Raw genomic sequence first — 57,143 nt, 5'->3', positions numbered from 1 at the left:
ACATCCTGCGCGTGCGCACGCTGTCGCGAAACATCGCCCAGAGCTACCTGCTGGCCCGCGCCAAGCTCGGCTTCCCGATGGCCACCCCGGAACTGCGTGATGAAGTACTGGCTCAGCTGAAGGAGGCCGAATGATGAGTGCTCAGGATTTTCTGGTTGAGCTGGGCACCGAAGAGCTGCCACCGAAAGCGCTGAAGAATCTTGGCGACGCCTTCCTCGCCGGTGTCGAGAAAGGCCTCAAGGCCGCCGGGCTGGGTTACGCCAGCGCCCGCATGTACGCCGCACCACGGCGCCTGGCCGTGCTGGTCGAGCAGCTCGCCGCGCAGCAGCCAGATCGCACCGTCAATCTCGATGGCCCCCCCGTGCAGGCCGCCTTCGACAAGGACGGCAACCCGACCCAGGCCGCCCTGGGCTTCGCCAAGAAGTGTGGCGTCGAGCTGAGCCAGATCGACACCAGCGGCCCGAAGCTGAAATTCAGCCAGTCGATTGCCGGCCAACCCGCCGTCAGCCTGCTGGCCGGCATCGTCGAAGCCTCGCTGAACGAGCTGCCGATTTCCAAGCGCATGCGCTGGGGCGCGCGCAAGACCGAGTTCGTCCGTCCAACCCAGTGGCTGGTGATGCTGTTCGGCGACCAGATCGTCGACTGCGAGATCCTCGCCCAGAAGGCCGGCCGCACCTCGCGTGGTCATCGCTTCCATGCCAACCGTGACGTGACCATCGCCAGCCCGGCCAGCTATGCCGCGGACCTGCGCGCCGCCCAGGTGATCGCCGATTTCGCCGAGCGCCGCAGCCTGATCGCCACCCGCGTGGCCGAGCTGGCCAAGGCCGAGAACGGCAGCGCCATCGTGCCGCCGGCCCTGCTCGATGAAGTCAGCGCCCTGGTCGAATGGCCGGTGCCGCTGGTCTGCTCGTTCGAGGAGCGTTTCCTCGAGGTGCCGCAGGAAGCCCTGATCACCACCATGCAGGACAACCAGAAGTACTTCTGCCTGCTGGACAGTAACGGCAAGCTACTGCCGCGCTTCATCACCGTGGCCAACATCGAGAGCAAAGACCCGGCGCAGATCGTCGCCGGCAACGAGAAGGTGGTGCGTCCTCGCCTGACCGACGCCGAGTTCTTCTTCAAGCAGGACAAGCGCCAGCCGCTGGAGAAGCGCAACGAGCGCCTGGCCAACGTGGTGTTCCAGGCCCAGCTCGGCAGCGTGTTCGACAAGGCCGAGCGCGTGTCGAAGCTGGCCGGTTTCATCGCCGGCAAGATCGGCGGTGACGCCAGCCGCGCCACCCGCGCCGGCATCCTGTCCAAGTGCGACCTGGCCACCGAGATGGTCGGCGAGTTCCCGGAGATGCAGGGCATCGCCGGCTACTACTATGCCAACCACGACGGCGAGGCCGACGACGTGGCCCAGGCGCTGAACGAGCAATATATGCCGCGCGGCGCCGGCGCCGAGCTGCCGCAGACCCTGACCGGTGCGGCCGTGGCCGTGGCCGACAAGCTCGACACCCTGGTCGGCATCTTCGGCATCGGCATGCTGCCGACCGGCTCCAAGGACCCCTACGCCCTGCGCCGTGCGGCCCTCGGCGTGCTGCGCATCCTGATCGAGAAGCAGCTGGACCTGAATCTGGTCGAGGCCGTGGCCTTCGCCATCGACCTGTACGGCGACAAGGTCAAGGCCGCAGGCCTGGCCCAGCAGGTGCTGGACTTCATCTTCGACCGCCTGCGTGCGCGCTACGAGGACGAAGGCGTAGAAGTGGCCGTGTACCAGGCCGTGCGCGCACTCAGCCCGGCCGCGCCGCTGGACTTCGACCAGCGCGTGCAGGCGGTGCAGGCCTTCCGTCAGCTGCCGCAAGCCGCTGCCCTGGCTGCCGCCAACAAGCGCGTATCGAACATCCTGGCCAAGGCCGAAGGCGAGCTGCCCGCTGGCATCAACTCCGCGCTGCTCGAAGCGGGAGCCGAACAGGCCCTGGCCCACGCCGTGGCCGCCGCCGAGCAGGCCGTGGCACCGCTGGCCGCCGCGCGCAGCTATCGCGAGGCCCTGGCCCAGCTGGCCAGCCTGCGCGAGCCGGTGGATGCGTACTTCGACGCGGTGATGGTCAATGCCGAGGATGCCGCCGTGCGCGCCAACCGCTACGCGCTGCTCAACCAACTGCGCGGCCTGTTCCTCGGCGTCGCCGATATCTCCCTGCTGGGCTGACGAGCGCACCGGGCGGCCCGCGCCGCCCGGTCGCTCGGGTAACTGCATGAAACTGCTGATTCTCGACCGCGACGGCGTCATCAACGAAGACTCCGACGCCTACATCAAATCCCTCGACGAATGGATCCCGATCCCGGGAGCCATCGCCGCCATCGCGCGCCTGAGCCGCGCCGGCTGGACCGTGGCCGTGGCCACCAACCAATCGGGCCTGGCGCGCGGCTACTACGACGCCGCCACCCTCGAATCCATGCACACGCGCCTGCGCCAGCTGGTGGCCGAGCAGGGCGGCGAAGTCGGCCTGATCCTGCACTGCCCACATGGCCCGGATGACGGCTGCGACTGCCGCAAGCCCAAGCCGGGGATGCTCGAGCAGATCGCGACGTACTACGGCACAGAACTGGCAGGCGTGTGGTTCGTCGGCGACAGCGCTGGTGACCTCGACGCCGCCCTGGCCGTCCATTGCCAGCCCGTACTGGTAAAAACCGGCAAGGGCGAACGGACCCTGGCCAAGCCATTGCCAGCGGGAACCCTGATATTCGATGATCTGGCGGCGGTTGCCGATCAGCTTCTTCTCTAGAGAACGCGAGCCCCATGACGACAGTGCAGGCCATCAGAACCTTCTTCTTCTACCTGCTGCTGTCGTCCAGCTCCTTCTTCTGGTGCATCCTATGCGTGTTCGTCGCGCCTTTCCTGCCGTTCCGCGCTCGTTACCGCTTCGTCATCCAGACCTGGTGCCGCTGCGCCACCTGGCTGGCCAAGGTGGTGGTCGGCATCCGCTATGAAGTGCGCGGCCTGGAAAACATCCCGCAGCAGCCCTGCGTGATCCTGGCCAAGCACCAGAGCACCTGGGAGACCTTCTTCCTCTCCGCCTTCTTCGAGCCGCTGTCGCAGGTGGTCAAGCGCGAGCTGCTGTACGTGCCGTTCTTCGGCTGGGCCATGGCCATGCTCAAACCCATCGCCATCGACCGCAGCAACCCCAAGGCCGCCCTCAAGCAACTGGCCAAGCAGGGCGCCGAGCGCATCCAGCAGGGCGCCTGGGTGCTGATCTTCCCCGAAGGCACGCGCATCCCGCCGGGCCAGATCGGCAAATTCTCCCGCGGAGGTGCCGCTCTGGCGGTGAATGCCGGCCTGCCGGTGCTGCCCATCGCCCACAACGCCGGCGAGTTCTGGCCCAAGCAGGGCTGGGCCAAATTCCCCGGCACCATCCAGGTGGTGATCGGCCCGCTGATGCACGCCGAAGGCGAAGGCCCGCGCGCCATTGCCGAGATCAACGAGCGCGCCTTCGCCTGGGTGGCCCAGACCCAGCAGGAGATCAGCGGCGTGGCACCGCAGGTGAGCCCGGAACAGGCCTCCAGCGCGGCCTGAGGCCGCCTGTGGATAAGCTGTGCAAGAAATACCGGCGCAGTGCCATTATAGACCCTAACCAGCTGATCTATATGGATATTCTGCCAGCTGTCGGAATTTCTCGGCGGGGCATAAGTTTTTCCAGCCCACCTGCCTTGGGGAATTCGGCAGTGCCGCACAGTCTTGCCGGAACGGGCCTTGGCCAAAGCGGTTAAGCTAGGTCACCTGTAGTCGTGAAAGGGAATTTCGCTTCATGCCATCCATCTACCAGCTCAAGCCACGTTTTCAGAATCTGCTGCGCCCTGGCGTCACCCGCCTGCATGCCCGTGGTGTCACCGCCAACCAGGTGACCCTGGCCGCGGCACTGGTCTCGCTGCTACTCGGCGCGCTGCTGGCCTGGCTGCCGCACTACACCTGGCTGTTCGCCCTGATTCCGCTATGGATGCTGCTGCGCATGGCGCTGAACGCCGTGGACGGCATGTTGGCCCGCGAATTCGGCCAGCAGTCCAAGCTCGGCGCCTACCTCAATGAATTGAGCGACGTGGTCGCCGACAGCGCCCTGTACCTGCCCTTCGCCTTGCTGGTCGGGGTCTGGCCGACCCTGGTGGTGCTGGTGGTGGTGCTGGCGGTGATCAGCGAGTACGCCGGCGTGCTCGGCCCGATGGTCGGCGCCTCGCGCCGCTACGACGGCCCCATGGGCAAGAGCGACCGCGCGTTCTGCTTTGGCGTGCTCGGCGCCGGTGTGGCGTCCGGCCTGTTGCCGTCTTCTTGGATAAACGGGCTGCTGGCGGTGATTTTCCTGCTGCTGCTGGCGACTCTGGTCAATCGCGTGCGCCAAGGCCTGGCCGAGGTAGCGCAAACCTCCCAATCGGAATAAGGAAATTTCGATGCGTGAAGCCCAGAACCACATCTTCACCACCCATGACGGCGTAGAGCTGCTCTATCGCCACTGGCCGGCAACCACGCCTGCGGCCGGCCCGCGTAAAGCGGTGGTGATGTTCCACCGCGGCCACGAGCATGGCGGGCGCCTGGCCCACCTGCCGGGCGAGCTGGATCTGCCCGACTACGACTTCTTCGCCTGGGATGCCCGCGGCCATGGCCTGTCGCCCGGCGCCCGCGGCGATAGCCCGAGCTTCGCCACCAGCGTGCGCGACGTGCAGACCTTTATCGAGCATATCGCGGCCACCCATGCAGTAGCCGTCGCCGATATGGCCGTGCTGGCCCAGAGTGTCGGCGCCGTGGTGGTGTCGACCTGGGCCCACGACTACGCGCCGCAGATCCGCTGCCTGGTGCTCGCCTCGCCGGCATTCAAGGTCAAGCTCTACGTGCCCTTCGCCCGCCCCGGCCTCAAGCTGCTGCGCGCATGGCGCGGCAACTTCTTCGTCAACAGCTACGTCAAGGCGCGCTTCCTCAGCCACGATCCCGAGCGCATCCGCTCCTTCGAGAACGATCCACTGATCACCCGGCCTATCTCGGTGAACATGCTGCTCGGCCTGTATGAAGCCGCCGATCGCGTGGTGGCCGATGCCCAGGCGATCCAGATCCCGACCCAGCTGCTGATCTCTGGCGCCGACTTCGTGGTGCACCGCCAGCCTCAGGAGCAGTTCTTCGAGCGCCTGGGCAGCCTGCGCAAGGAGAAGCACATCCTGCCCGGCTTCTTCCACGACACCCTCGGCGAGCGCGACCGCGCCCATGCCCTGAGCCGCGCGCGGCGCTTTATCCTGCGCAGCTTCGAGGAGCCCTTGAATCGTCCCTCGCTGCTGGATGCCGATCGCCTCGGCGCTACCTGCGCCGAAGCCGAGGAACTGGCGGCGCCGCTGCCACAGAATTCCCTCGGCGATCTTTACTGGCGCGCCACCCGCGCCGGACTGAAGCTCGGCAGCGGGCTGTCCGACGGGGTCAAGCTGGGCTTCGAGACCGGCTTCGATTCCGGCAGCACCCTGGACTACGTCTACCGCAACACGCCGAGCGGCAAGGGCGCGCTGGGCCGTCTGATCGACCAGAACTACCTGAACTCCATCGGTTGGCGCGGCATCCGCCAGCGCAAGGTACACGCCGAGGAACTGCTGCGCCTGGCCATGGGCAAGCTGCGCGAGGCGGGCAACGGCGTGCGTATCGTCGATATCGCCGCTGGCCACGGTCGCTACATTCTCGAGTCGCTGGAGGGTATGCAGCACAAACCGGATGCGATCCTGCTGCGCGACTACAGCGATATCAACGTGCGCGACGGCAGCGCGCTAATCGAGCAGAAGGGCCTGGGTGACATCGCCCGCTTCGTCAAAGGCGACGCCTTCGACAAGGCCGACCTGGCCGCACTCGATCCCAAGCCGACGCTGGCGGTGGTCTCCGGTCTCTATGAACTGTTCGGCAGCAACCAGATGGTCGGCGACTCGCTGGCCGGGCTGGCAGCGGCGGTCGAGGAGGGCGGCTACCTGGTCTACACCGGCCAACCCTGGCACCCACAGCTGGAGCTGATCGCCCGTGCGCTGACCAGCCACCGCGAAGGCCAGCCCTGGGTCATGCGCCGTCGCAGCCAGGCGGAGATGGATCAGCTGGTCGCCGCCGCGGGCTTCCGCAAGCTGGAGCAGCGCATCGACGAGTGGGGCATCTTCAGCGTATCCCTGGCGCAGCGGGTGTCCTGATGGACTCCCCCGCCGCCCGCGAAAGCGGGCTATGGAAACGCGGGGTGCTCTGGCTGTTGCTGCTGGCCCCGCTGTTCTTTGCCAGCTACGGCTTCGCCAACTGGTTCACCGCACAGCGCGACGATGTCGGCAGCCTGGTGTTCGCCTGGGAAAGCGCGACCCCGCTGTGGGCCTGGACCATCGTGCCCTACTGGTCGATCGACCTGCTCTACGGCCTATCCTTCCTGCTTCCGGCCACACGCCGGGAGATGGATAGGCATGCCCTGCGCCTGCTCAGCACGCAGATCCTCTGCGTCGTCTGCTTCCTGCTCTGGCCACTGCGCTTCACCTTCGAACGCCCAGAGCTGAGCGGCTTCTTCGGCTGGATGTTCGATGTGCTGATGGGCTTCGACAAACCGTTCAACCAGGCGCCTTCGCTCCACATCGCGCTGCTGGTGGTGATCTGGGTGATGTTCGCCCGGCATACCCATGGCCCGCTGCTGCGCGGCCTGCTGCATGGCTGGATGGCGCTGATCGGCCTGTCGGTGCTGACCACCTGGCAGCACCACTTCATCGACGTGCCCACCGGCGCCCTGGCCGGCTGGTTGTGCGTATGGCTCTGGCCGGTCGAGGGCCGCAGCCCGTCGCAGCAGCTGCGCATGACACGCGAGCCGCAGCGCTGGCGTCTGGCCCTGCGCTATGGGCTGGGCAGCGCCGTCTGCGCGGCCCTGGCGGTCAATCTCGGCGGCACCTGGCTGTGGCTGTTGTGGCCCTGTGCATCGTTGTTGCTGGTCGCCCTGAACTACGCGTTGTTCGGCGCGGCCGGCTTTCAGAAGCGCGCTGACGGCGCGCTCGGCTCCGCCAGCACCTGGTTGCTCGCGCCCTACTTGCTGGGTGCCTGGATCAACTCGCGGCTGTGGACGCGCAAGCATCCACAGCCGGATCAGGTAGTGGAGGGCGTGTGGCTCGGACGGGTACCGACCGACCAGGAAGCCGCGGCCTTCACCGCCGTGCTGGACCTCAGTGCCGAGCTGCCGGTTCGCCTGCCCGGCAAGATCTACCGCAGCCTCCCGCTGCTGGACCTGGTCGCCCCCGATACCGAAGCCTGCCGCCAGGGCGCCCAGCTGATCGAGCAGTTGCATCGACAGGGTCCGCTACTGGTCTGCTGCGCCCTCGGCTATTCGCGTAGCGCCACGCTGGTCGCCGCCTGGCTGCTGCACAGTGGCCGCGCCAGTAGCGTGGAGCAGGCCATCGAGCTTATCCGCGCGGCGCGCCCGCAGATCGTGCTCGGTGAGCCCCAGCGCCTGGCGCTACAGGGCCTGCTGCAACCCAGCGCCACTCTGGAGGTTGCCCATGGCCTCTGAGATGCAACTCGCCCTGATAGCGAGTCTGCTGCGCCGGGGTCGCGGGCTGGATCTGCTGTCCGGCGTCGTCACCCTGCTGGCGCTGGCCTATGGCCTGGCGCCGCTGTTGGGTGCCGCACACAGCCCTGCCGCCAGCATCCTCTGCAGCCTGCTGGTGATGTTCGGTCTGGCCCAGAAGTACTGGGCGCTGCGCGTTGCGCTGGACGCCGATCTGTTCGCCCATCTGGCCGGCGACGCCCCACGTCTGCAGGAGCGCACCGGCGAACTGGACCAGGCGCTGCTGCGGCTCGGCCTGCAGAAGACCACCGCTGTTTCACGTGACTGGGACGATCGCTGCCGCGGCGCTCTGCGTCTGCTGCGCCTGCAGGCTGCCTGGCTAGTAGCACAGCTGCTGCTCGCCCTGGCCACCATTTTCGCCACACCCTGGCTTTCCCTGGCTGGATAAAGGAGTCATATCCATGCTCGCTTCGATCACCGCCTTCGCCATCACCTCGGCAGCCCGTCTGCTGACCGGTGCGCGCGCCCTCTGGCTGGGCTGCACCGCCCAACCGGTGCAACGGCTGTACTACGCCAACCACAGCAGCCACGGCGACTTCGTGCTGCTGTGGGCCTCGCTGCCACCGGAGCTGCGCCGACGCACCCGGCCGGTGGCCGGCTCCGACTACTGGATGAACGGCGACCTACGCCGCTTCCTGATCCGCGACGTCTTCAACGGCGTGCTGGTCGACCGCGACCGCAGCGATCCGAATGCCAATCCGCTGCAGCCGATGCTCGACGCCCTGGAGCAGGGCGACTCGCTGATCATCTTCCCGGAGGGCACGCGCAACCTTACCGATGAGCAGCTACTGCCGTTCAAGAGCGGCCTGTTCCACCTGGCCCAGGCGCGCCCCGAAGTGGAACTGGTGCCGGTGTGGATCGCCAACCTCAACCGGGTGATGCCCAAGGGCAGGGCGCTGCCATTGCCGTTGCTGTGCACCCTGAGCTTCGGCGCGCCGCTGGAGCGCCTCGACGGCGAGGACAAGACCGCCTTCCTCGAACGCGCACGCAACGCCCTGCTGGCCCTGTCCCCGGAGATCGTCTGACATGGATCGCAATACCATCCTGCTGTTCGCCGGCATAGGCGTCGTCCTGCTGCTGGCTACCCTGATCGCCCGCTACCTGCGCCGTCGCGCCGGCGATGGGCAGAATGCGGTGATCGACAACCTCAATGCGCGTATCGATGCCTGGTGGGCCATGGTGCTGGTGATCGGCATCGCCTTCCTGTTTGGCAACAACGGCGTGATCCTGCTGTTCTACTTCGTATCCTTCTACGCCCTGCGCGAATTCCTCACTCTGACGCCGACGCGGCGCAGCGACTACCCGGCGCTGGTGGCAGCCTTCTACTTCGCACTGCCGATGCAGTACCTGCTGATCGCCCTGGATTGGTACGGCCTGTTCGCCATCTTCATCCCGGTCTACCTGTTCCTTCTGCTGCCGATCCTCGCCTCACTGGGTGGCGATACCACGCGCTTCCTCGAGCGCGCCTCGGAAGTGCAGTGGGGGATGATGATCGCGGTGTACTGCGTGTCCGCCGTGCCGGCGCTGCTGACCCTGGACATTCCCGGCTACGAGGGGCGCAACCTGCTGCTGATCGCCTGGCTTATCATCGTCGTACAGCTGTCGGACGTGCTGCAGTACGTCTGCGGCAAGCTGGCCGGCAAACGCAAGATCGCGCCCAAGCTGTCGCCATCCAAGACCGTCGAGGGCTTTGTCGGTGGTGTTGCCCTGGCCAGCCTGGTTGGCGCCTCGCTGTTCTGGATCACCCCGTTCAGCTTCTGGCAGGCGGCGCTGATGGCCCTGACCGTGAACCTGCTGGGCTTTGCCGGTGGCCTGGTGATGTCGGCGATCAAGCGCGACCGTGGCGTGAAGGACTGGGGCCACATGATCGAAGGCCATGGAGGCATGCTCGACCGCATGGACTCGGTGTGCTTCGCCGCGCCGATCTTCTTCCACTTCGTGCGCTACTGGTGGGCCTGAGGCCCACCTTTGCGCAGGCAACAAAAAATGGCCGGGATCCATTTTTGACGTCGCCTCCGGCGACGGCCCGCAGGGTTGTCGCCATGGATGGCAGACAACAAAAAACCCGCCGAGGCGGGTTCTTTATGACCTTCCGACATCCTGTCGTTTGCCATCCTGGCGCGGTCTGTCTTCCTTGACCCGGGACATCCAATTCCCGGCAGGTGTGTGTAGATTAGCCAGGCAGGCCGGATGGCAACAGAGCAGCATTCCGCCTCGGCGTGTAAGCCATTGGCTATTCGACTCACAGCAGGAATCTACCGCTAAACAAAAACCCCGGCGCTGAGGCCGGGGTTTTCATTTACAGCGACTACCGTGTAATCAGAAGTCCAGGTTCGACACCGCCAGAGCGTTGCTCTCGATGAAGTCGCGGCGCGGCTCCACGGCATCGCCCATCAGCGTGTTGAAGATCTGGTCGGCAGCGATGGCGTCCTCGATGGTCACCTTGAGCATGCGGCGCACGGTCGGATCCATGGTGGTTTCCCACAGTTGCTCCGGGTTCATCTCGCCGAGTCCCTTATAGCGTTGGATGCTATGGCGCTTGGTGCTCTCGACCTTCAGCCACTCGAACGCGTCCTTGAAGGTGGTGACCGCCTTCTTGCGCTCGCCGCGCTGCACGTAGGCTCCTTCTTCCAGCAGGCTATTAAGCTGGTCGCCCAGAGCGGTGACCGACTTGTAGTCGTTGCTGGCGAAGAAATCGCGGTTGAAGGTGATGTAGCTGGACAGACCGTGGGCCAGTACTTCCACCTCGGGCAGCCACAGGTGCCGCTCGCGATCCTCGCGCAGGCTGGCGGTGTAGGTCTGGCCGGATTTCTCGGCCGCTTTCAGACGTGCCTGGAAGGCCTCCAGCCAGCCCTGCATGGCAGCCTGGTCGGCCAACTGCTCAACCGATACGCGTGGCAGGTAGACCATATGCTCGGTGATGTCCTGCGGGTAGACGCGGGACAGGCGGCAGAGGGTCTTGATCACCGCACGATAGTCGTTGACCAGTTGCTCCAGTGCAGCACCGGAAATCCCAGGAGCATTCTCGTTGACGTGCAGGCTGGCATCCTCGAGAGCCGACTGGGTCATGTACTCGTCCATGGCCTCGTCGTCCTTGATGTACTGCTCCTGCTTGCCCTTCTTCACCTTGTACAGTGGCGGCTGGGCGATATAGATGTAGCCACGCTCGACCAGCTCCGGCAGCTGACGGAAGAAGAAGGTCAGCAGCAGGGTGCGGATGTGCGAGCCGTCGACGTCGGCGTCGGTCATGATGATGATGTTGTGGTAGCGCAGCTTGTCGATGTTGTACTCGTCGCGACCGATACCGCAGCCGAGGGCAGTAATCAGCGTGCCGACTTCCTGGGAGGAAATCATGCGGTCGAAACGGGCGCGTTCGACGTTGAGGATCTTGCCCTTGAGCGGCAAGATCGCCTGGGTCTTGCGGTTACGGCCCTGCTTGGCAGAACCGCCCGCGGAGTCACCCTCCACGATGTAGAGCTCGGACAGCGCCGGGTCTTTTTCCTGGCAGTCGGCCAGCTTACCGGGCAGACCGGCGATATCCAGCGCGCCCTTGCGACGGGTCATCTCACGCGCCTTGCGCGCCGCTTCACGAGCACGGGCGGCGTCGATCATCTTGCCGACCACGGCCTTGGCTTCGTTGGGGTTCTCCAGCAGGAAGTCGGAGAAGTACTTGCCCATCTCCTGTTCCACCGCGGTTTTCACTTCGGAGGAGACCAACTTGTCCTTGGTCTGCGAGCTGAACTTCGGATCCGGCACCTTGACCGAGATGATCGCAGTCAGGCCTTCACGGGCGTCGTCACCAGTGGTGGCAACCTTGAACTTCTTCGCCAGACCTTCGCTTTCGATGTAGTTGTTCAGGTGGCGGGTGAGGGCAGAGCGGAAGCCCGCCAGGTGGGTGCCACCGTCACGCTGCGGAATGTTGTTGGTGAAGCACAGCAGGTTCTCGTTGAAGCTGTCATTCCACTGCAGGGCGACTTCCACACCGACGCCGTCTTCCTCGCGCTGGATGTTGAAGTGGAACACCTGGTTGACGATGGTCTTATTGGTGTTCAGGTATTCGACGAATGCCTTCAGACCTCCCTCGTACTTGAACAGCTCTTCCTTGCCGCTGCGTTCATCCTTGAGCAGGATGCCGACACCGGAGTTGAGGAAAGATAGTTCGCGCAGGCGCTTGGCCAGGATGTCCCAGCTGAAATGGATGTTGTGGAAGGTTTCTTCCGACGGCTTGAAATGGATCTGCGTACCCGTGCCATCGCTGTCGCCAACCGGAGCCAGAGGAGCCTGCGGTACACCGTGGACGTAGGTCTGCTCCCAGATCTTGCCACTGCGGCGAATGGTCAGGACCAACTCTTTCGACAGGGCGTTGACCACGGAAACACCCACGCCGTGCAGGCCGCCGGATACCTTGTAGCTGTTGTCGTCGAACTTACCGCCGGCGTGCAGCACGGTCATGATGACCTCAGCTGCAGAGACGCCTTCTTCTTTGTGCATGTCCACCGGGATGCCACGACCGTTGTCGCGCACGGTGATGGACTCATCGGGATGGATGGTGATGCTGATGTCGCTGCAATAGCCGGCCAGCGCTTCGTCGATCGAGTTGTCGACCACTTCGAAGACCATGTGGTGCAGACCACTGCCGTCATCGGTGTCGCCGATGTACATGCCTGGCCGCTTGCGTACGGCATCCAGGCCCTTGAGGACCTTGATACTGTTGGAGTCGTACGTTTGGTTTTCGCTCATGCCTTCACTCCCGATGGTCGTGTCTGGGTGATACAGCCATGTTCCACGTGGAACATGGCGACCGGCGTGTCCGTGCGCCAGCCATCATTCAGTAATTCGTGATCGACACAGGTGATGAACACCTGACACTGCAAATCGTCCAGCAGTCGGCACAAGGCCTGTCGATGTTGCTCATCCAGCTCCGACGGCAGGTCGTCCACCAGATAGATGCATTGGCCCTGTTTGGCCTGGTTCAGCAGATGCCCTTGGGCGATGCGCAAGGCACAGACCACCAGCTTCTGCTGACCGCGGGACAGAATCTCCGCGGCATTGTGAGCCCCCAAACGCAGGCGCAGATCGGCGCGTTGCGGACCGGCCTGGGTGTGACCGAGCTGCTGATCGCGGGGCAGGGTAGAAGCCAGGACATCGGTCAGAGGCTTATCCTTGTCCCATCCCCGGTAATAGCTGAGGGACAACCCTTCCAGTTCCACCAGCTCGCTCAGCACCTGCTCGAACACCGGCTTCAGGGCCTGAATATAGGCCCGGCGATAGCCGTCCAACTCATCGCTGGCCAGGCACAATTCACGGTCCCAGGCCGCTTGCGACGCGGCGTCCAGTGTACCATGCCGCAGCCATGAGTTCCGCTGCCGCAGGGCCTTCTGCAGGCGCTGCCAGGCTGGCAGAAAGCGTTGTTCCACGTGGAACACTCCCCAATCGAGGAACTGTCGGCGCACCTTGGGCGCACCTTCCAGCAAGCGGAAGCTGTCCGGGTTGATCACTTGCAGCGGCAAAAGCTCAGCCAGTTGCGCCGTGCTGCGAGCGTTCTGCCCATCGATACGAATCTGCAGCTCGCCCTGACGGTCGCGGGAAATGCCGAGGTTGCTCTGCATGCCCTCCGGCCGCTGCACCTGGCCGAATACGGTACAGGTGGGTTGCTCGTACTGAATCATCGGCAGCAGCTTGTTGCTGCGGAAGGAACGGGCGAGGCCGAGTAGGTGAATGGCTTCGAGCAGGCTGGTCTTGCCGCTGCCGTTGGCGCCATGAAGGATGTTGATGCGGGGGGAGGGGGAGAGCGTCACCGGGTGCAGGTTTCGCACCGCGGTGACGGTGACGCGGGAGAGGGACATTCAGTGGCGATTACAGACGCATCGGCATGACGACGTAAGACGAATCGTCGTTACCGGCTTCCTGCACCAGGGCGCTGCTGTTGGCATCGGAGAGAATCAGACGCACCTGCTCGGTGGTCATCACGCCCAGCACGTCGAGCAGGTAGCTGACGTTGAAACCGATCTCCAGGGAGCCGCCGTTGTAGTCGACTACCACTTCCTCTTCGGCCTCTTCCTGCTCCGGGTTGTTGGCCTGGATCTTCAGCAGGCCACTGGCAAGCTGCAGGCGAATGCCACGGTACTTCTCGTTGGACAGGATCGCGGTACGGCTGAAGGCTTCGCGCAGGGCCTGCCGATCACCCACTACCAGCTTGTCACCACCGCGCGGCAGTACACGTTCATAGTCCGGGAACTTGCCGTCCACCAACTTGGAGGTGAAGGTGAACTCGCCGGTGGTGGCACGAATGTGGTTCGCACCGAGGACAATGGAAACTTCGCCGTCCTGCTCGGTGAGCAGGCGAGCCAGCTCGAGGATGCCTTTGCGCGGCACGATGACCTGGTGCTTCTCGGTATGCTCGATGGCCGCTTCCATGGCGCACATAGCCAGGCGGTGGCCGTCGGTGGCGACGGCGCGCAGCACGCCAGTCTGCACTTCGATCAGCATACCGTTGAGGTAGTAGCGTACGTCCTGCTGGGCCATGGCGAAGCTGGTACGTTCGATCAGGCGACGCAGCTTGCTCTGCACCAGGCTGAAGGTCAGCGAACCCGGGCCTTCCTCGACGGTGGGGAAATCATTGGCCGGCAGGGTCGACAGGGTGAAACGGCTACGCCCGGCCTTGACCACCAGCTTCTGCTCGTCGACGCGGATATCGATCAACGCATCGCTCGGCAGGCTCTTGCAGATATCCATCAGCTTGCGCGCGGGGACGGTGATCTCGCCCGGCTCGGCGCTGTGTTCGAGAGTGACGCGACCAACCAGCTCGACTTCCAGGTCGGTGCCGGTCAGCGACAGCTGCTGGCCTTCCACTACCAGCAACACGTTCGACAGAACCGGCAGGGTCTGGCGGCGTTCGACGACGCCGGCGACCAGTTGCAGGGGTTTCAACAGGGCTTCGCGTTGAATGGTGAAATGCATGGTCTCGTCCCTTGCCTTGTGGGCTGCGTATCAGGTGGTCAGGGTGCGCAGCAGGTTCTTGTAGTCCTCGCGGATATCCGCGTCGGCTTCGCGCAATTCTGCAATCTTACGACAGGCGTGCAGCACTGTGGTGTGGTCTCTTCCGCCAAAAGCATCACCGATTTCCGGCAGGCTGTGGTTGGTCAGTTCCTTGGACAGCGCCATGGCCACCTGACGTGGCCGTGCCACAGAACGGGAGCGCCGCTTGGAGAGCAGATCGGCGATCTTGATCTTGTAATACTCGGCCACGGTGCGCTGGATATTGTCCACGCTCACCAGCTTGTCCTGCAGGGCCAGCAGATCCTTCAGCGACTCGCGGATCAGCTCGATGCTGATCGGCTGGTTGGTGAAGTGCGAGTGAGCGATCACCCGTTTCAGCGCGCCTTCCAACTCACGCACGTTGGAGCGGATACGCTGGGCAATGAAGAAGGCGGCGTCATGCGGCAGATCGACCTTGGTCTGCTCGGCCTTCTTCATCAGGATAGCGACGCGGGTCTCCAGTTCCGGCGGCTCGACCGCCACCGTCAGGCCCCAGCCGAAGCGCGACTTCAGGCGCTCTTCCAGGCCTTCGATTTCCTTCGGATAGCGGTCACTGGTGAGAATCACCTGTTGGCCGCCTTCGAGCAGGGCATTGAAGGTGTGGAAGAACTCCTCCTGGGAGCGCTCCTTCTTGGCGAAGAACTGGATATCGTCGATCAGCAGCGCGTCCACCGAACGGTAGAAACGCTTGAACTCGTTGATTGCGTTTAGCTGCAGTGCCTTGACCATGTCGGCGACGAAGCGCTCGGAGTGCAGGTACACGACCTTGGCGTTGGGGTTCTTCTTCAGCAGGTGGTTGCCCACCGCGTGCATCAGGTGGGTCTTGCCCAGGCCGACGCCGCCGTAGAGGAAAAGCGGGTTGTAGCCGTGCTTGAGGTTGTCCGCCACCTGCCAGGCCGCGGCGCGGGCCATCTGGTTGGACTTGCCCTCGACGAAGTTCTCGAAGGTGAAGGTGCGGTTCAGGTAGCTGGTGTGCTTGAGCGCACCTTCCACCTGCACGGTGCGCTCCGTCGGGCGACTGGGGGCAGGTGTCGGCGCGACAACGGCCAGCGGGTCGCTGCTCGGCGGCTCGTCAATCACCGTCACGGGAGTCGCAGCCACTGGCGCACTATTAATAGAAGGAGAGGGCGCCGGCGCCGCCATGCGCGGAGCGGCACTGCGCTTGCTGCCAATCAGCAGCGAGAGCGCCGGGGCCAGGCCATTGGCACGCTCGGCCAGTAGCTCAAGCAGGCGCACCATGTACTTCTCGTTGACCCAGTCGAGCACGAAGCGGTTGGGCGCATAGACGCGCAACTCGTCGCCAGCGGACTCCACCTGCAAGGGGCGAATCCAGGTATTGAATTGTTGGGCAGGCAACTCGTCGCGAAGCAGCTCCACACACTGCTGCCAAAGTTCTACGGACACTGATATCCCCTGGGATCGCTACGGTCGGCGAAGCTAAAAATCAGCCAGCATTGTAGCCCCGTAGCCCCCGAGTTATCCACACGAATCCGCGATTTCAACCGAGTAAAATCAAGGATTTATTTATGTTTCCAGTCTTCCCAGATGAATCCCTGAAAAGCTGTGGATAAAGGTAACTGGAGGCTGGGTAAAAGCCTGGGCGTAACACCGTGGAAAAGCCATCTGTGGGTAAAACAGCATTTCCTGCACAGGCCGTGCACCTGCTGCGAACATCCAGCGCACCGCTTGCCGACAGCCTTATCCTTCCCTGAAGGTCTTGCCGGACGTGCCCTGCAACGACTTCTCCACAGCCTGGAGGGCCTCTATTAAGTTCTATCAGTACAAGCTCTTTAAAGAATTTCTTTCCTTTTATCTTCTTTATACATTCCAGGCTGGTTGGAAATTGACCTGAGGCCTCGGTTTCACTAGAATCGCCGGTCTCTTTAAACGGGGGCCATTTCCGGCCCCTTCGAACCATCCAGGTAGATCACCATGAAACGCACTTTCCAACCCAGCACCCTCAAGCGCGCTCGCACCCATGGTTTCCGCGCTCGCATGGCCACCAAGAACGGCCGTGCCGTCCTGTCGCGTCGTCGCGCCAAGGGCCGCAAGCGTCTGACCGTCTGATAAACCGGAACGGATGGTGAGTCGAGACTTCAGTCGGGAAAAGCGCCTGCTAACCCCCCGGCACTTCAAGGCAGTTTTCGACTCACCGAGCGGCAAGGCACCTGGCAAGAACGTCCTGCTCCTCGCGCGTGCCAACGATCTCGACCATCCCCGCCTGGGGCTGGTGATCGGCAAGAAAAGCGTCAAGCTCTCCGTCGAGCGCAACCGTCTGAAACGCCTGATCCGGGACTCCTTCCGGCTCAACCAGGAGTTGCTGGCTGGTATGGACATTGTCGTGGTGGCACGCAAAGGCCTTGGCGATCTGGACAACCCGGAACTGCATCAGCAGTTCGGCAAACTCTGGAAACGCCTTGCCAAACAGCGTCCCGACGCCGCACCTCCCGGGGTAAGCGACAGCCCCCATGCGTAAACTGGCGATCCTTCCGATCCAGTTCTACCGCTACGCCATCAGCCCCTTGATGGCCAGTCACTGTCGCTTCTACCCCAGCTGCTCCTGCTACATGCAACAGGCCATCGAGACCCATGGCGTGTTGCATGGCGGTTGGCTCGGCCTGCGTCGCCTGGGCCGCTGCCACCCCTGGAATCCCGGTGGTTATGACCCGGTTCCGCCCCCTTCCTCCCCTTCGATGACCGAGTAATCCATGGATATCCAACGCTCGATCCTGCTCGTCGCCCTGGCCATCGTGTCCTACCTGATGGTTCTGCAGTGGAACGAGGACTACGGCCAGGCCGCCATTCCGGCCAGTGCCAGCGCTACCGTCAGCGGCAAACCCGCCACGGACCTGCCGGACGTTCCGACCAGCAATGCCGCGGACGACGTGCCGACCGCCAATGGCGAGGCCAACCCGCAGCTCGCCGCGCCGGCCGCAGTCAGTGACGAACTGATCCGCGTGAAGACCGATGTCCTGGAACTGGCCATCGATCCGAAGGGTGGCGATATCGTCCAGCTGACCCTGCCGAAGTACCCGCGTCGTCAGGATCATCCGGAAGTACCGTTCCAGCTGTTCGACAACGGCGGCGAGCGTACCTATCTGGCACAGAGCGGTCTGATCGGCAGCAACGCCCCGGACAAATCCAGCGGCCGTGCCCTGTGGAGCAGCGACAAGCGCAGCTATGAACTGGCCGAAGGTCAGGACCATCTGATGGTCGAGCTGAAGTACAGCGAAGCCGGCGTCAACTACGTCAAACGCTTCAGCTTCGAGCGCGGCCAATACGACCTGGGCGTCACCTACAAGGTCGACAACCAGAGTGGCCAGGCCTGGAGCGGCAACTTCTACGCCCAGCTGAAGCGCGACAACAGCGCCGACCCTTCGTCCACCACCGCCACCGGCACCGCCACCTATCTGGGCGCCGCCCTGTGGACCGCCGAAGAGCCTTACAAAAAGGTCAAGATGGGCGACATGGACGACAAGAACCTGCGCGAAACCGTGCAGGGTGGCTGGGTCGCCTGGCTGCAGCACTACTTTGTCACCGCCTGGGTCGCCGACAAAGACGACAGCAACAGCGTCCAGACCCGCAAGGACAGCCAGGGCAATTACATCATTGGCTTCACCGGCCCGCAGCTGAGTGTCGCCGCCGGTGCCAGCGCCGAAACCGGTGCCGTCCTGTATGCCGGTCCGAAGATCCAGGAACACCTGAAGCAGCTGTCCCCAGGCCTGGAACTGACCGTCGACTACGGCATCCTGTGGTTCATCGCCCAACCGATCTTCTGGCTGCTGGAACATATCCACAACCTGCTCGGTAACTGGGGGTGGTCGATCATCGTCCTGACCATCATCATCAAACTGGCGTTCTTCCCGCTATCCGCCGCCAGCTACCGCTCCATGGCCCGCATGCGCGCCGTGTCGCCGAAGCTGGCCGCGCTGAAGGAACAGCACGGCGACGATCGCCAGAAGATGTCCCAGGCGATGATGGAGCTGTACAAGAAGGAGAAGATCAACCCGCTCGGTGGCTGCCTGCCGATCCTGGTGCAGATGCCAGTGTTCCTGGCCCTCTATTGGGTACTGCTGGAAAGCGTCGAGATGCGTCAGGCCCCGTGGCTGGGCTGGATCACCGACCTGTCGATCAAGGATCCGTTCTTCCTGCTGCCGATCATCATGGGCGCCACCATGTTCATCCAGCAGCGTCTGAACCCGACGCCGCCGGACCCCATGCAGGCCAAGGTGATGAAGCTGATGCCGATCATCTTCACCTTCTTCTTCCTCTGGTTCCCTGCCGGTCTGGTGCTGTACTGGGTAGTCAACAACGTCCTGTCCATTGCCCAGCAGTGGTACATTACCCGCCAGATCGAGGCCGCGACGGCGAAAGCCTGAGTCCGCTGAAGCTGCACAAGACGCCCCCTCGTGGGGCGTTTTGCTATCCGCAAGATATCCACAGTCGAGAAACTGCAATGACCAGCGCTCGTGAAACCATCGCCGCCGTCGCCACCGCCCAGGGTCGCGGAGGAGTCGGCATAGTGCGGGTCTCCGGGCCGCAGGCGCGGGCCATAGGCATCAGCCTCGGCGATCTGCAGCCCAAGCCGCGCCACGCGCACTACGGTGCCTGGCACGACGGCGATGGCCAGGTGATCGACCAGGGCCTGCTGCTGTTCTTTCCCGGCCCACATTCCTTCACTGGTGAAGACGTGCTGGAACTACAGGGCCATGGCGGCCCGGTGGTGCTGGACATGCTGCTGCAGCGTTGCCTACAACTCGGCGCACGCCAAGCACGGCCCGGTGAATTCAGTGAGCGCGCCTTCCTCAACGACAAGCTCGACCTGGCGCAGGCCGAGGCCATCGCTGATCTGATCGAGGCCAGCTCGACCCAGGCTGCGCGCAATGCCCTGCGCTCGCTGCAGGGCGAGTTCTCTCGCCGGGTGCACGAGCTGACCGAGCGCCTGATCCAGCTGCGCATCTACGTGGAAGCCGCCATCGACTTCCCCGAGGAAGAGATCGACTTCCTCGCCGACGGCCATGTACTGAGCCAACTCGATGGTGTGCGCGACTACTTATCCACAGTCATTCGTGAAGCCGGCCAGGGTGCCCTGCTGCGCGACGGCATGAACGTGGTCATCGCCGGCCGGCCCAACGCTGGCAAGTCCAGCCTGCTCAACGCCCTGGCCGGGCGCGAGGCGGCCATCGTCACCGATATCGCCGGCACCACCCGCGACGTGCTGCGCGAACATATCCACATCGACGGCATGCCGCTGCACGTGGTGGACACCGCCGGCCTGCGCGACACCGATGACCAGGTCGAGCGTATCGGCGTGGAGCGTGCGCTCAAGGCCATCGGCGAGGCAGATCGAGTGCTGCTGGTAGTGGACTCCACTGCACCCGAGGCGGCCGATCCCTTTGCCCTGTGGCCGGAGTTCCTCGACAGCAGACCCGATCCGGCACGGGTCACCCTGATCCGCAACAAGGCTGACCTGTCCGCCGAGGCCGTTGCCCTGGAAACCAGCACGGATGGTCATGTGACCATCGCCCTGTCGGCCAAATCGACGGAAGGCCTGGACCTGCTACGCGAGCATCTGAAGGCCTGCATGGGCTTCGAACAGACCGCCGAGAGTGGCTTCAGCGCCCGCCGTCGCCACCTCGAAGCACTGCGCCAGGCCCAGGCCAGCCTCGAGCATGGACGTAACCAGCTGACCCTGATGGGCGCCGGCGAGCTGTTGGCCGAAGATCTGCGTCAGGCGCAACAGGCCTTGGGTGAAATCACCGGTGCCTTCAGCTCGGACGACCTGCTCGGACGCATCTTCTCCAGTTTCTGCATCGGCAAATAAGCCTCCTGAGCCCTGTGGAAAACAACGCCTGAGCCCAGTCGATAAGCCTGGTGATAAGGGGTTGGCAAAACCGTCTGTGTATAAAGTGCGTTTTCATCCACAGGTGTTCTCCAGCTTGCCCAGCGGATAGGGCCAGGAATGGCACAGCCTTATACATCGCTGCAGACCTTGGTATATGAAGGCTGTAGATATCTATCCACAGAAAAGCGCTTCTCCATACATAAACATAAAAACTAGGCTTTATAAGATTTCTCTCTTTTATTCTCTATTTTCCTGAAAGATCCCTGCCTGGCTATTTTTTGTGCAGAAGGCTTCATTCGGGGAGGCCAACTCCCTATACTTGCCACCCCTTTTTCCAATCCCCCTTTCTCTACAGGCACGAGGTGCGTGGTGGACTTCCCTTCCCGTTTTGACGTGATCGTGATCGGCGGCGGCCATGCCGGTACCGAGGCTGCGCTGGCAGCCGCACGCATGGGCGTGAAGACCCTGCTGCTGACCCACAATGTGGAAACCCTCGGCCAGATGAGCTGCAACCCAGCCATCGGCGGTATCGGCAAGAGCCATCTGGTCAAGGAAATCGATGCCCTCGGCGGCGCCATGGCGCTGGCCACCGACAAGGGCGGCATCCAGTTCCGCGTGCTCAACAGCCGCAAGGGCCCGGCCGTACGCGCCACCCGCGCCCAGGCCGACCGCGTGCTGTACAAGGCGGCGATTCGCGAGATCCTGGAAAACCAGCCCAACCTGTGGATATTCCAGCAGGCCGCCGACGACCTGATCGTCGAGCAGGATCAGGTCAAGGGCGTGGTCACCCAGATGGGCCTGCGCTTCATGGCCGGCAACGTGGTGCTGACCACCGGCACCTTTCTCGGCGGACTTATCCACATCGGTCTGCAGAACTACTCCGGCGGCCGTGCCGGTGATCCACCCTCGATCGCCCTGGCCAAGCGCCTGCGTGAGCTGCCGCTGCGCGTCGGTCGCCTGAAGACCGGCACACCACCGCGTATCGATGGCCGTTCGGTGGACTTCTCGGTGATGACCGAGCAGCCAGGCGACACGCCGATTCCGGTGATGTCCTTCCTCGGTAACAAGGACATGCATCCGCGGCAGATCAGCTGCTGGATGACCCACACCAATGCGCGCACCCACGAGATCATCGCCAGCAACCTCGATCGCTCGCCGATGTATTCCGGGGTGATCGAAGGCATCGGCCCGCGTTACTGCCCGTCGATCGAGGACAAGATCCATCGTTTCGCCGACAAGGACAGCCACCAGGTCTTTATCGAGCCCGAGGGGCTCACAACACATGAGCTGTACCCCAACGGTATCTCTACCTCGCTGCCGTTCGATGTGCAGCTGGAGATCGTGCGTTCGATCCGTGGCATGGAAAACGCGCACATCGTGCGTCCCGGCTACGCCATCGAGTACGACTACTTCGATCCGCGCGACCTCAAGTACAGCCTGGAGACCAAGGTCATCGGCGGCCTGTTCTTCGCCGGGCAGATCAACGGCACCACCGGCTACGAAGAAGCCGGCGCCCAGGGCCTGCTGGCCGGGGCCAACGCCGCGCTGCGCGCTCAGGGCAAGGACAGCTGGTGTCCGCGTCGCGACGAGGCCTATATCGGCGTGCTGGTCGACGACCTGATCACCCTGGGTACCCAGGAGCCCTATCGCATGTTCACCTCGCGCGCCGAGTACCGGCTGATCCTGCGCGAGGATAATGCCGACCTGCGCCTGACCGAGAAAGGCCGTGAGCTGGGCCTGGTCGACGACACCCGCTGGGCCACCTTCGAGGCCAAGCGCGAGGGCATCGTCCAGGAAGAACAGCGCCTGAAGAGCACCTGGGTACGCCCAGGGACGCCCCAGGGCGATGCTATCGTCGCGCGTTTCGGCACGCCGCTAGCCCATGAGTACAACCTGCTCAATCTGCTGGCCCGCCCGGAGATCGATTACGCCGCTCTGGCCGAAGTGACCGAAGCTCCAGCCGTGGATACCCAGGTTGCCGAGCAGGTCGAGATCAAAACCAAGTACGCCGGCTATATCGACCGCCAGCAGGAAGAGATCGAGCGCCTGCGTGCCAGCGAGGACACCAAGCTGCCGGCCGATATCGACTATGCCGGCATCTCCGGCCTGTCCAAGGAGATCCAGCACAAGCTGGGTAATGCTCGCCCCGAGACCCTCGGCCAGGCTGGCCGCATCCCCGGTGTCACGCCGGCGGCCATTTCCCTGTTGCTGATCCATCTGAAGAAGCGCAACGCCGGCCAAACCCTGGAGATCAGCGCCTGATGTCCGTGGTCACCCAACGCCATGCCGAGGAACTCGAGCAAGGCGCGCAGACGCTCGGCGTAACGCTCAGCGCCCAACAGCACGAACAGCTGCTCGGTTACCTGGCCCTGCTGATCAAGTGGAACAAGGCTTACAACCTCACCGCCGTGCGCAACCCGGACGAGATGGTCTCGCGCCATCTGCTCGACAGCCTCAGTGTCGTGCCCTTCGTCGCCCAGCACGGCGACAAATGGCTGGACGTCGGCAGCGGCGGCGGCATGCCTGGCATTCCGCTGGCCATCCTGTTCCCCGAGCGGCGCTTCACCCTGCTCGATTCCAACGGCAAGAAGACCCGCTTCCTCACTCAGGTGAAGCTGGAGCTCAAGCTGGCCAACTTGGAAGTTGTCCACAGCCGGGTCGAGGAGTTCCAGCCACAGCTGCCGTTCACCGGCATCTGCTCGCGTGCCTTCAGCTCGCTGGAAGACTTCAGCAACTGGACTCGTCACCTGGGTGACGCCGATACCCACTGGCTGGCGATGAAGGGCGTGCAACCCGACGACGAGCTACAGGCCCTGCCGGCGGACTTCCGTCTGCAAAGCTGCGACGTACTCAAGGTTCCCGGTTGCCAAGGCCAGCGTCACCTGTTGATACTGCGTCGCTCGGTCTAGGGGGAAGCACAGATGGCCAAGGTATTCGCGATCGCCAATCAGAAAGGCGGGGTCGGCAAGACCACCACCTGCATCAATCTGGCCGCCTCGCTGGTCGCGACCAAGCGCCGCGTGCTGCTGATCGACCTCGATCCCCAGGGCAACGCCACCATGGGCAGCGGTGTGGATAAGCAGGCCTTGGAGCACTCCATCTACGACGTGCTGATCGGCGAGAGCACCGTCGGCGAGGCCATGCAGTTCTCCGAGCATGGCGGTTACCAACTGCTGCCGGCCAACCGCGACCTCACCGCCGCCGAAGTCGCCCTGCTCGAGATGAAGATGAAGGAGAGTCGCCTGCGCTACGCCCTGGCGCCGATCCGCGAGAACTACGACTACATCCTCATCGACTGCCCGCCGGCGCTGTCGATGCTGACGGTCAACGCCCTGGTCGCCGCCGACGGCGTGATCATCCCCATGCAGTGCGAGTACTACGCACTGGAAGGTCTGACCGACCTGATGAACAGCATCCAGCGCATCGCCCAGCTGCTCAACCCGACTCTGAAGATCGAGGGCCTGCTGCGCACCATGTACGACCCGCGCATCAGCCTGACCAACGACGTATCCGCCCAGCTCAAGGAGCACTTCGGCGAGCAGCTGTACGACGTGGTCATCCCGCGCAACGTACGCCTGGCCGAGGCGCCCAGCTTCGGCATGCCGGCACTGGCCTACGACAAGCAATCGCGTGGCGCCATCGCCTATCTGGCCCTGGCCGGTGAACTGGTACGCCGCCAGCGCTCCGCCGCGAAAACCGCAACCGCATAAGGAATCCCATGGCCACTAAGAAGCGCGGACTCGGCCGCGGACTGGACGCCCTGCTCGGCGGCAGCACCGCCGCTGTCCTCGAGGAAGAAGCGGTCAAGGCCGATAGCCGTGAGCTGCAGCACCTGCCGCTGGACCTGATCCAGCGTGGCAAGTACCAGCCACGCCGCGACATGGACCCTTCCGCCCTGGAAGAGCTGGCCAACTCGATCAAGGCTCAGGGTGTGATGCAGCCGATCGTGGTGCGCCCCATCGGCGGCGGTCGTTTCGAGATCATCGCCGGTGAACGCCGCTGGCGTGCCAGCCAGCAAGCCGGCTTGGACAAGATTCCGGCCATGGTCCGCGAAGTGCCGGACGAAGCCGCCATCGCCATGGCGCTGATCGAGAACATCCAGCGCGAAGACCTCAATCCGATCGAGGAAGCTGTGGCCCTGCAGCGCCTGCAGCAGGAGTTCGAGCTGACCCAGCAGCAGGTCGCCGATGCGGTGGGCAAATCGCGGGTGACCATCACCAACCTGCTGCGTCTGATCGCCCTGCCGGAAGAGATCAAGACCCTGCTCGCTCATGGCGATCTGGAGATGGGCCATGCCCGCGCCTTGCTCGGTCTACCCCTGGAACAGCAGGTAGAGGGCGCGCGACATGTTGTCGCACGCGGCCTCACCGTGCGCCAAACCGAAGCACTGGTGCGCCAGTGGCTGAACAGCAAGGAAAAACCTGCCGAGAAGGTCAAGGCCGATCCGGACATCAACCGTCTGGAACAGCGCCTGGCCGAGAAGCTAGGGGCCCCGGTGCAGATCAAGCATGGGCAGAAGGGCAAGGGCCAACTGGTGATCCGCTACAACTCGCTGGATGAACTGCAGGGCGTACTGGCTCATATCCGCTGAAATCCGGACACAATTGCTCATGTAGCGGGCGGTCGGAATTCGCTACCGGCCAGTTGAATGGGTGGGGAAGCGCCCCTATACTCTGCGCGCATTTTGTCGGCACAAAGTATGCCAAGTTGTTGATTTAACGTGCCGACTCAGAGGAACAGCGAAGATGGATGCCCGCACGCAGAAGCGCCTGCCCTTCCATCGTTTACCGGTCTTTCCGGTGCTGCTGGCCCAACTGGTCGTGATGCTGTTGGCCGCTGCCGTGCTGTATGGCTGGCGTGGCCCGGTAAGCGCCTATTCGGGACTCTGCGGGGGGCTGATTGCCTGGCTTCCCAACCTGTACTTCGCCCACAAGGCATTCCGCTTCAGCGGGGCCCGGGCCGCCCAGAACATCGTCCGGTCCTTTTATGCCGGCGAGGCGGGCAAGCTGATTCTGACGGCAGTGCTGTTTGCACTGACGTTTGTAGTGGTGAAACCACTGGAGGCGCCGGTTCTGTTCGGTGTCTTCGTGCTGGCGCTCAGCGTTGGCTGGTTCGCTCCGCTGCTGATGAGAACAAGACTTTCGAGACCTTAGAGCGTTTGAGGCAAACATGGCAGAACAAACCGCTTCGGGCTATATCCAGCACCACCTGCAGAACCTGACCTTCGGGAAACTGCCGAACGGTGACTGGGGCTTCGCCCACACCGCACAAGAAGCAAAGGAAATGGGCTTCTGGGCCTTCCACGTCGACACCCTGGGTTGGTCCGTCCTGCTCGGTCTGGTGTTCATCCTGCTGTTCCGCATGGCCGCCAAGCGCGCCACCAGCGGCCAGCCGGGCGGCCTGCAGAACTTCGTCGAAGTACTGATCGAGTTCGTCGACGGCAGCGTGAAGGACACCTTCCACGGCCGTAACAACCTGATCGCCCCTCTGGCCTTGACCATCTTCGTCTGGATCTTCCTGATGAACCTGATGGACCTGGTGCCGGTGGACTTCCTGCCGATGGCTGCTGCTGCCATCACCGGCAACGATCACCTGTTCTTCCGCGTGGTCCCGACCACCGACCCGAACGCCACCCTGGGCATGGCCCTGTCGGTGTTCGCCTTGATTGTGTTCTACAGCATCAAGGTCAAGGGCATCGGCGGCTTCCTCGGCGAGCTGACCCTGCACCCGTTCGGTAGCAAGAACATCGTCGTGCAGATCCTGCTGATCCCGGTGAACTTCCTGCTGGAGTTCGTCACCCTGATCGCCAAGCCGATCTCTCTGGCTCTGCGTCTGTTCGGCAACATGTATGCCGGCGAGCTGATCTTCATCCTGATCGCCGTGATGTTCGGCAGCGGCCTGTTCCTGCTGAGCACTCTGGGCGTGGCGCTGAACTGGGCGTGGGCGGTGTTCCACATCCTGATCATCACCCTGCAGGCCTTCATCTTCATGATGTTGACCATCGTCTACCTGTCGATGGCTCACGAAGACAACCACTAAGAGGCGCCTTGCGCGTCTCTGGTAGCTGAAAACCGCTTTACCGCTTCACTTAAACCCCTAAACCAATACGACGTAAAAAGTCGGGAGGAAAAATGGAAACTGTAGTTGGTCTCACCGCGATTGCTGTTGCCCTGCTGATCGGTCTGGGCGCTCTGGGTACTGCCATTGGCTTCGGTCTGCTGGGCGGCAAGTTCCTGGAAGGCGCTGCTCGTCAGCCGGAAATGGTTCCGATGCTGCAGGTGAAAATGTTCATCGTCGCCGGTCTGCTGGACGCCGTGACCATGATCGGTGTTGGTATCGCTCTGTTCTTCACCTTCGCTAACCCGTTCATCGCTCAAATCCCGGCCTAATCAACTCTTCGAGTTGATTAGCTGGATAGACAACGAACGAGCGAGGTACTGGCGTGAACATTAATGCAACCCTGATTGGCCAGGCCGTTGCGTTCTTCATTTTCGTGCTGTTCTGCATGAAGTTCGTGTGGCCTCCGGTCATCACGGCTCTGCGCGAACGCCAAAAGAAGATCGCCGATGGTCTGGACGCCGCCAACCGTGCGGCTCGCGATCTGGAACTGGCCCACGAGAAAGTTGCCCAGCAACTGCGTGAAGCCAAAACCCAGGCTGCTGAAATCATCGAGCAGGCCAAGAAACGCGGTACTCAGATCGTCGACGAAGCCCGTGATCAGGCTCGTGTCGAAGCTGACCGTGTGAAGGCTCAGGCTCAGGCCGAGATCGAACAGGAACTGAACAGCGTCAAAGACGCCCTGCGCGCCCAAGTGGGTGCCCTGGCCGTTGGCGGTGCCGAGAAGATCCTGGGTGCATCCATCGATCAAAACGCGCATGCGGAGCTGGTTAACAAACTGGCCGCCGAAATCTAAGCGAGGGCGATCATGGCAGAACTGACCACGCTGGCCCGACCTTACGCCAAGGCAGCTTTCGAGCACGCTCAGGCCCACCAGCAACTGGCCTCCTGGTCAGCCATGCTCGGCCTGGCTGCAGCGGTGTCGCAAGACGACACCATGCAGCGCGTGCTCAAGGCCCCGCGTCTGACGAGTACAGAAAAGGCCACCACTTTCAATGAAGTGTGTGGTGACAAGTTCGACGCCCAGGCACGTAACTTCATTTCCGTCGTCTCCGAAAACGATCGTCTCGATCTGTTGCCGGAAATCGCCGCCCAGTTCGAGCTGTACAAGGCCGAGCAGGAGAAGTCGGTAGACGTGGAAGTGACCAGTGCCTTCGCATTGAGCACCGAACAGCAAGACAAACTCGCCAAGGTTCTCAGCGCACGGCTCAGCCGAGAAGTGCGTCTGCACGCGACGGAAGACTCCTCCCTCATCGGTGGTGTCGTGATCCGCGCGGGCGACCTGGTTATCGATGGCTCGGTTCGCGGCAAAATCGCGAAACTGGCCGAAGCGTTGAAATCTTGAGTTTGAAGGGGCAGCAGAGCAATGCAGCAACTCAATCCTTCCGAAATTAGTGAAATCATCAAGGGACGTATCGAGAAACTCGACGTCTCTTCCCAAGCCCGCAACGAAGGTACCGTGGTATCCGTTTCCGACGGTATCGTGCGTATCTACGGTCTGGCCGACGTTATGTACGGCGAAATGATCGAGTTCCCGGGCGGCGTCTACGGTATGGCGCTGAACCTGGAGCAAGACTCCGTCGGCGCCGTAGTGCTGGGTGCATACACCAGCCTCGCCGAAGGCATGAGCGCCAAGTGCACCGGCCGCATCCTGGAAGTCCCGGTTGGTCCGGAACTGCTGGGCCGCGTAGTCGACGCGCTGGGCAACCCGATCGATGGCAAAGGCCCGATCAATGCTCAAGCCACCGACGCCGTCGAGAAAGTCGCTCCGGGCGTGATCTGGCGTAAGTCGGTCGACCAGCCGGTGCAGACCGGTTACAAGTCGGTCGATGCCATGATCCCAGTAGGCCGTGGCCAGCGCGAGCTGATCATCGGTGACCGTCAGATCGGTAAGACCGCTCTGGCCGTCGACGCCATCATCAACCAGAAGAACAGCGGCATCCGCTGCGTCTACGTGGCCATCGGTCAGAAGCAATCGACCATCGCCAACGTGGTTCGCAAGCTGGAAGAAGCTGGCGCCCTGGCCAACACCATCGTTGTCGCCGCGTCCGCGTCCGAGTCGGCTGCCCTGCAGTTCCTCGCGCCGTACGCCGGTTGCACCATGGGCGAATACTTCCGCGACCGCGGTGAAGACGCCCTGATCGTGTACGACGACCTGTCCAAGCAGGCCGTTGCCTACCGCCAGATCTCCCTGCTGCTGCGCCGTCCGCCGGGCCGCGAAGCCTACCCGGGCGACGTGTTCTATCTCCACAGCCGTCTGCTGGAGCGCGCTTCCCGCGTTTCCGAAGAGTACGTCGAGAAGTTCACCAATGGCGCCGTGACTGGCAAGACCGGTTCCCTGACCGCTCTGCCGATCATCGAAACCCAGGCTGGTGACGTTTCCGCGTTCGTTCCGACCAACGTGATCTCGATCACCGACGGCCAGATCTTCCTGGAATCGGCCATGTTCAACTCGGGCATCCGTCCGGCCGTCAACGCCGGTATCTCGGTTTCCCGCGTGGGTGGTGCCGCTCAGACCAAGATCATCAAGAAGCTGTCCGGTGGTATCCGTACCGCTCTGGCTCAGTACCGTGAACTGGCGGCCTTTGCCCAGTTCGCTTCTGACCTGGACGAGGCTACCCGCAAGCAGCTGGATCACGGTCAGCGCGTTACCGAGCTGATGAAGCAGAAGCAGTACGCGCCGATGTCGATCGCCGACATGTCGGTAAGCCTGTACGCCGCCGAGCGTGGTTTCCTGGCCGACGTCGAAGTCGCCAAGATCATCAGCTTCGAGCAGGCCCTGATCGCCTTCTTCAACCGTGAGAACGCCGCACTGATGGCGAAGATCAACGAGAAGGGCGACTTCAATGACGACATCGATGGCCAGCTGAAAGCCGGTATCGAGAAGTTCAAGGCCACCCAAACCTGGTAAGCCGCAGTGGGGGTCGCGAGGCCCCCGCTTGCTAACCTGATAGGTGTTACATGGCAGGCGCAAAAGAGATTCGCAGCAAGATTGCGAGCATCAAAAGCACGCAGAAGATCACCAGCGCCATGGAAAAGGTGGCGACCAGCAAAATGCGCAGAGCTCAACAGCGCATGGCGTCTAGTCGTCCCTACGCGGAGCGTATCCGCCAGGTGATTGGTCATCTGGCCAACGCCAACCCGGAATATCGTCATCCGTTCATGATCGAGCGTGAAGTCAAGCGCGTCGGTTACGTGGTGGTGAGTTCGGACCGTGGTCTGTGCGGTGGTCTGAATACCAACCTGTTCAAGGCTCTGGTCAAGGACATGGCGAGCAATCGCGAGCAAGGCGTAGAGGTTGATCTCTGCGTGATTGGCAGCAAGGGTGCGGCGTTCTTCCGCAACTTTGGTGGCAATGTCGTTGCTGCGATCAGCCACCTGGGCGAAGAACCGTCGATCAACGATCTGATCGGTTCCGTCAAGGTGATGCTCGATGCTTACCTCGAAGGTCGCATCGATCGTCTGTCCGTGGTCTCGAACAAGTTCGTCAATACCATGACGCAAAAGCCGACAGTGGAGCAGCTCGTTCCCCTGGTGGCGACTCCGGATGAAGGTCTCAAGCACCACTGGGACTACCTGTACGAACCCGACGCCAAACAGCTGCTCGACGGCCTGATGGTGCGCTACGTGGAATCGCAGGTGTACCAAGCAGTGGTTGAGAACAACGCGGCTGAACAAGCGGCCCGGATGATCGCGATGAAGAACGCCACCGACAACGCTGGCGATCTGATCAAAGACCTGCAGCTGATTTACAACAAGGCTCGTCAGGCAGCGATCACCCAGGAAATTTCGGAAATCGTCGGCGGCGCTGCCGCGGTTTAAGAACGGTTCAAATATTCAGAGGAACCAAAGATGAGTAGCGGACGTATCGTTCAAATCATCGGCGCCGTTATCGACGTGGAATTCCCGCGTGATCAAGTGCCGAGTGTTTATGAAGCGCTGAAAGTAGTCGGCGCCGAAACCACCCTCGAAGTTCAGCAGCAGCTGGGCGACGGCGTGGTTCGCTCCATTGCCATGGGTTCGACCGAAGGCCTGAAACGCGGCCTGGACGTCACCCGTACCAACAAGGCCATCTCCGTACCGGTCGGTAAAGCGACCCTGGGCCGGATCATGGACGTGCTGGGCAACCCGATCGACGAAGCTGGCCCGATCGGCGAAGAAGAGCAGTGGGAAATCCACCGCGCTGCGCCGTCGTACGCCGAGCAAGCTGGCGGCAACGAGCTGCTGGAAACCGGCATCAAGGTAATCGACCTGGTCTGCCCGTTCGCCAAGGGCGGTAAGGTCGGTCTGTTCGGTGGTGCCGGCGTCGGCAAGACCGTGAACATGATGGAACTGATCCGTAACATCGCCATGGAACACAGCGGTTACTCCGTGTTCGCTGGTGTGGGTGAGCGTACTCGTGAGGGTAACGACTTCTACCACGAGATGAAGGATTCCAACGTTCTCGACAAGGTAGCCCTGGTTTACGGTCAGATGAACGAGCCGCCAGGCAACCGTCTGCGCGTGGCACTGACCGGCCTGACCATGGCCGAGAAGTTCCGTGACGAAGGTCGTGACGTTCTGCTGTTCGTCGACAACATCTACCGTTACACCCTCGCCGGTACCGAAGTATCCGCACTGCTGGGCCGTATGCCTTCCGCAGTAGGTTACCAGCCGACTCTGGCCGAAGAGATGGGCGTTCTGCAGGAGCGTATTACCTCTACCAAGAACGGCTCGATCACTTCGGTACAGGCCGTATACGTACCTGCGGACGACCTGACCGACCCGAGCCCGGCGACTACCTTCGCCCACTTGGACGCCACCGTCGTACTGTCGCGTGACATCGCCTCCCTGGGTATCTACCCGGCCGTGGACCCGCTGGACTCCACCTCCCGTCAGCTCGATCCGCTGGTGGTTGGTCAGGAGCACTACGAGACCGCGCGTGGCGTGCAGTACGTTCTGCAGCGCTACAAGGAGCTGAAGGACATCATCGCGATCCTCGGTATGGACGAACTGTCGGAAGCCGACAAGCAGCTGGTATCCCGTGCTCGTAAGATCCAGCGCTTCCTGTCCCAGCCGTTCTTCGTGGCCGAAGTCTTCACCGGTTCGCCAGGCAAGTACGTTTCCCTGAAGGACACCATCGCTGGTTTCAGCGGCATCCTGAAAGGTGACTACGATCACCTGCCGGAGCAGGCGTTCTACATGGTTGGCAGCATCGACGAAGCCATCGAGAAAGCCAAGAAACTGTAATCCCCTGTGCGCCCGGCAACGGGCGCTCGTGAGGCAAGCGTATGGCCATTACTGTCCATTGCGACATCGTCAGTGCCGAAGCGGAGATCTTCTCCGGTCTGGTCGAGATGGTGATCGCGCACGGCAACCTGGGCGATCTCGGTATCGCTCCGGGCCACGCCCCGCTGATCACCGACCTGAAGCCGGGCCCGATTCGCCTGGTCAAGCAGGGCGGCGAGCATGAGGTGTTCTACATCTCTGGTGGTTTCCTCGAAGTGCAGCCGAACATGGTGAAGGTCCTGGCCGACACCGTGACCCGCGCTGGTGACATCGACGAAGCTGCTGCCCAGGAGGCCCTCAAGGCCGCCGAGAAGGCGCTCAACGAGAAAGGCTCGGAATTCGACTACGGTTCCGCCGCCGCTCACCTGGCCGAAGTGGCAGCTCAGCTGCGCACCGTGCAACAGCTGCGCAAGAAGTTCTGAGGCTCGTCCTCCGTCTTCAGCGTTAGCGAGTAAAAGGGTAGCCTTGGCTACCCTTTTTCTTTTCTGCCGTTTTATCCACAGGTGGTATTCCGCCTGTGCCCGTTCAGGATTCCGCCATGTCCCTCGATATCGTCATCCTCGCCGCCGGCCAGGGCACCCGCATGCGCTCGGCCCTGCCCAAGGTGCTGCATCCGGTTGCCGGCAAGCCCATGCTCGGCCATGTCATCGACACCGCCCGCATGCTATCGCCGCGCAAGATCCATGTGGTGATCGGCCATGGCGCCGAACTGGTCCGCGAGCGTCTGGCGGCCGACGATATCAACTTCGTCCTGCAGGCCGAGCAGCTGGGTACCGGCCACGCCGTGGCCCAGGCGCTGCCGGCGCTGGAGGCGGAGAAGGTGCTGATCCTCTACGGCGACGTACCACTGACTCGAGTGGAAACCCTGACCCGCCTGCTCGAGCAGGCCAACGATGCCCAGCTGGGACTGCTGACGGTCAACCTGGCCGATCCCACCGGCTATGGTCGCATCGTGCGTGACGCCAACGGCGTGGTGCAGGCCATCGTCGAGCACAAGGATGCCAGCGAGGCGCAGCGCGCCATCCGCGAGGGCAACACCGGCATCCTCGCGGTACCGGGCAAGCGCCTCGGCGATTGGCTGGGCCGGCTGTCCAACAGCAATGCCCAGGGTGAGTACTACCTCACCGACGTGATCGCCATGGCCGTGGCCGACGGCCTGGTGGTGGCCACCGAGACAGCCCAGGACGAGATGGAAGTGCTCGGCGCCAACGACCGCATCCAGCTGTCGCAGCTCGAATGCCACTACCAGCAGCGCATGGCCCGCCAACTGATGGCCCAGGGCGTGACCCTGTTTGACCCGCATCGCTTCGATGTGCGTGGTGAAGTGACCGTAGGCCGCGACGTGACCATCGACATCAACGTGATCCTCGAAGGCAAGGTGGTCATCGAAGACAACGTACAGATCGGCCCCAACTGCGTGATCAAGGATTCCATCCTGCGCCGCGGCTCCATCGTCAAAGCCAACAGCCACCTGGAAGGTGCCGAAGTAGGCGAGGGCGCCGACTGCGGACCGTTTGCCCGCCTGCGGCCGGGTGCCAAGCTGGGTGCCAAGGCCCATGTCGGCAACTTCGTCGAGCTGAAGAATGCGGTGCTGGGCGAGGGTGCCAAGGCCGGCCACCTGAGCTACCTGGGCGATGCCGAGATCGGCGCACGAACCAACATCGGCGCCGGCACCATCACCTGCAACTACGACGGTGCCAACAAGCACAAGACGGTGATGGGTGAGGACGTGTTCATTGGCTCCAACAGTTCCATCGTCGCCCCGGTCACCCTCGGCGACGGCGCCACCACCGGTGCCGGCTCCACCGTGACTCAGGATGTTCCAGCCAAGGCACTGGCGGTCGGCCGTGCCAAGCAGCGCAACATCGAAGGTTGGAAGCGCCCGCAGAAGACCCCCAAGTAGTTGGATGCGAGCAAACAAAAGGCGGCCTTAGCCGCCTTTTGTTGATTCCAGGCTTGACCGAGAGCTTTCGTTAGGTTTTGATTCGCACACTTATCTTTCGAATCGAAACTTAAATGTCGAAACGCAACACCCCCCAGCGGCGCCACGCGATTCTTGCCTTGCTCAACGAGCAGGGCGAGGTAGTCGTGGATGCCCTGGCGCAGCATTTCGCCACCTCCGAAGTTACGATTCGAAAGGACCTGGCCGAGCTGGAAAAGAACGGCCTGCTGCTGCGTCGCTACGGCGGTGCCGTGCCCATGCCGCAGGAACTGATCGGCGAGCCGGCGCAGCCCATTTCCCGCCACAAGCAGGCCATCGCCCGCGCGGCAGTTGGCCTGATCCGCGAGCACGCACGGATCATCATCGACAGCGGCAGCACCACGGCGGCGATGATTCCGCAGCTTGGCCGCCAGCCCGGTCTGGTGGTGATGACCAACTCGCTGAACGTGGCCAACACCCTGCGCGACATCGAGCACGAACCGGTGCTGCTGATGACCGGCGGCACCTGGGATCCGCACTCGGAATCCTTCCAGGGCCAGGTCGCCGAGCAGGTGCTGCGCTCCTATGACTTCGACCAGCTGTTCATCGGTGCCGACGGCATCGACCTGGAGCGTGGCACTACCACCTTCAACGAGCTGCTGGGCCTCTCAAGGGTCATGGCGGAAGTGGCCCGTGAAGTCATCGTCATGGTCGAGAGCGACAAGGTCGGCCGCCGTATTCCCAACCTGGAGCTGCCCTGGAGCAGCCTCCATACCCTGATCACCGACGACCGCCTGGATAGCCAGGTGGCCGAACAGATACGCGCGCGTGGGGTCCAGCTGATCCTCGCCGCCGCTTCCTGAGGAGAACCGCTATGTGTGGCATCGTTGGCGCCGTCGCCGAACGCAACATCACCCCGATCCTGGTCGAAGGCCTCAAGCGCCTGGAGTACCGCGGCTATGACAGCGCCGGCGTGGCGGTCTTCACCCAAGACGGCGAACTGCAGCGTCGTCGCCGCGTCGGCAAGGTCGCCGAGCTGGAACAGGCCCTGGCCGGCGAGCCGCTGACTGGTCACCTGGGTATCGCCCACACCCGCTGGGCCACCCACGGCGCGCCGACCGAGCACAACGCCCACCCGCATTTCTCTGGTAAAGAGCCTGGCGAGCAGCTGGCCGTGGTGCACAACGGCATCATCGAGAACCACGAAGAATTGCGCGAGCGCCTCAAGGGCCTCGGCTACGCCTTCACCTCGGATACCGACACCGAGACCATCGTCCACCTGCTGCACCACAAGCTGGCCGAGCTGGGTGACTTGGCCGCTGCGCTCAAGGCCGCCATTCCCGAGCTGCATGGTGCCTACGGCCTGGCCGTAATCAGCGCCGCCCAGCCGGACCGCATCCTCGCCGCCCGCAGTGGCAGCCCGTTGGTGATCGGCCTGGGCCTGGGCGAGAACTTCCTTGCCTCTGACCAGCTCGCATTGAGACAAGTGACGGACCGCTTTATGTATCTTGAGGAGGGCGATATCGCCGAGATTCGCCGCGACAGCGTGCAGATCTGGGACGTCGCCGGCCAATCCGTACAGCGCGAAGCGGTGCAGTACCACGAAGGGGCTGAAGCGGCGGATAAAGGTGAGTATCGCCACTTCATGCTCAAGGAAATCCACGAGCAGCCCAAGGTCGTGCAGCGCACCCTGGAAGGCCGCTTGGGCGGCGACCATGTGCTGGTCCAGGCTTTCGGCCCGCAGGCCGCCGAGCTGTTCGCCAAGGTACGCAACGTGCAAATCGTCGCCTGCGGTACCAGCTACCACGCCGGTATGGTCGCCCGTTACTGGCTCGAAGCGCTGACCGGCATTCCCTGCCAGATCGAAGTGGCCAGCGAGTTCCGCTACCGTCAGGTGGCCGTGCAGCCGGACAGCCTGTTCATCACCATCTCCCAGTCCGGCGAGACCGCCGACACCCTGGCCGCCCTGCGCAACGCGAAGCAGGCCGGCTACCTGGCCAGCCTGACCATCTGCAACGTCGGCACCAGCTCCCTGGTGCGTGAGTCCGACCTGTGCCTGCTGACCCAGGCCGGCCCGGAGATCGGTGTGGCTTCGACCAAGGCCTTCACCACCCAGCTGGTTTCCCTGCTGCTGCTGACCCTGGCACTCGGCCAGGTGCGTGGCACCCTGCAGGCCGGTGTCGCCGCCGAACTGGTGGAAGAACTGCGCCGCCTGCCGACTCGCCTGGGCGAAGCTTTGGCCATGGACAAGACGGTGGAGAAGGTCGCCGAGCTGTTCGCCGAGAAGCACCACTCCCTGTTCCTCGGCCGCGGCGCCCAGTACCCGGTGGCCATGGAAGGTGCGCTCAAGCTCAAGGAAATCTCCTACATCCACGCCGAGGCCTACCCGGCCGGCGAACTCAAGCACGGCCCGCTGGCCCTGGTCGACGCCGGCATGCCGGTGGTCACCGTGGCGCCGAACAACGAACTGCTGGAGAAGCTCAAGTCCAACCTGCAGGAAGTCCGCGCCCGCGGTGGCCAACTGATCGTCTTCGCCGACGAAGCCGCCGGCCTGGGCAACGGCGAAGGCACCCAGGTGATCAACATGCCGCACATCCATGATGTGCTGGCACCGATCCTCTACACCGTGCCGCTGCAGCTGCTGTCCTATTACGTGGCTGTGCTCAAGGGCACTGATGTAGACCAGCCGCGTAACTTGGCTAAGAGTGTGACGGTGGAGTAAGCCGAAAGCGAAACGAGAAAGCGGGCCTATGGCCCGCTTTTTCTTTGCTGAGCCGTCGCATTTAAACTCGATCCGCGAAAGTCTGAGAGGTATTTCCAGTAGCTCGGCTTGAGATATTGCTGCTGCAAAGAGTGTTGTGGCTAAGATATGGTTAATAAGATTTTAAAATAGGTTTTCATTTGTAGAAATTTGAATTTTCCTCGAGTCTTGTTAGAGACCCAATTTGACTTTCTTTGTCTCCTTGTAACACATGTCGCTTTCCATCTGCTTCGACCAAGATGCCTATGAAATACTCATTTTCTGCCAAGCGCCAATTCTGAGAAATTACATACTGAGTGCCATGGTTTTGGAAAGATAATGAATAGTCTCCCATGGCATCATTTTCAACACCTCCTCCTCTTGAATAAGCGGTAAGTTTGAATTTTTCCCAAGAGCTTTTATCTAGTCTTTCAGGATATTGAAGTTCAATTTTTTCAGAGATTCCATATCTGTAAGCTAGATAAGCTCCGTCTTCTTCTTCGCACAATGAAGCAATTTTATTGTTTTTAGCTATTGTGAAGCTGAATATTGTGTTCTCTTGCTCTTTACAAAGATGATGGTCTTTAGTTGTCGGAGTGGCGAATAATAGAGTGGGAAATAAAATAAAAGAGAATAATGCGCTAGTTTGCATTGTATTCATTATAGAATCTCTCGATGTTTGTGGCGTAATCAGGGTTTATGCCTCTCCAGCCAGAGCCATTATGTCCTTCAGCAATTTTCTCAAAGTTTTTCTCTCTGAGCCCATTGAGTAAGATAGAGTTGCTTCGGGCAAATTTTAGGAATGCCTTTATATGTTCAGCATCTCCAGTTGACATCGCGGCAGTGAATTCTTTTACCGTTCTAAATCCAGCGGCCTCATGATTAAAGCCCATTATTTGAAACTTTCCCCACGAACAGGACTTCAATGCTGCGTCTTCATTTAACCTGTAGGCAGCCATAAGCCGCTCGTATTGAAATCTACCGCTAGGGCCATAAATATCTTGTAAGCTGATCTCTGTGCCAGTGTTTACCTCAATGTATGCCCCACTGCGATTTTGCCTAGCTCTTTTATAAGCTGCCCCGTAAATTTCTGGATGGGATTCGGCAAATGCCGGATTTCCTGAGTATCTTCTGAATTGATGCCTCTCATAAAGTATTGAAGGGATTTTCTCTCCGTCAATATTTATAAATGAAGAATGGGCGGATTCCTGTCTAGCAATTGCATAGACAAGACCGGGCTCGCAACGTAGCTCTGCCGCAGCCGATCTAATATCTTCATCTTTTACTTCGCCGCCTTGAAACATTTCTAAGAATTCTAACTCAGTATCCTCTCCATGGATCTTGATGATTGGATGTCTTTTATGTTTCTTGAAATAATCAGCCATATTAATTGGCTGAAAGTGCCAAGCCATGCCATTCGTACTAATGCCTTGCTTACCTGCTAGGGCTCCCCACCAACTCAGCTTCTCAATGCGTTGTTTCTCACTAACCCAATTGTGGTTCGGATCAACCATAGGCACATGCCCCATCAGTGGGTCTAATTCGTCCCATTTTTCCTTATTTAGTAGCCATTCGCTTTCGTAACGAGTGATTAGTTGGGCAATGGATTGTGCATTCCAAGGGCGTTTTAGAGCGTTTCGAATTTCGTCGGAGGTGAGGTTGTTATCGCGGTTGCTGTCGATGATGTCATATAAGCGAGATCTTACAGGGCCATGGTCTTCCTGATTAACCAAGGCGCGATAGTTCGCTCGCTCTTTTTCCGTCAAACGCCGAAGGACGTCGAAAAGGTAAGCCACTTTGCCAATGGGGCGGCCGGTTTCCTGAATGAAATCGTAGCCAACCCACTCCCAGGGGCTGTGCCGCGTGGTTATTGCCTCTTGCTCTGCAAGCCAGCCGGAGATCGGATTGCCGCTGGCGTCTGCTAGTAGATTTTCTAGGCGCCACCAGTACGTCACTCGAGGGTTGTTGGTGCCAGGCATGAGGGTGCTGACCTGTAGCTTGCGATCAGCGGGCAGTTTATCCAGCAGGATCTGAGGAATGATCAGATCAGTACCTACTGTAGTGCCTGCATCATTGAGTTTGGGCGGATTGCTGGCGCTGAATCGTTCTTGATGGAAGATCAACTTGCTAGCGCCTTTATGTATCTTCAGCAGGCTCTTCTGTTCTGCCGGAAGCCTGGCAGCCCAAGCACGACTCTTGGTGATAAAGCGAGGGACGTCTTCGCAGCTGAATACTTCCAGATGCAGCATTTGCTGCGGCGATGCGTCATCGTGGTTCTGATATTGACCGATGTGGCCGATAAGGTCCCCGGCCTTGATGGGCTGTGGGCTGGCCAGGACATGGACTTGATTGAGCTTAGGTGTGGCCCGCGCAGTCTGCAGTGATTCGAAGTGAACATAGCCCTGAATATTTTGCACGCTGTTCGGGGATAGCGGAGCTACGTTCTGGCCTTCGATGATCGCTTTCAGCTTTCGGTAGGCGCCTGTGCCCGGCTCCAGACTGAAGGTAGTACCTAGCGGTAGTAAGCCGGTTTTAGGATCATTGCGTCGCCCGTTACCGGTCTTTCGTACATTCAACCCCTTTTCCGGCGCGAGAGTCGGTTCTTCGTCGTTGGCGGATTCACCCACCAGGAAATGGTCAGACTCGCTAGCTGGCTGCATTTCCGCTGTAAAGACCCAGCCCAGTTCCGGACCGCTAATCGATGGAAGAGATCGGCCCTGGAGTATGGCGACCAGTTTGCGCCATCTAGGATCGGTAGCGTTGGCCTCGCCGACCTTCACCTTGCTGCCTTTTGCCAAGATGGCTAGCACTGTCCCGCCGGGGGCAGAGCGTACCCGTAGGCCGGCCACAGTGTCGATGGCCTTCTCGGGCTTAACCTTGTATAGCGTTTCGCTGATGAACTCCGGTGGTGTAGGCGCTCCCGGCTTGTTGTAGCCGTCCCAGTCCAGCAGATGCATATAGAGGCTGTAGAGGGTCAATCCCGGTGGCGTGTCAGCACCGGCTGGCAGAGGTGGGGCTTCCAGCCTGTGCTTGACCAATACGAAACCGGTCGAGAAAGGAGCGTTTCGTGGTCTATCCCGCTCATCCAGATAGCGGCTCTGTGGATAAGTGGTGTCGATGCGATAGGCGATGACTTCGCCATCGGCAATGCAGCGCACGCTGGATTGGTCGAACACCCGAGCGGTATGAGCATCGAAATGGATACCTCCATGCCATTGGCCATTTTTACCGATCGGGTAGAAGCCGCTGCTGGCTTTGGCCATGGCCGTAAGGGTTTGCAGGGGGTCAAGATTGCTGCCACCGGACTTAAAGGGATGGCTCCAGTTCTTGATTGGGCTGGTAGTGCTCATGGGTTTTCAATCCTTGATGTGAAGCGTCCTGGTTCAACCTGAGAAGCTGAGCATCCGCTTGCGTTTCTTCGACCCGCTAAGTAGGGCACATGCTTGTGCCTGATCCAGCAGATTCCCCGCCTTGTCTTTGTCAGCCATCCCCGACTGCAACGGCTGTTTGATGGCGATACCGGTACCCGAACCCGGCGCGCCGCCGGCGTTGAGCTTGGCCAGGGGGCCGACCAGGGTGATGCCGCTGGGGTCGAGTTTGATGAAGCTGCCGCCGGCCTTGAGGGTGAGTTCGACGCCGGCTTCGATGACCATTTTCTGCCCGGCCTTGAGGTGGATCTCGCGGCCGGCTTTGGTCAGCTGGGCTGTGCCGAGCTTGATGTGCTGGTTCTGGGCGATGGTCAGGTGGTCTTCGGCCTTCACCTCCACTTTGCGCTCGGCGTGGGTGGTGTGGTGTTCCTCGGCTTTCAGCTCGGTGTAGCTGTTGGCCTCGACGGTGTCGTGGCGCTCGTGGCCGATGCGGATCTTCTGGTCGTTCTCGACGTTCTCGTCCCAGTCCTTCTGGGCGTGGATGTAGATCTGCTCCTGGCCCTTGCGGTCCTCGATGCGCAGTTCGTTGTAGCCACCACCGCCCGGACTGCTGAGGGTCTTGAACACTGTGCGGGTCTTGTTCGCCGGCAGGTCGTAGGGAACCACATGCTCCTTGTGGTACAGGCAGCCGGTGACCAGCGGCTGGTCGGGGTCGCCCTCGAGGAAGGTGACCAGCACCTCCATGCCGATGCGCGGGATGGCGATGCCGCCGTAGCGGTCGCCGGCCCAGCTGGAGCTCACCCTCAGCCAGCAGCTGGTGGTGTCGTCGGCCTGGCCTTCGCGGTCCCAGTGGAACTGCACTTTCACGCGGCCGTACTGGTCGCAGTGGATCTCTTCGCCCTTGGGCCCGGTGACCACGGCGCTCTGGCTGCCCAGTACCTTGGGTTTCGGATGGCGCAGGGCAGGGCGGTGCAGCACGTCCCAGGGGGTGGCGCTGAAGCGGTTGCGGTAGCCCTGCTTGAAGTTGTCGGAGTCGCCTGGGGCACCCTCACCCCCGGCCCCTCTCCTAGGGGGAGAGGGGAGCTGGCCGCCGAGGAAGCTGGTTACCGATTCCTCCAACACCTGTGGCTGCTTGCCTTCGTGCAGCACTTCCTGCAGCAGCCAGAGGTCGTTCCATTCGCGGCGCGGGTGGTCGGAGATTTCCAGGAGGTGGCCGCTGACCAGGCGTGGTTGGTCGCTCTCGCCCTGGGCCAGCTGGTAGTCGGCGCGGTGGCGCTCCAGCGCGCGTTGCGACAGGTGCTTGCCGCGCGTGCGCTCGGTGTAGCTGCCGGGGTAGTCGTAGTCTTCCAGCTTGGGCTGGAAGTCGGCCTTGGCGCTGGTTTCCAGCAGCAGGCGCGGTTGCTCGAAGTCGTAGTCGCGGCGGCTGACCTGGTTGGTGCGGGTGGCCAGGCGCAGGTTGAAGCGCTTGATCACCGGCTCGTCGGCCACCAGGCCGCTGTCCTGCACATAGGCGGTGGGCCGGCCGAGCTTGGGGAAGCCGGTCTGGTCGTCGCCGAATACCAAAACATGGCCCTTGGCCGAGTGTTCGAAGTGGTAGTGCAGCCCCTCTTCCTCGCACAGGCGCTGGATGAAGTGCAGGTCCGTCTCGTCGTACTGCACGCAGTACTCGCGCTCGGGGTAGACGCTGGGGCCGAGCTGGAAGCGATAGGCACCGCCGAGGATGCCGTGCTCCTCCAGCACCAGGGCGATGATCTGCGGCACCGTCAGGTGCTGGTAGATGCGCTGATTGGTGCGATAGCCGAGCCAGGTCAGCTTAGGGCTAAGGGTGAGGTGATAGCGGGTCAGGCGCTTGCCCGATTCGCCCTGGCCGACATCGTGAATCAGGCCGTGGATGCCGCTGCCGTCCGGGGCGATGGCGAGGAAGGCCGGTTTGCCGAGCAGCTCGTCCAGGTCCAGGTCGGGCTTCTCGCTGACCAGTTCCACCTCGAAGCGGTAGGGCTGATCGAGGGCCTCGCGACCGCTGAATTCGAGGACCTGCAGGTCGTGCTCGAGGCCTTCGAGATGCAGGCTGAAGTGGGTCTGGTTGGCGGGGTTGAACATGCGATCGTCCTTGTCGGTAGGCCTGTCAGGCCGGGCGGCGCAGCCAGCGCGCGAGCAGCGAAGTGGTAGGGCGCTGGTTGCGGAAGGCGCGCAGCAGGTCCGGCAGGGTGCTGCGCCGGGCCGGGTCGAATTCCAGCGCGGCGCGCAGTGCCGGCCACAGTGCGCGGGGCAGGTCCGCGGGGGCCGTCAGCGGCAGTTCCATTGCCAGCGCCTGTTTAGCACTTTGCCGGCGGAAAGGATGCTGGCCGCTGCACAGTTCGTAGATCACGCAGGCCACGGCGTAGACGTCGGCGGCGGCGTTCAAGGTGGCGCCGTCGAGCAGTTCGGGGGCGGCGTAGCGTGGCGTCCAGGCGGCGAAGCGGCTGCGCGCCAGGCGTGGCAGGCCCTTGAGGAAGCCCTCGCGGGCCTGGCCGAGGCCGAAGTCGAACAGGCGGATGTCGTCGTCGCCGAGCATCAGGTTGCTCGGCTTGAGGTCGCCGTGCAGCACTCCCTGGTCGTGGGCGTAGCGCAGCGCCTCGAGCAGGCTGAGGGCGACCCGGTGTGCCTCGGGCCAAGGCAGGCCGCTGGGGTACTGGTGCAGCACGTGGTCGAGGGTGTTGCCCTTTAGCAGCTCCATGGTGATGAAGGCGCGCTGGCAGGCCGGGTCCACCTCGAAGCTGTAGAAGCGCACCAGGTTGCGGTGGCTGAGCCGCGCGGTGAGGGCGAACTCGCTGTAGAGCAGGGCGCTGGCGTCCGGGTACTCGGCGAAGTCCTCGCTGAGGGTCTTCAGCGCCACCCAGGGCTGCGGTTCGCCGAACTGTTCGCGCAACAGGTCGCGGGCGCGATACACGGCGCCCATGCCGCCGACGCCGAGCAGCCGCTCGATCTGGTAGCGGCCGCCGAGCAGCTCGGGCAGGTCCTTGGGCAGCGGGCGGGCGACGCGCGCCGGGTTGGCGCCGGCCATCACCGTGAGGTCGGCGCTGACCACCTTGGCTTCGGCGTTCATCGGTTGATCACCACGCCGCTCAGGTTGTCGCGGGCCGGGCCCTGCAGGGCCAGGTCGAACAGGCGTTGCAGGGCCAGCTGCGGACTGGGGCGCAGCAGCGCGGCGGTCATGTCGTCGTGGTCGAGGTCCTGGTAGAGACCGTCGCTGCACAGCAGGAACACGTCGCCGGGCAGGCTCTCCAGTTCGAGGATGTCCAGCTGCAGTTCCTCGGCGGCGCCGATGGCCCGGGTCAGGGCGTGGGCGCCAGGCTGGCGCGCGGCGTCCGCCGGGCTCATGCCGCGTTCCTCGACCAGTTGCTGCAGTAGCGAATGATCGCGGCTCAGCTGGAACAGCTGGCGCCCGCGCAGCAGGTAGCAGCGGCTGTCGCCGGCCCACACGCAGGCCACCCGGTTGCCCTCGGCGAGCAGCGCCACCACCGTGCTGCCGACCAGCAGGTCGGGCGTGGCCTCGGTCAGGGTCAGGCCCAGGCTGAGGTGGCGGTTGAGGCGGTGCAGGCAGTCGCGCAGGGCGTCCAGGCGGTCCTCGAAATCCAGCTCCGCGGGCAGCTCGGCCAGGCTCTCGACGATCAGGCGGCTGGCCAGGTCGCCGGCCTGGTGGCCGCCCATGCCGTCGGCGACCACCCACAGGCCCTGCTGCGGCTGGTCGAGAAAGGCATCCTCGTTGCGCTCGCGCACCTTGCCGGTGTCGGTGCGCCCGGCGCTGGACCAGAGGCGTTGGGCGACCTTCATCAGAGAGTCGCCGGCAGCTTGAACTGGCGCAGCAGGCTGGCATCGAACGGGTTCGGCGAGCGCTGGCTGTGCAGCAGGTACTTGGCCTGCAGGCCGTCGAGGTTGGCCTTGAGCAGCAGCACGTCGCGGCCGCTGTGCTGCTCCACCTTCATCATGTCGATCAGACGGAACAGTGCCCAGGGCCCGCTGTTCTTCTCGATGCCGACGCGGCGGCCGCCCTGTTCTTCCAGCACCAGGCTGCTGCGCTCGCTCTCGCCCTCGGCCGGCCAGCGGAAGGCGGTGGCGATGATCGGGCCGTGGCGGTACTCCATCTGCTGACCGCCGAAGCGGAAGTCGGCGCGGTTGAGGCTGTAGTCGAGGGCGAACGGCTCCAGCTTGAACAGCACCAGCGGCTCGGCCGGGTTCTCGGCGAAAAAGCTGCGGCGGATCACCTGGGTGCGGTTCATCTGGGTCAGGAACACCGGCGACAGCGGCAGGCCCTGGCCGTCCATGCGACGCAGCTGGTACTCGCCGTCGCTGTCGCTGACGAAGTCCTTGAGGTAGCGGTCGACGAAGGCGTCGGCCACGCCGTCGGCCTTGAAGAACTCGCGGAAGTCGGCGATGGCCACGTCGCTGTCACTCTTGGCGCTGAATGGATAGCGCTTGAACAGCGACTCCTTGTAGAAGGCGTACAGCTCGTTGCGGTAGCGCTTGTTCAGGTAGCCGTAGGCGTCGTTCAGCACCAGCTGCCAGCTGTCGTCGGCGATCAGGGTCAGCCAGTTGCCCACCGGCTGCGGCAGGCGCGCGGCGGTGCCACGGACCTGGTTGATCGCATCCGGGCGACCGCTCATGCGCGCCTTGGCCAGTTCGAAGGCGGCCTGCTCCGGCGAGCTGGCGTGGGCCATGCCGCTCAGTTGCAGCTGCAGGGCGTCCAGCGCCTGCAGGGTGGCGGCCAGTTCCGGGCCGGCGCCGCTGTTGTCGTCGAGCAGGCGGTGTAGCGGCTCGAAGCGCCGTTGCAGGGCGCGGCGGGCGGTGTCCGGCAGGCTCTTGGCGATGGCGTCCAGGCCCTTGCCAGCCGCGGCGGCGGCCAGCTTGCCCTTCTTGCCGAGCTTGGCCTGGGCGGCCAGGTCGTCGGTCTGGTCGGCGGCGGCCGGCAGGTCGAAGCGGGTGTTCTCGCGTACTTCCACCAGCACCTGCAGCAGCGGCGAGTTGGCCGCGGTCAGAGCGGTGAGCACGGTGATGCCCTGGGCGGTGTTGCCGATCGGCTCCAGGCTCAGCTGGGCGATGGCCTCACCCCAGTAGTTGGCGTAGTCACGGAAGTACAGCTGCTCCAGTTCCACCATCAGGCGGCCGAGGTCGCGGTCGCTGAGCTGGTTGCCTTCGCCCAGTACCCAGTTGTCTTCGAGGATGTCGCGCACCAGGCCGAAACCCTGGGCGACGAAGAACTGCTGGTAACCCTTCTGCGTGTAAAGGCCGGGGATGGCGTAGTCGCTGCCGAGCAGCAGCGGCGCCTGAGCACCCAGGGCCTGGGCGATGCGGTAGTCGGGCAGGCTGCGGGCCTGGTCGCGGAGCATGCGGTAGACCACGTTGGCCAGCGACTCGCTGCGCAGGATCTGCCGGGCTTCGGCCACCAGGTCGTCGTTCAGCGGGTAGGCGGCGAACGGCTCGGCCAGCAGGCGCTGGAAGTGCGCGTTGAGACGCTTCTGGGTCGGCTCGTCGCCGGCATAGCGCAGCGACCAGTCGGAGGCCAGCCAGTCCTGCAGGAAGGCCGGATCGCGGCGCTCCTCCAGGTTGAGCATCAGGTAGGCGCGCAGGCTGCCGAGCAGCAGCTCGCGGTCGTCGCGGTTGGCGCGGATCTGCCCTTCCAGCTGGCGCGCCACGCGTGGCAGCAGCTCGCTTTCCAGGCTGCGGCGGTAGGCGGCATGCACCTGCGGCTGCACCTGCGGGCCCTGGTACAGGCCACCGCGCTCCAGCAGGCTGGCATCGCCGGTGCTGGGGAATACCTGGGTGGCGGTGTAGCTGCCGTCGAGCAGCGGCAGGGCGCGCTCGGCGTCGTCCTTGGCGCTGATGCCCTCACCGTCGCGACCCAGCTGCAGGGCCAGTTCGCGCAGCTGTTCCAGGCGGCCATGGTTGGCCGAATAGCTGGTGCCCCAGAGCAGGCCGAACAGCACCAGGCAGGCGGCGGCGGCGGCGTACAGGCCACGCTGGCGCCAGTCGATGCGGCGCACTTCCTTGTCGTCCAGGCCGGCCAGTTCGGCCTCGGGGAAGATCACTCTGCTGAGCAATTGGTTGATGAAGCGCGCGCGGCCGCTGCGATAGGTCGGCAGGCTGCTGCCGGCCAGGCCGAGGTTGCGGCCGATGCCGGTGGTGCTTGGGTCGAGCAGTTCCTGCAGCTGCGGTGCGCTGGTCAGGTAGAAGCCGCGCAGCTGGCTGGAGCGCTGGTAGCGGTTGCCGCTGAAGGCCAGTTCCACCAGCAGGCACAGGCGCTCGCCGAGCTGGCCGAGCTGGTGCGGGAAGTCGAGGATGCGCCCGCGGCGCTGGGTGTCGCGCTCCTGGTGCAGGCGCATGATCACCTGGCTGTTGAGGCGGCGCAGCAGCTCCTCGAACTCCTGGCGTACCACGCTGGCGTCGGTGGCGCTCTGGCCCTTGCGGAAGCTGGTGCCGAGCACCTGGTCGCTCTCTTCGCGGCTGAGCTGGTCGAAGAATTCGTCGAAGCCGATGACCTTGTCGGCCTTGCTCAGCACCAGGTACACCGGCACTTCGGCGCGCAGCTCGGCGTGCAGTTCGTGCAGGCGCTGGCGGATCTGCCGGGCCAGGTTCTCCAGCTCCAGCTCGCTGGCGTAGAGCAGGGTGTCGACCGGGATGCTTACCAGCACGCCGTTCAGCGGGCGCGCGCGGCGCTTGCGCAGCAGGCTGAGCAGGGTGTGCCAGGCGCGGCTGTCCACCGCCACGTCGGGCTGGGTCAGGTAGCGGCCGGCGGTGTCCAGCAGCACGGCGTGGTCGGCGAAGTACCAGTCGCAGTAGCGGGTGCCGCCGACGTCCTTGGTCAGGCGGCGCTCGTCGCCCTTGTTCAGCGGGAAGTCCAGGCCGGAGAAGTCCAGCAGGCTGGTCTTGCCGCTGCCCTGCGGACCGAGCAGCAGGTACCAGGGCAGCTCGTTGCGCCACTTCTCGCTGCGCCCGCGGTACAGGCTGGAGGTCTTCAGGGTGCGCAGGGCCTGCTTGAAGCGGCCCTTGAGCTCCAGCTGCTCCTCGCTGATCAGGCCGTCGCGGCGCAGACGTTCCTGGGCGTCGGCATCGTCCGCCTCGGCCTTCTTGCGCACGTTGGCGCGCCAGCTGACGAACACGATGAACAGGCCCCAGGCGAGGAACAGCATACTGATGCTGACCAGGCGACTGGCCGCCGGCGCCCAGAACTTGGAGTCGGCCACCGCCAGCAACGGGCCGACGAACCAGATCAGCAGGGCCAGCACCAATACCAGGCACAGACTCCAGACCCAGGTCTTGCGGAAGAACGCCGCGGTTTTCTTGAGAAAGTCCTTCATCTCAAATCATCCCTGATTGCTTTGTGCGGGGGCCGGGACAACCTCGGCCGCCTGATAGGGTTGCAACACGGTGCCGCGCTGCTCGTGCAGCACCCAGCTGAAGCCGGCGTAGAGCAGCGCCAGGCCGGCCACCGTGGCCACCGCCACCAGCCAGCCGGGGACGATGCGCACCAGCCGGCGGCGGCCTTCCTTGAGGCCCTCCCAGTGCGGCGATAGCTCGCGCGGGATGTCGCCGCGCAGCTGGCGGATCTGCCGGTACAGGCTGTCGCGAATCGCTTCCAGTTCGAGCATGCCGCGCGGCAGCACGCGGTACTTGCCCTCGAAGCCGAGCGACAGGCAGATGTACATCAGCTCGAGCATGGCCAGGTGCTTGACCGGGTTGCGCGACAGGTGTTCGAGCAGCTGGAAGAACTTCTCGCCGCCGAAGGTCTCGTTGTGGAAGGTCGACAGCAGGCTCATCTGCGACCAGGCACTCTCGTTGCCCCAGGGCGTGGTCACCACGGCCTCGTCAACCACGGTGCACAGCACGTAGCGCGCGGCCATCACCTGGCCGCCCTCCACGCCTTCCTGCAGGGCGCGGTGCTCGAACAGCTTGATCGCCACGTTGAGGCGCTCGTTGAGCGCGTCGAAGTTCTCCGCGCTGGCGTGGGTCTTCAGCCGCACCACTTCCGAGAGCAGCAGCGCGCTGGCGGCCACCAGCGGGTTGAAACTGATGTTGAAGACTTCCGCCGGACGCATACGCGCGGCGTAGACCATGCGCTCTTCGAGCTGCTCGAAGCGCGGCGTGGCGAAGTCGGTGAGCGGGCCGCGCGGTGCGGCGCCTTCTCCCTGGCGGTTGAGGACGACGGTCTTGTCCTGTGCTTCCCTGATCATGTTCAGCTCCTGATCGCCCAGAATTTCAGCTCAAGCCCGGCGAAGTCGCCGGACACGTGGAAGGCAAAGCCACCGGAGCTCTCCAGCTGCGCCAGTTCCTCGGCGCTGAACTCCAGGGCGAAATAGGTCTTGCCGGCGTGGAAGGGGATCTGCCGCGGCGCGACCGGCAGCGGCTTCACCTTGATCCCCGGCAGGTGCAGGTTGACCAACTGGCGGATGCGCTCCACCGCGCCGATCTTCAGGTGCGCCGGCAGGCGCTTGCGCAGCTCCTCGGACTCGCACTGGGCGTCGGCGGCGAGCACGAAGGTGGCGTTGCCGAGTAGCGCGTGGTCCTGCAGCGGCGAGACCTGAATGCCGTACTGGCGCTGCTGCAGCGGCAGCTCGATGGCGTGCTGCTCCAGCACCATGGACAACACCTGGCGCAGGGCCTCCATCAGCTTGCGGAAGCTGGCGGCCTGGTCGTTGTGCAGGTAGCGGCCATCCAGGCGCGGGCGCTTGTGGTCGGCGGCGAAGGTGGCCAGCTCACCGAGCAGGCCGACCAGTTCGCGATACAGCAGCTCCGGGTGCATCTGTTCCAGGCTGAGGTAGTGGCGCAGCTGTGGCTCGTAGCGGTTGACCAGTTGCAGCATGAGGAAGTCGCCGACCTCGGTATTGCCCAGCTTGCCGGCGGCGCGCACCCGTTCGGCGAGGATGTCGCCGCGGTGGCCGAGCAGGCTGATCACTTCCTTGAGGCAGGACAGCAGGTAGCTTGACGCCTGCACATGCAGGAAGGTCGGGCTGAAGTCCTGGTCGAGGCTGATCACCCCGTCCGGGCTGGTGTCGAAGATCTCCGCCACTTTCAGCTTCACGAAGGCCTGGTCGTTCTGCTGCTCGCCGAGCAGCAGGCGGAAGTCCGGGCGGCCGCAGCTGACCTGGCTGACGGTGACGTCGCCGGCGTTGGAGTCGGCCACTTCCAGCTCGTGGGCGCGATAGCGGGCCAGCACATCCTGCTGTTCGCTGCGGCGGCTCTCGATATGGTTGCCGGTGACCAGCGGCAGGGCCAGGTACACCGGGGTGGCCGCGGTGTTCGGCGGGATGTCCAGGGCCAGCGGCTCGCGGCTGGCGTCCAGTTCGAACAGGCTGCCGTCGGGCAGCACGCCGCTGGCCTGGCTGAGCACCAGCTTGCCCATGCCGAGGAACTGGCGGTCCACCTCCAGGCTGAAGAAGCCCCAGGGGTAGATGTCCTGCAGGCGCGAGCGCGACTTCAGCTGGTGCTCGAAGTAGCGATCGTTCTGCTGGAAGTGCTGCGGGCGCAGGAGCATCCCTTCCTGCCAGACAACCTTGAGCATTTCCATTGCTCAGTCCTCTTCCTTGAGCGGCTCCAGGCCGCGCTTGCCGAGCACCACGCCGGCCTGGTTGATCTCGCCTTCCTGCAGCGACACCACGTAGCGCCAGCTGGCTTCCGGCAGGTCGCGGTAGGCGGCGATCACGCCGACATAGCGGCTGCCCGGCTGCACCGAGAGCTTGAGGTCGCGCTCCTCGCCGGGGCGCACTTCCATCTCCTCGAAGCTGACCAGGTCGGGCATCAGCGACTCCTTGGGCCGCTGGTACAGGGAGAAGAATTCGGCGTTGTTGAACGACGAGGGATTCTTCAGCTCCAGCAGGCGCACCACGATCGGCGAGGGGCGGCCGGCCAGGTCCGGGTTGAGGTCGTCGCTGGCCTGCAGGCGCAGGTCGAGCTTGGTGGTGTCGGAGTAGGGCGACAGGCTGGAGCAGCCGCCGAGGGCGGCGAGCAGACTGAGCAGGCTAAGGCTGATAAGACGGCGCATGGCATTCATCCTTGCTTCTTACGAAGGCTGGTAATCGGTGTTGAGGGTGGCGATCAGGCGGACCTGCTCTTCGTAGGTCTTGGCGAAGTCGCGGGCGAACAGGCGCTGGCTCCAGTCGTCGTCCTTCTCCAGCGCGCGGAAGTGGCGCTGGTAGGCGCGCCAGCGGCTGCCGGAGGTGGCCAGCAGCGGCTTGCGATCCTGCTCGAAACGCAGGGTCAGCTGCTCCGGGGCGAACTGTTCGAACAGGCCCTGCACCGCCGTGCGGCTGGCGGCGAACAGCGCCACCTGGTGTGCCTGCAGGTCGCGGTAGGCGCGGCCGACGGCCTGCTCGGCCGGCAGCTGGCCGGGCTTGTTGCCGCGCAGCATGGCGGTGAGCGCCTCGCCGGCGTCGCCGACCTGCTTGAGCGGGTTGTTGCCGGCGCTCTGCACGGTGGTCAGGGCCAGGCGCAGTTCGTTCTTCAGCTCGCTGCGGGTGCGCAGGCTCTGCTGCAGGCCGGCCACGCTCTGCTTGAGCAGGCGTGCGGCCTGCAGGGCCAGGGCCTCGCGGGCCTCGGCATCGAGGTCGTCGACTTTCACCCCGAGGGCGTCGCCGAAGCGCTGCCAGAAGCCTTGCGGCAGCGGCTCGGCGGCTACCGGCACCTGCGCCGGGCGGGCCTGCGGGCGCGGCGCTTCAACCGGAGCCGGCTCCGGTTTGCGGACCAGCTCGGGCACCAGCAGGCTCTCCATGTCGATGCGCGCGTACTGGGTGCGCGCCTGCTCTTCCTCCGGCGCCTGTACCAGGCCGGCGAACTCGTCCAGCTGGCTGTAGCCGCGCGGACGCTGCTCGAGGGCGGCGATCGGGTCGAGGTCGAGGAAGGCGTCGTCGGGGATGATGCTGCCGGCGTGCTGGCGCTGGCCGATCTGCTCCTCGAACTGGGCCGGGTCCTGCAGCACGCGGGCGCGGATCTCCAGCTCGCCGAGGCAGTACACGCAGCCGTGCTCGATGCGCTGCGGCTCGCCCTTGGGCAGGCGCGCGCCGTTGTCCTTGAGGGTCACGCCGTTGCTGCTGATGTCGGTCAGGTAGAAGTGACCGTCGGCATAGCTGACCTGGGCGTGGCGGTTGGAAAGGATGCGCTTGCTGTCCGGGATGGCCCAGTCGCATTCCTCGCCGCGACCGATCGCGCCGCCGGCCTTCTTGAAGCTCTTGCTGGTCAGCAGGCCCGGCGCGTACTGCTGGGCGCTGACGATATCGAATACCAGTTCCATGGTAGGGGCTCCTTGCGCTCAGTCTTCGCGCTGCTGTTCGGCGTGCGGGTCGCCCAGCGGGCGGTAGTCGTCGTCGCTGGACTTGTAGTTGCCGCCGCAGCCGGCGAGGCCGAGCAGGGCGGCGAGCAGGGTGGCGGTCAGAAGGCGGTGGGACATCGCGGGTTCTCCACGGGCGGTGACGGATAGGGAATTCATGGCGGCCTCAGACATCGGCCGGGCTGATGTTCAGCCGGTCCATGCGGTACAGCAGGGTGCGGCGCGGCAGGCCCAGCTCGCGGGCGGCCTGGCTCTGGTTGCCGCGGTTCTTGCGCAGGCAGTCGAGCAGCAGGTTGCGCTCGACCTTTTCCATGCGCTCGCGCAGGTTCATGCAGCTGTCGTCGGCCAGGCTGGTCGGGTGCAGGTTGAAGTGCTCGGGCAGCAGCTCGCCGCCTTCGCACAGCAGTACGGCGCGCTCTACTAACCCTTTCAGTTCGCGCACATTGCCGGGGAAGGCGTAGCCGGCCAGGTGGTCCAGCGCCGCCTCGGACCAGCGGCAGGCGTCGCGCTGCAGGAAGCTGGCGGCCTTGGCGGCGAAGTGCCGGGCCAGTTGCAGGATGTCCTCGGCGCGGGCGCGCAGCGGCGGCAGCTCGATGGGGAAGTGCGACAGGCGATAGAACAGGTCTTCGCGGAAGCGGCCTTCCTCGACCAGGCTGCGCAGGTCGCGGTGGGTGGCGGCGACGATGCGTACGTCGACCTTGTGGGTCTGCGTGCTGCCCAGCGGGCGCACTTCCCCTTCCTGCAGCACGCGCAGCAGCTTGGCCTGCAGGGCCAGCGGCATGTCGCCGATCTCGTCGAGGAACAGGGTGCCACCGTCGGCCGCGTCGAACAGGCCCTTGCGGTCGCGCTCGGCGCCGGTGAAGGCGCCCTTGCGGTAGCCGAACAGCTCGCTCTCCAGCAGGTTTTCCGGCAGCGAGGCGCAGTTCTGCACGATGAACGCCTTGCTGCGGCGGAAGCCGCAGTCGTGGATGGCGCGGGCGACCAGTTCCTTGCCGGTGCCGGTCTCGCCGGTCAGCAGCACGCTGGTGGGGTTGTGCAGCACCTTGCCGATCAACTGGTACACCGGGCGCATGGCCGGGCTGTTGCCGATCAGGCCGTAGTCGCTGGGCAGTGCCGGGCTGGCCGCTTCCGGCGCGGCCGCCTTGGGTGCGCGCAGGCGTTGCAGCAACTGGTGCTGGGCCAGGGCGAAGGCACCCAGGCTGGCCAGTGAGGCGGCGAAGCCGTCGAGGTCGCGGGTGCCGCTGCTGGCCACCAGCAGCAGGCCGGCGACGCGCGCCTGCTCATCCTGCAGCGGCAGGCACAGCAGGCTGCGCCAGGGTTTTTCCGCGGCTGGCAGGAAGCTGGTCTCATGCAGGCTGGGGTCGAGGCTGGCCAGGCTCAGGTGGCGGTTCTGGCACAGGCAGTACTGCAGCAGCTGCTCGCCGTCGTAGTCGCTGGGCAGGCTGGTCTCGTGCTCGGCGAGCCGGCCGTCCAGCCATTCGGCGGCCAGGGTCAGGCGCGTGTGGGTGCTGTCCAACAGGTACAGCTGGGCCAGGCGGCAGCCACTGAGCTGGGCCGCCGCCTCGGCCAGGGCCGCCGGCAGGCGTTCGGCACCAGCCAGACGAGACAGGCGGGTGAACTGTTGCAGCAACTGTTCGGCATAGGCCAGCGGCTGGGCGATCTGCCCCAGCAGCGGTGCCGCTTCGGGGATGCGCTCAAGCGAACTCACAGGCCAGCGCTCCTTCACCGTCCAGGGTGGCGTGTACACGGGAGATGGCGGCGCCGCTGGCCATGGCATCCAGCAGGCGGTCGGCGATGCGCGGCAGCACGCTCTGTTCCAGCAGCTGGTCGATCAGCCTCGCGCCGCTCTCGCCGCTGGCGCAGCGCTCGGCCAGGTGTTCGAGCAGGGCCGGGCTGTGGCTGAACGCCAGGCGGCGTTTGCCCAGGCGCTGGCCGAGGCGTTCCAGCTTGAGCTGAATCAGCTCGCGCAGCACGGCGCCGGCCACCGGGTAGTAGGGCACCACGCGCATGCGCGCCAGCAGGGCCGGTTTGAAGTGACGGCTGAGGATCGGGCGGATCGCCTCTTCCAGCTGCTCCACCGGTGGCCGTTGCTCGTCCGCACAGAGCGCTTCGATCCTGTCGCTGGCCAGGTTGGAGGTGAGCAGGATCAGGCAGTTGCGGAAGTTGATCTCGCGGCCCTCGCCGTCGTTGGCTACGCCCTTGTCGAAGATCTGGTAGAAGACGTTCATCACGTCCGGGTCGGCCTTCTCCACCTCGTCGAGGAGGATCACCGAGTAGGGCTTCTGCCGTACCGCTTCGGTGAGCATGCCGCCCTCGCCATAGCCGACGTAGCCGGGCGGCGCGCCGATCAGACGGGAGACGGTGTGCTTCTCCTGGAACTCGGACATGTTGATGGTGGTGAGGAAGCGCTCGCCGCCGTACAGCAGGTCGGCCAGGGCCAGGGCGGTCTCGGTCTTGCCGACGCCGCTGGGGCCGACCAGGAGGAATACGCCGGCCGGCGCATCGTCCTTGTTCAGTCCGGCGGCGGCGGCGCGCATGGCGCGGTCGAGCACCTGCACCGCTTGCTCCTGGCCGCGCACGCGGGCGCGCAGATCGCTGGCGAAGCTGGCCACCTTGGCGTTGTGCTCGCGGGCCAGCTGACTTAGCGGCACGCCGGTCCAGTGGCTGATCACTTCGGCCACCAGGCGCGGGCAGACTTCGAAGCTGACCAGGCGCTCTGCGCTCTGGGCGGTGGCCAGTTCGGCCTGTACTTCCCGCAGCTGACCTTCCAGTGCGGCCAGCTCATCCTGGTTATCAACTGCGCGGGCCTGGGCGCATTGCTGGCGCAGGTGCAGCAGGCGCTCGGCCAGCTGGCGCTGTTCGCTCCAGCGCGTGTCGATCTGCTGCAGTTCGGCTTCGGCCTCGGTCAGGCGCTGTTCCAGGGCGGCCAGCGCCACCTCATCCACTGCCAGGCCGGCCTGCAGATCGCGGCGCAGAGCCAGGCGCTGACGCTCGCCTTCGGCCAGCTCGCCGCGCAGGCGTTCCAGGGCTTCCGGCGCGGCGGCCAGGCTGATGCGCACGCGGGCGCAGGCGGTATCCAGCACGTCCACCGCCTTGTCCGGCAGCTGGCGCCCGGCCAGGTAGCGGGCGGACAGCTCGGCGGCGGCCACCACCGCGTCGTCGCGCAGGTAGATGCCGTGGCTCTGCTCATACACCGGCGCCAGGCCGCGCAGGATGGTCACCGCTTCCTGAACTGTCGGCTCGTGCAGCTGTACCGGCTGGAAGCGCCGGGCCAGGGCCGGGTCCTTCTCGAAGTACTTCTTGTATTCGCTCCAGGTGGTGGCGGCGATGGTGCGCAGCTCGCCACGGGCCAGGGCCGGCTTGAGCAGGTTGGCGGCGTCCGAGCCACCGGCCTGGGCGCCGGCGCCGATCAGGGTGTGGGCCTCGTCGATGAACAGGATGGTCGGCTTGGCCGCGCCCTTCACTTCGTCGATTACGCCCTGCAGGCGCCGCTCGAACTCGCCTTTGACGCTAGCACCGGCCTGCAGCAGGCCCATGTCCAGGCCGAGCAGTTCGACGCCGCGCAGCACTTCCGGCACTTCGCCGGCGGCGATGCGCAGGGCCAGGCCCTCGACCAGCGCGGTCTTGCCCACGCCGGCCTCGCCGACCACGATCGGGTTGTTCTTCCGCCGCCGGGCGAGGATGTCGATCATCTGGCGGATGGCGCCGTCGCGGCACAGCACCGGGTCGAGCTTGCCGTCGCGGGCGCGCTGGGTGAAGTTGTGGGTGAAGCGCTGCAGGTTGGATTCGCCGGGTGCGGCCGGTTTGCCGGCGGCGGCTTGCGGCTGCTGGCTGATGGCGAAGTCGCGCAGGCGCTCGGCATCGATCTTCGCCAGCATTGGCTGGTAACGCGTGCCGGCGTAGCGCAGCGGGTTGCGCAGCAGCGCGAGGAGCAGCGCGGCCTGTTCGATCTGGCTCTGGCCCAGCTCCAGGTTGGCCACCAGCAGGGCGTCCTGCAGCCACTGCACCAGCTCGGCGGAGAACACCGGGTTGCGCGACTCGCTGGCCTCGCCGCGCGGCTGCAGGGTGGCGGCCAGCTCGCCGGCGTCCACCTCGGCGTCCTGCAGGGCGCGGGCCAGCAGGCCGTCGCGGCGCTCGAGCAGGCCGAGCAGCAGGTCTTCGACCAGGATCTTGCTGCCACCGCGCTGCAGGCAGCGTTCGGCGGCGGCTTCCAGCTCGCGGCGGGTTTCGGCGTCCAGTGCCTGGACCAGCTGTTGGAGGTCGACGTTGATCATTTCATCAGTCCTTTAATGAGTCTTGCTGCCGATGGTGACGACGCCATCGGCCTTTTCGTGGCCGAGCCAGGAGGTCCAGCCGAGGTGGCAGGGGTTGTCCTGGCCGATGCGCAGCTCGCGGATTTCCTCGTGGCGCAGAGCCAGGCGGATGTCGTAGTCGAGCGGGTCGCGCAGGGTGAAACGCACCAGCGCGCAGAGCGGCTGGTAACCGCTGCCGATCGGCAGGAATTCGTGGAAACGTGCCCAGCTCAGCTGGCGGATATGGATGCGGAACTTGCCGCCGCGGTCGCGTACCGAATCGCCCAGCACCAGGCTCTCGCCCAGCTGGCTGTTGGCCAGGCCGAGGCGGTTGCGCTGCTCGGCGATGATCTCGACGCGGCGCTCGACGCACTGCTCGATGCGCAGGTCGGCGTGCTTGAAGTAGTAACGCAGCACCGACTCGACCAGCGCCGCCGAGTGGGCACGCAGGCTGAGCAGGCCGAGGTAGGGCAGCAGGCGCCGCCAGTTGAGATCCTCGGCGGCGCGGATGCGTTCGCCGCCCAGGCCGATCAGGGCGAAAAGGCGCGCGGAGAACAGGTCGCGGGCGCCCTGGTCGTAGTGCGCGTAGTAGCGGTACTTGCGCCAGATCGGCAGGAGCAGGCGCTGCAGGCGATCGTTGAACAGGTCGAGGAAGTCACGGGTGGTGTTGCCGTCCGGGCCGTCGCCCAGCGCCTGCTCGCTGTAGAACGCCGGCAGCGGCGAGCCGGAGCCGAACAGGCCAACCAGGTTGATGCGCAGGCGCGCGCGCAGCTCGCCGTGTTCCTCGAAGAACTCCAGGCGATCGGTATCGCTGCCGGGGAAGCCCAGGCTGGGGTTGGCCTGGAATTCCAGGCGCTCGTACAGCGCCTCCTCATCCAGCTCGGGATGGGCGATGCGCAGTCGATCCAGCACCTGCAGCACACCCTGGAACAGGCTGTACTCGCGGATGCCCCGGCTGAGCCGGTTCAGAGCAGGGGCTGCTGCCCCATGCGCGGCGTCCATTGGTACACCTCTCCCTGTGTGCTCTGTACGCGCAGCTCGTGGTACGAGTTGAGGCTGGCGTAGAGGGCAAAGAATTCATTGAGCACCGAGGCGAACAGGAACAGGTCCCCTTCGCCCAGGTAGCCGTCCGGGTCCATGGTCAATTCGGTGCGCACGCCCCGAATCGGCAGCCCGCGGTGCAGGCGGTCGACGTGCTGGTGGGCGATCTTCTTCAGGCCGCCGAGCATGCGCTGGCTGACCTTGAGCGCGTGCTGGTCGTAGTGGCGCGGCAGGTCGTAGGTCTCGAGGATGACCTTGAGCGCCTCGACGTCGGCCAGCGACAGGTAGTTCAGCGACATGTTGGAGATCAGCTTCCACAGGTAGTCGCGGTGCAGCGGCGGCGCGTAGCTCGGCGTCACCGTGCCGATGTTGCGGAAGGTGAGGAACTCCGGGGTGTCCTCGCTGGGCAGGCAGATGTCGCCCGGTTTGAGCTGGCGCGCCAGGCTCTGGTTGGTGCAGGTCAGCTCGATCGACAGGGTCTCCTGCACGTCGCCGCCGCGCTGGGCGAAGCTCAGCCAAGTCTCCATGCCGTCGCCGAGCAGCGACGACTGCTGGCGCACGCTGTAGTGCGGACGGGCGCGCGGCTGGTCGAAGCTGGTGTCGTGCTCGAAGGATTCGAACGGCACGTATTCCTCGTAGCCCA

49 protein-coding genes and 1 pseudogene (2 of these 50 only partly in view) are annotated in these 57,143 nt (G+C 63.9%); 31 read left to right on the top strand and 19 right to left on the bottom strand.

Going from position 1 to position 57,143, the window contains the following annotated elements:
* The 10 genes from glyQ to IB232_RS11905 all read left to right on the top strand — a co-directional run.
* Window positions 1-134, top strand: partial view of a glycine--tRNA ligase subunit alpha gene (gene glyQ / locus IB232_RS11950; protein ID WP_137973909.1) — the 3' end only. Its footprint begins 814 nt before the window's first position; only the last 134 of its 948 coding nucleotides appear in the window; its start codon lies off the left edge, out of view; it ends in the stop codon at window positions 132-134.
* The gene (gene glyS, locus IB232_RS11945; protein WP_192398856.1) at window positions 134-2,188 is read left to right on the top strand and encodes a glycine--tRNA ligase subunit beta; all 2,055 of its coding nucleotides are present in this window, start codon (window positions 134-136) and stop codon (window positions 2,186-2,188) included. Before glyQ ends, glyS begins: the two co-directional genes overlap by 1 nt.
* Before the next feature lie 46 nt (window positions 2,189-2,234).
* Window positions 2,235-2,765: a D-glycero-beta-D-manno-heptose 1,7-bisphosphate 7-phosphatase gene (gene gmhB / locus IB232_RS11940; RefSeq protein ID WP_192398855.1), complete on the top strand. Its 531-nt coding sequence runs from the start codon at window positions 2,235-2,237 to the stop codon at window positions 2,763-2,765.
* Between the two features lie 14 nt (window positions 2,766-2,779).
* A complete protein-coding gene (locus tag IB232_RS11935) occupies window positions 2,780-3,553 on the top strand; it encodes a lysophospholipid acyltransferase family protein (RefSeq protein WP_192398854.1) in 774 nt (257 codons plus the stop codon).
* A gap of 232 nt (window positions 3,554-3,785) precedes the next feature.
* Window positions 3,786-4,409, top strand: coding sequence for a CDP-alcohol phosphatidyltransferase family protein (locus IB232_RS11930; RefSeq protein WP_192398853.1), 624 nt, complete (start codon window positions 3,786-3,788; stop codon window positions 4,407-4,409).
* Window positions 4,410-4,419: 10 nt separating this feature from the next.
* Window positions 4,420-6,174, top strand: coding sequence for a bifunctional alpha/beta hydrolase/class I SAM-dependent methyltransferase (locus IB232_RS11925; protein WP_192398852.1), 1,755 nt, complete (start codon window positions 4,420-4,422; stop codon window positions 6,172-6,174).
* Window positions 6,174-7,517, top strand: coding sequence for a phosphatase PAP2/dual specificity phosphatase family protein (locus IB232_RS11920; protein ID WP_192398851.1), 1,344 nt, complete (start codon window positions 6,174-6,176; stop codon window positions 7,515-7,517). The genes IB232_RS11925 and IB232_RS11920 overlap by 1 nt, the downstream gene beginning before the upstream one ends.
* Entirely contained in the window at window positions 7,507-7,962 is a 456-nt protein-coding gene (locus tag IB232_RS11915) for a hypothetical protein (RefSeq protein ID WP_192398850.1), read from the top strand. The genes IB232_RS11920 and IB232_RS11915 overlap by 11 nt, the downstream gene beginning before the upstream one ends.
* Window positions 7,963-7,975: 13 nt before the next feature.
* Window positions 7,976-8,599 carry a lysophospholipid acyltransferase family protein gene (locus IB232_RS11910; RefSeq protein ID WP_192398849.1) on the top strand — a complete coding sequence of 208 codons (624 nt, stop codon included), beginning with the start codon at window positions 7,976-7,978 and terminating at the stop codon, window positions 8,597-8,599.
* 1 nt (window position 8,600) lies between these two features.
* Window positions 8,601-9,533 (top strand): phosphatidate cytidylyltransferase, encoded by a 933-nt coding sequence (locus IB232_RS11905; RefSeq protein ID WP_192398848.1) that lies wholly within the window; start codon window positions 8,601-8,603, stop codon window positions 9,531-9,533.
* Window positions 9,534-9,893: 360 nt separating this feature from the next.
* Here IB232_RS11905 and gyrB read toward each other — a convergent pair whose 3' ends face one another.
* The 4 genes and pseudogenes from gyrB to dnaA all read right to left on the bottom strand — a co-directional run bounded on the left by gyrB (window position 9,894) and on the right by dnaA (window position 16,016).
* Window positions 9,894-12,314, bottom strand: coding sequence for a DNA topoisomerase (ATP-hydrolyzing) subunit B (gene gyrB, locus IB232_RS11900; protein ID WP_192398847.1), 2,421 nt, complete (start codon window positions 12,312-12,314; stop codon window positions 9,894-9,896).
* Between the two features lie 4 nt (window positions 12,315-12,318).
* Window positions 12,319-13,420: pseudogene (gene recF / locus IB232_RS11895) on the bottom strand (DNA replication/repair protein RecF).
* A 10-nt stretch (window positions 13,421-13,430) separates the two neighbouring features.
* Entirely contained in the window at window positions 13,431-14,534 is a 1,104-nt protein-coding gene (gene dnaN, locus IB232_RS11890) for a DNA polymerase III subunit beta (RefSeq protein ID WP_137973921.1), read from the bottom strand.
* Between the two features lie 30 nt (window positions 14,535-14,564).
* Complete coding sequence (gene dnaA / locus IB232_RS11885) at window positions 14,565-16,016, bottom strand: chromosomal replication initiator protein DnaA (RefSeq protein ID WP_192398845.1); 1,452 nt, start codon at window positions 16,014-16,016, stop codon at window positions 14,565-14,567.
* Between the two features lie 528 nt (window positions 16,017-16,544).
* Between dnaA and rpmH the strand changes: the two genes are divergently transcribed.
* From rpmH to glmS, 21 genes are all read left to right on the top strand, one after another.
* A complete protein-coding gene (gene rpmH / locus IB232_RS11880; protein ID WP_137973924.1) occupies window positions 16,545-16,679 on the top strand; it encodes a 50S ribosomal protein L34 in 135 nt (44 codons plus the stop codon).
* A gap of 13 nt (window positions 16,680-16,692) precedes the next feature.
* Entirely contained in the window at window positions 16,693-17,088 is a 396-nt protein-coding gene (rnpA, locus tag IB232_RS11875; RefSeq protein WP_192398844.1) for a ribonuclease P protein component, read from the top strand.
* Complete coding sequence (yidD, locus tag IB232_RS11870; protein ID WP_137973926.1) at window positions 17,081-17,317, top strand: membrane protein insertion efficiency factor YidD; 237 nt, start codon at window positions 17,081-17,083, stop codon at window positions 17,315-17,317. Before rnpA ends, yidD begins: the two co-directional genes overlap by 8 nt.
* A gap of 3 nt (window positions 17,318-17,320) precedes the next feature.
* Window positions 17,321-18,991, top strand: coding sequence for a membrane protein insertase YidC (gene yidC, locus IB232_RS11865; RefSeq protein WP_192398843.1), 1,671 nt, complete (start codon window positions 17,321-17,323; stop codon window positions 18,989-18,991).
* Window positions 18,992-19,068: 77 nt separating this feature from the next.
* On the top strand, window positions 19,069-20,436 hold the full coding sequence (gene mnmE / locus IB232_RS11860) for a tRNA uridine-5-carboxymethylaminomethyl(34) synthesis GTPase MnmE (protein WP_192398842.1): 1,368 nt from the start codon (window positions 19,069-19,071) through the stop codon (window positions 20,434-20,436).
* A 390-nt stretch (window positions 20,437-20,826) separates the two neighbouring features.
* Complete coding sequence (gene mnmG, locus IB232_RS11855; RefSeq protein ID WP_192398841.1) at window positions 20,827-22,719, top strand: tRNA uridine-5-carboxymethylaminomethyl(34) synthesis enzyme MnmG; 1,893 nt, start codon at window positions 20,827-20,829, stop codon at window positions 22,717-22,719.
* Window positions 22,719-23,366, top strand: a complete 648-nt coding sequence (gene rsmG, locus IB232_RS11850; protein ID WP_192398840.1) for a 16S rRNA (guanine(527)-N(7))-methyltransferase RsmG — start codon at window positions 22,719-22,721, stop codon at window positions 23,364-23,366. The genes mnmG and rsmG overlap by 1 nt, the downstream gene beginning before the upstream one ends.
* Window positions 23,367-23,378: 12 nt before the next feature.
* Complete coding sequence (locus tag IB232_RS11845) at window positions 23,379-24,167, top strand: ParA family protein (protein WP_192398839.1); 789 nt, start codon at window positions 23,379-23,381, stop codon at window positions 24,165-24,167.
* Between the two features lie 8 nt (window positions 24,168-24,175).
* Window positions 24,176-25,048: a ParB/RepB/Spo0J family partition protein gene (locus IB232_RS11840; protein ID WP_192398838.1), complete on the top strand. Its 873-nt coding sequence runs from the start codon at window positions 24,176-24,178 to the stop codon at window positions 25,046-25,048.
* Between the two features lie 154 nt (window positions 25,049-25,202).
* Window positions 25,203-25,610, top strand: a complete 408-nt coding sequence (locus tag IB232_RS11835; RefSeq protein WP_137973933.1) for a F0F1 ATP synthase subunit I — start codon at window positions 25,203-25,205, stop codon at window positions 25,608-25,610.
* A gap of 16 nt (window positions 25,611-25,626) precedes the next feature.
* The gene (atpB, locus tag IB232_RS11830) at window positions 25,627-26,496 is read left to right on the top strand and encodes a F0F1 ATP synthase subunit A (RefSeq protein WP_192398837.1); all 870 of its coding nucleotides are present in this window, start codon (window positions 25,627-25,629) and stop codon (window positions 26,494-26,496) included.
* 92 nt (window positions 26,497-26,588) lie between these two features.
* Window positions 26,589-26,846, top strand: a complete 258-nt coding sequence (gene atpE / locus IB232_RS11825; protein ID WP_173210797.1) for a F0F1 ATP synthase subunit C — start codon at window positions 26,589-26,591, stop codon at window positions 26,844-26,846.
* 53 nt (window positions 26,847-26,899) lie between these two features.
* Window positions 26,900-27,370, top strand: a complete 471-nt coding sequence (locus tag IB232_RS11820; protein ID WP_137973935.1) for a F0F1 ATP synthase subunit B — start codon at window positions 26,900-26,902, stop codon at window positions 27,368-27,370.
* Window positions 27,371-27,382: 12 nt separating this feature from the next.
* Window positions 27,383-27,919 carry a F0F1 ATP synthase subunit delta gene (locus IB232_RS11815; protein WP_137973936.1) on the top strand — a complete coding sequence of 179 codons (537 nt, stop codon included), beginning with the start codon at window positions 27,383-27,385 and terminating at the stop codon, window positions 27,917-27,919.
* Window positions 27,920-27,940: 21 nt separating this feature from the next.
* A complete protein-coding gene (gene atpA / locus IB232_RS11810; RefSeq protein WP_021702536.1) occupies window positions 27,941-29,485 on the top strand; it encodes a F0F1 ATP synthase subunit alpha in 1,545 nt (514 codons plus the stop codon).
* A gap of 50 nt (window positions 29,486-29,535) precedes the next feature.
* The gene (gene atpG / locus IB232_RS11805; protein ID WP_137973937.1) at window positions 29,536-30,396 is read left to right on the top strand and encodes a F0F1 ATP synthase subunit gamma; all 861 of its coding nucleotides are present in this window, start codon (window positions 29,536-29,538) and stop codon (window positions 30,394-30,396) included.
* A gap of 30 nt (window positions 30,397-30,426) precedes the next feature.
* Window positions 30,427-31,803: a F0F1 ATP synthase subunit beta gene (gene atpD, locus IB232_RS11800; RefSeq protein WP_192398836.1), complete on the top strand. Its 1,377-nt coding sequence runs from the start codon at window positions 30,427-30,429 to the stop codon at window positions 31,801-31,803.
* Between the two features lie 41 nt (window positions 31,804-31,844).
* A complete protein-coding gene (locus IB232_RS11795) occupies window positions 31,845-32,264 on the top strand; it encodes a F0F1 ATP synthase subunit epsilon (RefSeq protein ID WP_137973939.1) in 420 nt (139 codons plus the stop codon).
* A 116-nt stretch (window positions 32,265-32,380) separates the two neighbouring features.
* A complete protein-coding gene (glmU, locus tag IB232_RS11790; protein ID WP_192398835.1) occupies window positions 32,381-33,745 on the top strand; it encodes a bifunctional UDP-N-acetylglucosamine diphosphorylase/glucosamine-1-phosphate N-acetyltransferase GlmU in 1,365 nt (454 codons plus the stop codon).
* A 113-nt stretch (window positions 33,746-33,858) separates the two neighbouring features.
* The gene (locus IB232_RS11785; RefSeq protein ID WP_192398834.1) at window positions 33,859-34,626 is read left to right on the top strand and encodes a DeoR/GlpR family DNA-binding transcription regulator; all 768 of its coding nucleotides are present in this window, start codon (window positions 33,859-33,861) and stop codon (window positions 34,624-34,626) included.
* A gap of 11 nt (window positions 34,627-34,637) precedes the next feature.
* Window positions 34,638-36,485: a glutamine--fructose-6-phosphate transaminase (isomerizing) gene (gene glmS, locus IB232_RS11780; protein ID WP_192398833.1), complete on the top strand. Its 1,848-nt coding sequence runs from the start codon at window positions 34,638-34,640 to the stop codon at window positions 36,483-36,485.
* A gap of 175 nt (window positions 36,486-36,660) precedes the next feature.
* Here glmS and IB232_RS11775 read toward each other — a convergent pair whose 3' ends face one another.
* The 15 genes in view from IB232_RS11775 to tssF are tightly spaced (at most 46 nt apart) and all read right to left on the bottom strand, a layout consistent with a single transcriptional unit that may run on beyond the window.
* Window positions 36,661-37,164, bottom strand: coding sequence for a hypothetical protein (locus IB232_RS11775; RefSeq protein ID WP_192398832.1), 504 nt, complete (start codon window positions 37,162-37,164; stop codon window positions 36,661-36,663).
* Window positions 37,145-39,853 carry an N-acetylmuramidase domain-containing protein gene (locus tag IB232_RS23515; protein ID WP_225592280.1) on the bottom strand — a complete coding sequence of 903 codons (2,709 nt, stop codon included), beginning with the start codon at window positions 39,851-39,853 and terminating at the stop codon, window positions 37,145-37,147. Before IB232_RS23515 ends, IB232_RS11775 begins: the two co-directional genes overlap by 20 nt.
* Before the next feature lie 33 nt (window positions 39,854-39,886).
* Complete coding sequence (gene tssI / locus IB232_RS11765; protein ID WP_192398831.1) at window positions 39,887-41,971, bottom strand: type VI secretion system tip protein TssI/VgrG; 2,085 nt, start codon at window positions 41,969-41,971, stop codon at window positions 39,887-39,889.
* A gap of 25 nt (window positions 41,972-41,996) precedes the next feature.
* Window positions 41,997-42,956 (bottom strand): serine/threonine-protein kinase, encoded by a 960-nt coding sequence (locus IB232_RS11760; protein ID WP_192398830.1) that lies wholly within the window; start codon window positions 42,954-42,956, stop codon window positions 41,997-41,999.
* Window positions 42,953-43,684 (bottom strand): PP2C family protein-serine/threonine phosphatase, encoded by a 732-nt coding sequence (locus tag IB232_RS11755; protein ID WP_192398829.1) that lies wholly within the window; start codon window positions 43,682-43,684, stop codon window positions 42,953-42,955. The genes IB232_RS11760 and IB232_RS11755 overlap by 4 nt, the downstream gene beginning before the upstream one ends.
* Window positions 43,684-47,205, bottom strand: a complete 3,522-nt coding sequence (gene tssM, locus IB232_RS11750; protein ID WP_192398828.1) for a type VI secretion system membrane subunit TssM — start codon at window positions 47,203-47,205, stop codon at window positions 43,684-43,686. The genes IB232_RS11755 and tssM overlap by 1 nt, the downstream gene beginning before the upstream one ends.
* Before the next feature lie 6 nt (window positions 47,206-47,211).
* On the bottom strand, window positions 47,212-48,078 hold the full coding sequence (gene icmH, locus IB232_RS11745; protein WP_192398827.1) for a type IVB secretion system protein IcmH/DotU: 867 nt from the start codon (window positions 48,076-48,078) through the stop codon (window positions 47,212-47,214).
* A 2-nt stretch (window positions 48,079-48,080) separates the two neighbouring features.
* On the bottom strand, window positions 48,081-49,412 hold the full coding sequence (tssK, locus tag IB232_RS11740; RefSeq protein WP_137973953.1) for a type VI secretion system baseplate subunit TssK: 1,332 nt from the start codon (window positions 49,410-49,412) through the stop codon (window positions 48,081-48,083).
* 3 nt (window positions 49,413-49,415) lie between these two features.
* On the bottom strand, window positions 49,416-49,886 hold the full coding sequence (tssJ, locus tag IB232_RS11735; protein WP_137973954.1) for a type VI secretion system lipoprotein TssJ: 471 nt from the start codon (window positions 49,884-49,886) through the stop codon (window positions 49,416-49,418).
* A gap of 18 nt (window positions 49,887-49,904) precedes the next feature.
* Window positions 49,905-51,131, bottom strand: a complete 1,227-nt coding sequence (gene tagH, locus IB232_RS11730) for a type VI secretion system-associated FHA domain protein TagH (protein WP_192398826.1) — start codon at window positions 51,129-51,131, stop codon at window positions 49,905-49,907.
* Window positions 51,132-51,149: 18 nt separating this feature from the next.
* Window positions 51,150-51,287: a type VI secretion protein gene (locus IB232_RS11725; protein ID WP_192398825.1), complete on the bottom strand. Its 138-nt coding sequence runs from the start codon at window positions 51,285-51,287 to the stop codon at window positions 51,150-51,152.
* A gap of 46 nt (window positions 51,288-51,333) precedes the next feature.
* On the bottom strand, window positions 51,334-52,839 hold the full coding sequence (locus tag IB232_RS11720) for a sigma-54 interaction domain-containing protein (protein ID WP_192399345.1): 1,506 nt from the start codon (window positions 52,837-52,839) through the stop codon (window positions 51,334-51,336).
* Window positions 52,840-52,861: 22 nt separating this feature from the next.
* Window positions 52,862-55,441: a type VI secretion system ATPase TssH gene (tssH, locus tag IB232_RS11715; RefSeq protein ID WP_192398824.1), complete on the bottom strand. Its 2,580-nt coding sequence runs from the start codon at window positions 55,439-55,441 to the stop codon at window positions 52,862-52,864.
* Between the two features lie 12 nt (window positions 55,442-55,453).
* A complete protein-coding gene (tssG, locus tag IB232_RS11710; RefSeq protein WP_192398823.1) occupies window positions 55,454-56,461 on the bottom strand; it encodes a type VI secretion system baseplate subunit TssG in 1,008 nt (335 codons plus the stop codon).
* Window positions 56,425-57,143 carry the end of a type VI secretion system baseplate subunit TssF gene (tssF, locus tag IB232_RS11705; RefSeq protein ID WP_192398822.1) on the bottom strand. Its footprint extends 1,072 nt past the window's final position, so only the last 719 of its 1,791 coding nucleotides appear in the window; the start codon falls outside the window, past its right edge; it ends in the stop codon at window positions 56,425-56,427. Before tssF ends, tssG begins: the two co-directional genes overlap by 37 nt.

The sequence above is a fragment of the Pseudomonas sp. PDM15 genome (assembly GCF_014851565.1).
GTDB lineage: Bacteria > Pseudomonadota > Gammaproteobacteria > Pseudomonadales > Pseudomonadaceae > Aquipseudomonas.
Note: the sequence above shows the minus strand (reverse complement) of the source record. Positions and strands in the feature narration are given on the sequence as shown.

What these genes read in the sequence shown, in the direction of transcription:
- IB232_RS11925 (WP_192398852.1), top strand. Translation starts at nt 4,420, where the DNA reads ATGCGTGAAGCCCAGAACCACATCTTCACCACCCATGACGGCGTAGAG.
- atpB (WP_192398837.1), top strand. Translation starts at nt 25,627, where the DNA reads ATGGCAGAACAAACCGCTTCGGGCTATATCCAGCACCACCTGCAGAAC.
- dnaN (WP_137973921.1), bottom strand. Translation starts at nt 14,534, where the DNA reads ATGCATTTCACCATTCAACGCGAAGCCCTGTTGAAACCCCTGCAACTG.
- IB232_RS11815 (WP_137973936.1), top strand. Translation starts at nt 27,383, where the DNA reads ATGGCAGAACTGACCACGCTGGCCCGACCTTACGCCAAGGCAGCTTTC.
- IB232_RS11785 (WP_192398834.1), top strand. Translation starts at nt 33,859, where the DNA reads ATGTCGAAACGCAACACCCCCCAGCGGCGCCACGCGATTCTTGCCTTG.
- gyrB (WP_192398847.1), bottom strand. Translation starts at nt 12,314, where the DNA reads ATGAGCGAAAACCAAACGTACGACTCCAACAGTATCAAGGTCCTCAAG.
- tssJ (WP_137973954.1), bottom strand. Translation starts at nt 49,886, where the DNA reads ATGCGCCGTCTTATCAGCCTTAGCCTGCTCAGTCTGCTCGCCGCCCTC.
- tagH (WP_192398826.1), bottom strand. Translation starts at nt 51,131, where the DNA reads ATGGAACTGGTATTCGATATCGTCAGCGCCCAGCAGTACGCGCCGGGC.
- glyS (WP_192398856.1), top strand. Translation starts at nt 134, where the DNA reads ATGAGTGCTCAGGATTTTCTGGTTGAGCTGGGCACCGAAGAGCTGCCA.
- IB232_RS11905 (WP_192398848.1), top strand. Translation starts at nt 8,601, where the DNA reads ATGGATCGCAATACCATCCTGCTGTTCGCCGGCATAGGCGTCGTCCTG.
- atpD (WP_192398836.1), top strand. Translation starts at nt 30,427, where the DNA reads ATGAGTAGCGGACGTATCGTTCAAATCATCGGCGCCGTTATCGACGTG.
- IB232_RS11930 (WP_192398853.1), top strand. Translation starts at nt 3,786, where the DNA reads ATGCCATCCATCTACCAGCTCAAGCCACGTTTTCAGAATCTGCTGCGC.
- IB232_RS11910 (WP_192398849.1), top strand. Translation starts at nt 7,976, where the DNA reads ATGCTCGCTTCGATCACCGCCTTCGCCATCACCTCGGCAGCCCGTCTG.
- rpmH (WP_137973924.1), top strand. Translation starts at nt 16,545, where the DNA reads ATGAAACGCACTTTCCAACCCAGCACCCTCAAGCGCGCTCGCACCCAT.
- atpA (WP_021702536.1), top strand. Translation starts at nt 27,941, where the DNA reads ATGCAGCAACTCAATCCTTCCGAAATTAGTGAAATCATCAAGGGACGT.
- IB232_RS11835 (WP_137973933.1), top strand. Translation starts at nt 25,203, where the DNA reads ATGGATGCCCGCACGCAGAAGCGCCTGCCCTTCCATCGTTTACCGGTC.
- tssG (WP_192398823.1), bottom strand. Translation starts at nt 56,461, where the DNA reads ATGGACGCCGCGCATGGGGCAGCAGCCCCTGCTCTGAACCGGCTCAGC.
- tssH (WP_192398824.1), bottom strand. Translation starts at nt 55,441, where the DNA reads ATGATCAACGTCGACCTCCAACAGCTGGTCCAGGCACTGGACGCCGAA.
- tssM (WP_192398828.1), bottom strand. Translation starts at nt 47,205, where the DNA reads ATGAAGGACTTTCTCAAGAAAACCGCGGCGTTCTTCCGCAAGACCTGG.
- atpG (WP_137973937.1), top strand. Translation starts at nt 29,536, where the DNA reads ATGGCAGGCGCAAAAGAGATTCGCAGCAAGATTGCGAGCATCAAAAGC.
- IB232_RS23515 (WP_225592280.1), bottom strand. Translation starts at nt 39,853, where the DNA reads ATGAGCACTACCAGCCCAATCAAGAACTGGAGCCATCCCTTTAAGTCC.
- IB232_RS11755 (WP_192398829.1), bottom strand. Translation starts at nt 43,684, where the DNA reads ATGAAGGTCGCCCAACGCCTCTGGTCCAGCGCCGGGCGCACCGACACC.
- glmS (WP_192398833.1), top strand. Translation starts at nt 34,638, where the DNA reads ATGTGTGGCATCGTTGGCGCCGTCGCCGAACGCAACATCACCCCGATC.
- glmU (WP_192398835.1), top strand. Translation starts at nt 32,381, where the DNA reads ATGTCCCTCGATATCGTCATCCTCGCCGCCGGCCAGGGCACCCGCATG.
- tssK (WP_137973953.1), bottom strand. Translation starts at nt 49,412, where the DNA reads ATGGAAATGCTCAAGGTTGTCTGGCAGGAAGGGATGCTCCTGCGCCCG.
- yidD (WP_137973926.1), top strand. Translation starts at nt 17,081, where the DNA reads ATGCGTAAACTGGCGATCCTTCCGATCCAGTTCTACCGCTACGCCATC.
- IB232_RS11840 (WP_192398838.1), top strand. Translation starts at nt 24,176, where the DNA reads ATGGCCACTAAGAAGCGCGGACTCGGCCGCGGACTGGACGCCCTGCTC.
- IB232_RS11920 (WP_192398851.1), top strand. Translation starts at nt 6,174, where the DNA reads ATGGACTCCCCCGCCGCCCGCGAAAGCGGGCTATGGAAACGCGGGGTG.
- IB232_RS11725 (WP_192398825.1), bottom strand. Translation starts at nt 51,287, where the DNA reads ATGTCCCACCGCCTTCTGACCGCCACCCTGCTCGCCGCCCTGCTCGGC.
- icmH (WP_192398827.1), bottom strand. Translation starts at nt 48,078, where the DNA reads ATGATCAGGGAAGCACAGGACAAGACCGTCGTCCTCAACCGCCAGGGA.
- rnpA (WP_192398844.1), top strand. Translation starts at nt 16,693, where the DNA reads ATGGTGAGTCGAGACTTCAGTCGGGAAAAGCGCCTGCTAACCCCCCGG.
- IB232_RS11935 (WP_192398854.1), top strand. Translation starts at nt 2,780, where the DNA reads ATGACGACAGTGCAGGCCATCAGAACCTTCTTCTTCTACCTGCTGCTG.
- mnmE (WP_192398842.1), top strand. Translation starts at nt 19,069, where the DNA reads ATGACCAGCGCTCGTGAAACCATCGCCGCCGTCGCCACCGCCCAGGGT.
- atpE (WP_173210797.1), top strand. Translation starts at nt 26,589, where the DNA reads ATGGAAACTGTAGTTGGTCTCACCGCGATTGCTGTTGCCCTGCTGATC.
- IB232_RS11915 (WP_192398850.1), top strand. Translation starts at nt 7,507, where the DNA reads ATGGCCTCTGAGATGCAACTCGCCCTGATAGCGAGTCTGCTGCGCCGG.
- IB232_RS11845 (WP_192398839.1), top strand. Translation starts at nt 23,379, where the DNA reads ATGGCCAAGGTATTCGCGATCGCCAATCAGAAAGGCGGGGTCGGCAAG.
- rsmG (WP_192398840.1), top strand. Translation starts at nt 22,719, where the DNA reads ATGTCCGTGGTCACCCAACGCCATGCCGAGGAACTCGAGCAAGGCGCG.
- tssI (WP_192398831.1), bottom strand. Translation starts at nt 41,971, where the DNA reads ATGTTCAACCCCGCCAACCAGACCCACTTCAGCCTGCATCTCGAAGGC.
- IB232_RS11795 (WP_137973939.1), top strand. Translation starts at nt 31,845, where the DNA reads ATGGCCATTACTGTCCATTGCGACATCGTCAGTGCCGAAGCGGAGATC.
- IB232_RS11760 (WP_192398830.1), bottom strand. Translation starts at nt 42,956, where the DNA reads ATGAACGCCGAAGCCAAGGTGGTCAGCGCCGACCTCACGGTGATGGCC.
- yidC (WP_192398843.1), top strand. Translation starts at nt 17,321, where the DNA reads ATGGATATCCAACGCTCGATCCTGCTCGTCGCCCTGGCCATCGTGTCC.
- IB232_RS11775 (WP_192398832.1), bottom strand. Translation starts at nt 37,164, where the DNA reads ATGAATACAATGCAAACTAGCGCATTATTCTCTTTTATTTTATTTCCC.
- gmhB (WP_192398855.1), top strand. Translation starts at nt 2,235, where the DNA reads ATGAAACTGCTGATTCTCGACCGCGACGGCGTCATCAACGAAGACTCC.